Here is a 57,671-nt window from a genome sequence, read left to right as displayed (position 1 = left end):
CCGTTGGAGTACCTGCAGCAGCACGATATCCATCTGCTGCCGGTCACCGTGCGGATCGGGGAGGCGGTGCTGACCGACCACCGCAACCCCGAAGCCACCCTGCACTTCCTGCAGACCCACCTGGCCGAACGCGGCTTCGAGGCCGAGACCACGCCGTTCACGGTGCAGCAGGTGCGCGATCTGTTCGTGAGCCAGCTGGCGATCGACTACGACTACGTGTTCTGCATGACGATCACGAAGACGCGCAGCCCGATCTACGACAACGCCAACCAGGCCAGCTTCGCCATCCTCAACGACTACAAGCCGGTGCGCACGGCCGCCGGCAACAACACGCCGTTCGCGCTGCGGGTGATCGATTCGCAAAACCTGTTCGCCGCGCAGGGCATCCTGCCGGTCGAGGCGGTGCGCTTGCGCGACGCCGGCGAGGGCGCGCCCAAGATCCGCGCGCGCCTGGAGAACCTGGCCCTGCACACCCAGGGCTATCTGATCCCGCGCGACCTGAACTACATCCGCGCGCGCACCCGGGTCCGCGGCGATCGCAGCGTGAGCCTGCTCAGCGCCACCCTGGGCACGATGCTGGACATCAAGCCGGTGCTGCATTGCAACCGCGGCGAGACCGGGCCGGTGGCCAAGATCAAGGGCTTCGAAGCCGCGACGCAGAAGCTGTTCGACCACTGCGGCAAGCGCGTGCGCGACGGGCTGATGACGCCGACGATGTGCCTGAGCTATGGCGGCGAGCTCGAAGAGATGCGCAGCCTGCCCGGCTACCAGCGCCTGCGCGATACCTGCCGCGATCACAACGTCGAGTTGTTCGAGGCGGTGATGAGCCTGACCAGCATGGTCAACATCGGCAAGGGCGGCGTGGCCGCCGGCTTCGCGGCCGAGGGCGGTAGCAAGTTCGAGGATTGAGGCGCGGCGCGTCCGAGTTTTCGACGCGCGTCCGCGCGAAAAGCAAATCCCCCCTAGCCCCCTTTTTCAAAGGGGGGAGCGGTATGCCGTCCGATTCGTAACGACGCGGCCTTCGAACCTTTGCTTTGCACTCCCCCTTTGGAAAAGGAGGAGTGAGGGGGATTTGCTTTTGCGGCCCGCAACACCCCACACACGACTTTCGACCCGGGGCCGGCGCGGCCGCGCGAGTTAGGCTCGGACCTCGTCCACCCGAACCCGACCCGATGCCCAGCCACCGCCTGCTCGTCCTTGCGCTCGCCAGCGCCCTCGCCGCCACCCCGGCGCTCGCCCAGAACCCGCCGGCGCCGCAGCCGGCACCGCAACCCGCGCCGCAGGACAAGGACAAGGCCGACAAGCCGCGCGACCAGCTCGAACAGGACGCGCTGGATCCGGCCGGCAACGACCCGGCGCACGCCCCGGCCCAGACCGCCAAGGGCGCCAGCAAGCCCGGCGAAGCCAAGGACGACAAGAAGTGGGACGTCTCGGCCGCGCACGGCCCGACCAAGAGCGTGCGCTTCGAGACCGACGAAGGCACCTGGATGGACGTGGACGTCTCGCCCGACGGGCGCGAGCTCGCGTTCTCCCTGCTCGGCGACCTCTACCGCCTGCCGATCGGCGGCGGCGCCGCCCAACGCGTGACCAGCGGCCCGGCCTGGGACGTGCAGCCGCGCTGGTCGCCCGATGGGCGCGAGCTGGCCTTCACCTCCGACCGCGGCGGCGGCAACAACCTGTGGCGCGTCCGTAGCGACGGCAGCCAGCCGGTGCAGGTGAGCAAGGAAGACTTCCGCCTGCTCAACAACCCGGCCTGGACCCCGGACGGCCGTTTCCTGATCGGACGCAAGCACTTCACCGGCGAGCGCTCGATGGGCGCCGGCGAGCTGTGGCTGTACCACGCCTCCGGCGGCGGCGGCCTGCAGCTGACCAAGCAGAAGAACGACCAGCAGGACCTGGGCGAACCCGCGGTCTCGCCCGACGGCCGCTACGTCTATTACTCCGAGGACGTCAGCGACGGCCCCAGCTTCCAGTACAACAAGAACGTCCACGACACGATCTACGCGATCAAACGCCTGGACCGCCAGACCGGCAAGAGCGAAACCCTGATTTCCACCGCCGGCGGCGCGGTGCGGCCGCAGCCCTCGCCCGACGGCAAGTCGCTGGCGTTCGTCAAACGCGTGCGCGACAAGTCGGTGCTGCACGTGATGGACCTGGCCAGCGGCCAGGTGCGCCCGGTCTGGGACGGCCTGTCGCACGATCAGCAGGAGGCCTGGGCGATCTTCGGCCCCTACGCCAACTTCGACTGGACGCCGGACTCGCGCGCGGTGGTGATCTGGGGCCAGGGCAAACTGTGGCGCGTGGACATGGCCAGCGGCAAGGCCGCCAACGTGCCCTTCACCGCCCAGGTCGAGCAGACCGTGACCGCGCCGCTGCGCTTCGAGCAGACCCTGGACGAGGGCCGCTTCGCGCCCAAGATGATCCGCGACGTCGCCACCAGCGCCGACGGCAAGACCCTGATCTTCCACGCCGTCGGCCACCTCTGGCGCAAGCGCTTGCCCGACGGCGCGCCCGAGCGCCTGAGCCGCGACGACAGCCACTACGAATACCAGCCCAGCTTCAGCGCCGACGGCCGCAAGCTGCTGTACACGACTTGGTCCGATCAGGACCTGACCGCGATCTACGTGGCCGACGCCAACGGCGGCGGCGCGCGCAAGATCAGCCGCGAGCCGGGCTTCTACTACGGCCCGCGCTTCTCGCCCGACGGCCGCCGCATCGTCTACGCCAAGAGCGGCGGCGGCGGCCTCACCGGCAGCCTGTGGTCGCGCGACCAGGGCATCTACGTGATGCCCGCCGACGGCGGCGCGGCGGTGCGCGTGGCCGAGAGCGGCGAGTCCCCGCAGTTCAACGCCGACGGCACGCGCGTGTACTACCTCAGCGGCGGCGGCCTGAAGAAGAAGCTGATGTCGGTGGGCCTGCACGGCGAGGACGCGCGCGAGGTCTACAGCCTGAAGTACGTCGACTCGGTCAGCATCAGCCCGGACGGCAACTGGATCGCCTTCACCGAACTGTTCAACGCCTACGTCGCGCCGCTGGTGGCCACCGGCACCGCGATCGAGCTGTCCAAGGACAGCAAGGCCATGCCGGTGACCCAGGTCAGCGCCGACGTCGGCAGCTATCTGCATTGGAGCGCGGATTCCAAGTCGCTGCACTGGATGGTCGGCGACCGCTACTACTCGCGCGACCTGCGCCAGAGCTTCGCCTTCCTGCCCGGCGCGCCCAAGGACCTGCCCAAGCCGAGCAACGACGGCGGCATCGCGGTCGGCCTGAGCGTGGCCGTGGACGCGCCCAAGGACACGGTCGCCTTCACCCACGCCCGCATCGTCACCATGCGCGACGCGGAGAAAACCCAGGAAGTGATCGAGGACGGCACCCTGGTGGTGCGCGGCGACACCATCGTCGCGGTCGGCCCTTCGGCCTCGGTGAACATCCCCGCCGGCGCGCGCAGCATCGACGCCAGCGGCAAGACCATCGTGCCGGGTTACGTCGACGTGCACGCGCACGCGGCGCACTTCGGCCAGGGCGTGGTGCCGCAGCAGAACTGGGCCTACTACACCAACCTCGCCTTCGGCGTGACCACCATGCACGACCCCTCGGCCACCACCGAGTTCGTGTTCTCCGAAGCCGAACTGGTCAAGAGCGGGCGCATGGTCGGCCCGCGCGTGTTCTCCACCGGCACCATCCTGTACGGCGCCGACGGCGACTTCAAAGCCGTGGTCAATTCGCTGGAGGACGCGCGCAGCCACCTGCGCCGGATGAAGGCCAACGGCGCGTTCTCGGTCAAGAGCTACAACCAGCCGCGCCGCGAGCAGCGCCAGCAGATCGACCAGGCCGCGCGCGAGCTGGGCATGCTGGTGGTCGAGGAAGGCGGTTCGACTTTCCACCACAACATGACCATGGTGCTGGACGGTGTGACCAGCGTCGAACACAACCTGCCGGTGGCGCCGCTGTACAAGGACGTGATCGAACTGTGGCGTCAGACCGACGTGCGCAACACGCCGACCCTGGTGGTGAGTTACGGCGGCACCTCGGGCGAATACTGGTGGTACGCGCGCGACAACGTCTGGGAAGACAAGAAGCTCAACCGCTTCTTCCCGCGCGAGACCCTGGACGCGCGCTCGATCCGGCGCGAGATCGCGCCGGACTGGGATTACTGGCATATCGAGGTCGCCAAGTCGGCCAAGAAGATGCGCGACGCCGGCATCAAGATCCAGATCGGCGGCCACGGCCAGCTGCAGGGCCTGTCGCCGAACTGGGAGATCTGGTCGCTGACCCAGGGCGGTTTCAGCAACTTCGAGGCGCTGCGCGCGGCCACCATCGACGGCGCCGACCTGCTCGGCCTGTCCAAGCAGTTGGGCTCGCTGGAGACCGGCAAGCAGGCCGACCTGGTGGTGCTCAACGACAATCCGCTGCAGAACATCCGCGCCACCGCCGACACCCGCTACGTGATGGTCGACGGCCGCCTGTTCGACGTCGACGCCGACATGGCCGAGATCGGCAACCGCGCGGAGAAGGCGCCGAACTTCTATTGGCAGCGCCACCGCGACGGCCAGACCTTCGGCGTGGAGTTCGGCCCCACCGCGGTCTGCCATTGCCCGAAGGGGCACGGCGCGCACGTGCATCTGGACTGAAGGCTCGCCTGGTGCGGCGGCACGGCGCCCGGCGCGCCGATCCGCCGCGCCGGCAACCGCCGTTCGGCGGGGCTCGGCATCGTCCGGGTCCACCGGGTCGACCAGCGTATCCAAAGCCCTGCTGCGGGACTGCAGCAGGGCGACCCTGGGCGTATTCGCTGATCGACCGCCTGCGCAATAAATACGCAACGGCGAAGCGGCCCTAACGGCGCGCGGGCGCAGGAGCGGCCACCCGCGATCAAGCTGACCGGCGTCGCAACGCCTCGCAATCGACGCATGGCGTTCACAAACCACGCATGTTCGCCGGCCTAGGCTAGGCCCAGTTCCCGCAAGAGACGCCATGATGGCCACCCGTTACTACCTCAGCCTTCCCGACGCCGAACGCGCACGCGGCAGCGAACCCTCGTTGTCGTTCTCCGCGGTCAGCGCCGAAGGCTTCGCCGAGCAATTGCAGGATGCGCTGCGGAACGATCGCCTGTTCGAACGCTGGCGCGCCATGCAGCCCGAGCCGGACGAAATCGACCCCGCGCTGGGCGCCGTCGACCCCGGCGCCACCGTCGACGGGCAGCAGGACGACCTGCACATCGACCTGGTGTTGACCTCGACCATTCCGGGCACGGTGCTCAAGCACCGCATGCGGCTGCTGGCCGGCACCGGTTGGGAGTTGCGGGACGTGACCGCGGCTTGAGGGGGTGGTTGCTTGGGAGTAGAAGCAAGTCCCCCCTAGCCCCCCTTTTTCAAAGGGGGGAACAGGGGCGGCGTTCTTCGTAGGGGCGGCGCTACTCCGTCCGCGCGCTACTCCGTCCGCGCGCAACTCCATCCGCGCGCAATCGCTCAGCACGCTCCGCCTGCCTTTTGTCTTCCCCCTTTGAAAAAGGGGGACCGAGGGGGATTTGCTCTTCCGCAGCGCCACCTACCGACGCAGGCTCCGCGCCACCGCGCGCTTACCCGCGCAACGCCGCCGCGTGGTGCTCGATGTGCTCGCCGATGAAGCTGGCGATGAAGTAGTAGCTGTGGTCGTAGCCCGGCCGCATCCGCAGCTGCAGCGGATGCCCGGCCGCCGCGCAGGCCGCGCGCAGCCGTTCCGGCTGCAACTGGCTTTGCAGGAACTCGTCGGCCTCGCCCTGATCGATCAGCAGCGGCAGGCGTTCGCGCGCCTGCGCGACCAACTGCGTGGCGTCCCACTCGCGCCAGGCCTCGCGGTCGTCGCCCAGGTAGGCGGAGAACGCCTTCTCGCCCCAGGGCACCTGCGCGGGCGCGACGATCGGCGAGAACGCCGAGACGCTGCGGTAGCGGCCCGGGTTTCTGAGCGCGATGGTGAGCGCGCCGTGCCCGCCCATGGAATGGCCGCTGATGGCGCGCGCGCTGGTGGTCGGGAAATGCGCGTCGACCAGGGCCGGCAGCTCGTCGACCACGTAGTCGTACATGCGGTAGTGCGCGGCCCAGGGCTCGCGCGTGGCGTTGAGGTAGAAGCCCGCGCCCTGGCCCAGGTCGTAGCCCTCGGCATCGGCCACGCCGGCGCCGCGCGGGCTGGTGTCGGGCGCGACCAGGATCAGCCCGTGCTCGGCGGCGTAGCGCTGCGCGCCGGCCTTGGTGATGAAGTTCTGCTCGCTGCAGGTCAGGCCGGACAGCCAGTACAGCACCGGGCAGGCCTGCTGCTGCGCCTGCGGCGGCAGGTAGACGGCATAACGCATCGCGCAGCCGAGCACGCTGGAATCGTGCTGCCAGACTTCCTGGCGGCCGCCGTGGCAGGCATGGGTTTCGCTGCGCTGCATGTCAGTAGTGGATCACGGTGCGGATCGACTTGCCTTCGTGCATCAGGTCGAAGGCCTCGTTGATGCGTTCCAGCGGCAGGGTGTGGGTGATGAAGGGATCCAGATCGATCTCGCCCTTCATCGCCTGCTCGACCATGCCCGGCAACTGCGTGCGCCCCTTGACGCCGCCGAAGGCCGAGCCGCGCCAGACCCGGCCGGTGACCAGTTGGAACGGGCGCGTGCTGACCTCCTGGCCGGCGCCGGCCACGCCGATGATCACCGACTCGCCCCAGCCCTTGTGGCAGCACTCCAGCGCCGAGCGCATGACGTGGACGTTGCCGATGCATTCGAAGCTGTAGTCGACGCCGCCGTCGGTCATCTCCACCAGCACGTCCTGAATCGGACGCTCGTACTCTTTCGGATTCACGCAGTCGGTCGCGCCCATCCGGCGCGCGAGCTCGAACTTGCCCGGGTTGGTGTCGATGCCGATGATGCGGCCGGCCTTGGCCTGCACCGCGCCCTGGATCACCGCCAGGCCGATGCCGCCCAGGCCGAACACCGCGACGCTGTCGCCGGGCTGGACCTTGGCGGTGTTGTGGACCGCGCCGATGCCGGTGGTGACGCCGCAGCCGAGCAGGCAGACCTTCTCCAGCGCGGCGTCCGGGTTGACCACCGCCAGCGAGATCTCCGGCACCACGGTGTACTCGCTGAAGGTGCTGCAGCCCATGTAGTGATGGATGGGCTGGCCTTGGTAGCTGAAGCGCGAGCTGCCGTCGGGCATCAGGCCCTTGCCCTGGGTGGCGCGCACGGCCTGGCAGAGGTTGGTCTTGCCCGACAGGCAGAATTTGCACTGCCGGCATTCGGCCGTGTACAGCGGGATCACGTGATCGCCGGGCTTGACGCTGGTCACGCCCTCGCCGACTTCGACCACCACTCCGCCGCCCTCATGGCCGAGCACGGCCGGGAACAGGCCTTCGGGATCGTCGCCGCTGAGGGTGAAGGCGTCGGTGTGGCAGACGCCGGTGGCGACGATGCGCACCAGCACCTCACCCTTGCGCGGCGGCTCGACGTCGATCTCGACGACCTGCAAGGGCTGTCCGGCGGCGAAGGCGACGGCGGCGCGGCTTTTGATGACCCGGCTCATGGGGATGACACTCCTGCGTTGACGTTCCGCGAGGCGGAAGGAAAGACGGACTGCGACCGGATGCCGGGACGCAGCGTGTAAGCGTGCGACGAATTCATTTCAGGTAGGAACGCACCAGCGCGGCAACCTCGTCGATGCTGGCGCTGCGGGTGCGCTGCGAGGACACGGCCTGGCCGAGTTCCTCGCGGATGTGGCTTTCCAGCACTTCCGACATCAGGCCGTTGATCGCGCCGCGGATCGCGGCGATCTGCTGCAGCACCGCCGCGCATTCGCTGCCCTGCTCCAGCGCGCGCTCCAGCGCCTCGGTCTGGCCCTTGATGCGGCGCACGCGGGTGAGGACGCGCTTTTTCTCGGCGGGGGAATGCGGCATGGCGGCGGCCTCTAAGGCGCCCGGCGGGCGAGCCTAGGATACTGGGGGATAGTATCAGATCGGGCGCGCGCGAACGCCCATGGCGACGGCCGCGGGCCGCCGCCGGGAGACGCAGGGACGGAAGGATCAGCCGGTGTTCTGCACGCCGGCGGCGATGCCGTTCACGGTCGCCACCAGCGCCTGCTGCAGGGCGTCGTCGGGGCGCCCGGCGGCGCGCCAGCGCGCCAGCAAATCGACCTGGAGCAGGCTGATCGGATCGACATAGGGATTGCGCAGGCGGATCGACTGGCGCAGACGGTGGTCGCCCACCAGCAGCTCGCGACTGCCCTTGATCGCCAGCACCGCCTCGCGCGTGCGCTGGAACTCGGCGGCGATGCCGGGATGGAAACGCGCGTGCAGATCGCCTTCCGGCAAGCCCGCGGCCAGCAGCGAGTAGCGCTCGAAGATGGCCGGATCGGATTTGGCCAGGACCATTTCCAGATCGTCGATCAGGCTGGTGAAGAACGGCCAGTCGCGCGCCATCTCGGCCAGGGTGTCGCGGCCGTGTTCGGCCAGGGCGCGTTCCAGCGCGCCGCCGACGCCGTACCAGGCGGTCAGGCCGGCACGGTTCTGCGACCAGGCGAACACCCAGGGAATCGCGCGCAACGAACCGATGTCGCCGCTGCCGGCGCGCTTGGCCGGACGCGAACCGATGCGCAGGCGCTCGATCACGTCGATCGGGGTGGCGGCGCGGAAGTAGGCCGGGAACAGCGCGTCTTCGTGGACCAGGGCGCGGTAGCGCGCGCGCGCTTCGGCCGCCAGTTCGGACGCGATCGCGCGCCAGCCCGCCTCGCGCGGCTCGGGCGGCCGCGGGCGCAGGGTCGCGCGCAGCACTGCGCCGGTGGTCTGTTCCAGATTGCGCAGGGCGATCGCGCGGATGCCGTACTTGCGGTGGATCACCTCGCCCTGCTCGGTCAGGCGCAAGAAGCCGTCGACCGAACCGCGCGGCGCGGCGATCACCGCGCGCTCGGTCTTGCCGCCGCCGCGGCTGATCGAGCCGCCGCGGCCGTGGAAGAACGCGATGCGCACGCCGCTGTCGTGGGCCAGCGCGGTCAGCGCGACCTGGGTCTGCTGCAGCGCCCAGCGCGAGGCCAGCATGCCGCCGTCCTTGGCGCTGTCGGAATAGCCCAGCATCACCACCTGGCGGCCGCCGCGCGCATCCAGATGAGCGCGGTAGACCGGGTCGGCGAACAGCGCGCGCAGGGTATCGGCGGCGGCGTCGAGGTCGTCGACGGTTTCGAACAGCGGCGCCACGTCCAGCGGCACGCGCCCGGCGGCGTCGACGCAGCCGGCGGTGCGCGCCAGCGCGAGCACGGCCAGGGCATCGGCGGCGCTGCGGCTCATGCTGACGATGTAGGGCCCGAACGCGCGCTCGCCGTAGCGCGGGCGCAGGCGCGCGACCGCGCGGAACACGTCCAGGCTGGCGCGCGCGGCGCCGTTGCCGTCGCTGCGCGGCGGCGCGCTGCCGTCGAGCAGGGCGTGCAGGCGGCGCGCGCGCTCGGCCGGGGCGCGTCCTTCCCAGTCGGCGTCTCCGAGCACGGCGGCCAGCGCGGCATCGTGGGTGGCCGAGTCCTGGCGCAGGTCCAGGCTGGCCAGATGGAAGCCGAAGCACTCCGCGCGCCGACGCAGGCGCCGCACCGCGAAACCGCCGGCGTGCCCGCCCTGATTGGCGTTGAGGCTGTCCTCGATGGCGACGATGTCGGCCAGGAACGCGGCCACGTCGGGATAGCCGTGCACGCTCTCGTCGACGGTGGCCTGCAGACGCGCCGACATCAGGCTGAGCAGGTTGCGGTAGGGCATGTCGGCATGGCGCGGCTTGAGCGCGGCGGCCGCCTTGGGCAACAGATAGCGGTAGTCCTCGACCCGCGCCAGTACCGCCTCGTCGATGCCCACGCGCGTGTCCGACTGGCTCAGCAGTTCGCCCAGCGAGTCCAGGTCGCGGCGGTAAGCGCGCAGCACCAGCGCGCGCTGCCCGGCCAGGGTCGCGGCGATGGTGTCGGCGCCGACGTTGGGATTGCCGTCCATGTCGCCGCCGACCCAGGTGCCGAAGCCGAGCACGTCCGGCAGCGCCGGGGTGTCGCCATAGGCTTCGCGCAGCGCTTCCTCGAACATTTCGTAGAACACCGGCAGCACCCGGTAGAGCACGTCGGACAGATAGAAGCCGACGTGCTCGAACTCGTCGGCGACGCTGGGCTTGGCCGCGGGCGCTTCGGCGGTCTGCCAGCTCGCGGTCAGGGCCAGGCGGATGCGCTCGCGGTCGGCGCGGCGTTCCGGCGGAGTGCGGCCGCGGTCGATGTCGGCGACCAGGCAGCCGACGATCTGGCGTTCCTTCTCCAGCAGCGCGCGTCGCACGGCCTCGGTGGGGTGGGCGGTGAACACCGGCTCGATGCGCAGGCGCGGCAGCAGTTCGGCCAGCTCGCCGGCACCGACGCCTTCGTGGGCCAGCGCCAGCAGCACGTCGCGCAGGCCGCCGGGTTGCGCGGCCGCGCCGCTGCGCTCGTAGTCGCGGCGGCGGCGGATGCGGTGCACGCGCTCGGCCAGGTTGACCGCCTGGAAATAGGTCGCGAAGGCGCGCACCAGGTCGGAGGCCTGCTCCAGGTCGATGTCGGCCAGCGCATCGGCGAGCGCGGCGATCGGGCGGTCGGACTCGCGGCGCCGGATCGCGGCGCGGCGCAGGCGCTCGACCGCATCGAGGAAGCCGGGGCCGCGCTGCTCGGCGAGGATTTCGCCGACCAGGGCGCCAAGGATTTTGACGTCTTCGCGCAGCAGGGCGTCGGTGGGCGCGAAATCGACCGCGCGCAAGGGTTCGTCGCTGGTATCGGTCATGACATTCATGGGTCCAAGGCTATATCAGCGACTTGTGCATTGCAGCAATCCGCTGAAGGGAAATTGGTTGCAGCAGTAACCACCACGCCAGGCACGCTTTGCGCGCCCGGCCGTGCGCTAGCCAGAACCGCGACTACATCGGACACTATCGGCCGTCGCAGGTCGGGGGAGACCGTATGCCGTTTCTGGGTTTGGGCGCGCACGTACTGGTGGCGCTGTTTTTCGCGGTGCACGCGGTGCGCAGCGGGCAGGAACGTTATTGGCTGGGCATTCTTTTCATGTTCCCGCTGCTGGGCAGCGTGATCTATGCGCTGACGATCTGGCTGCCGGAGATGCGTTACAGCCGCCACGGCCGCGCCCTGGTCGGCGGGGTCAAGCGCGCGCTGGATCCGACCCGCGAATTGCGCGAGGCCCAGGACGCGTTCGAGGACGCGCCCACCACCGACCGCCGCCTGCGCCTGGCCGATGCCCTGCTCGCCAGCGACCGGGCCTCGGAAGCGGCCACGCATTACGAGTCCGCGCTCAAGGGCATCCATGCCGACGATCCGGATATCCAGGTGCGGCTGGCGCAGGCCCTGCTGGAATGCGGCCACGCGCGGCGTGCGCGCGAAATGCTGGACGAGCTGATCAAGCGCCGCCCGGATTTCCGTTCGCCGGACGGCCATCTGACCTATGCGCGCGCGGTCGCGGCCGAGGGCGATCGCGCCAAGGCGCGCGAGGAATTCGACACCCTGGTCGGCTACAGCACCGGTTTCGACGCGCACGCCCACTACGCGCAGGCCCTGGTGGGCTGGGGCGAGAAGGAACCGGCGCGCGAGTTGTGCGAGCGCGCGCTGGCGAAGGCCAAGCGCTTGCCGGCTTACGCGCGGCAACTGAACAAGCCCGCGCTGGATCGGCTCAAGCAGTTGTCCAAGCAACTGGCGGCCGCGGAAGGGCCCCAGGGCTGATGGGGCGCGGCGCGCGCCGGCCGGGACTGGCGGCGATCGCCTGGCTGGCGGTCTGGGCGTCGGCGTGTCAGCGCGAGCCCCAGCTGATGCAGGACGGCCCGGCGCTGGCCGAGGCGCAGCGCGCGCTGAACGCCCTGCCGGAGTTCGCCGGGCGCGCGCCGCGGATCCACGGCGCCGCCCTGTTCCACGACCGCGACATCGAAGTGGCGCTGGTGGATCCCACCCAGCCCAAGGCGATGTACATCTACCGTTACGAGCAAGGCCGCTGGCAGCGCGGCGAGCGCATGGACCACCTCTGCCCGGACCTGAAAGCGCGCGGCCTGTCGGCCAGCGACCTGCCGCTGGCGCAACTGCGCTTCGAAACCGCGGCCGTGGTCCACGCCAACTGGTACCAAAGCGCGCGCGGTGTGCCGGGCGCGTTGCCGAATCCGGAGCGTGACCGCCTGGTCGGCATCTGGTTCCACACCGGCCGTCCGGGCGCCAGGAATCCATGGCCGCCGTCGTGGTCGACCATGCCGGTGCCGGGTAAGGACGATGCGTCTTACGAAATCGAGTTCAAGCTCGATGGCTCGGTAAGCCGATTCGAACGCTTGCGTTGAGCGTCGCGCAAGCGTGCGGGATGGCGATGGTGCGGTTACCACCGCAACCTACGCAGATGCGCTAGGCCGCAGGCGCATCGCCGCGCTAGCCAGCAACGATGCGTCTCAGTAAGCGAACTCGCTGAAGACCGGGTCGACGCTGCCGCCCCAGGCGCCATGGAACAGCTCGAGCTTGCGCTCGGCCGGGGTCTGGCCGCGTTCGACGAATTCCAACAGCGGATCCAGATAGATCGATTCGTCGGCGCCATTGCCGTTGAGCTTGCCGCGGCGGCGCAGGCCGTGCGCGGAAATCTCCAGCGCGCGCCGGGCCAGGTCCAGCACCTTGCCGTCGCGGAACGGCAGCTGCAGCGCCCGCTTCGGCACGCCGTCGCGCAGGGCGTGGCGTTCTTCGGGAGTGAAGTCCACGACCAGGTCCCAGGCCGCGTCCAGCGCGCTGGCGTCGTACAGCAGGCCGACCCAGAACGCCGACAGCGCGCAGATGCGGTTCCAGGGGCCGGAGTCGGCGCCGCGCATCTCCAGATACTTCTTAAGGCGCACTTCCGGAAACGCGGTGGTGGTGTGGTCGGCCCAATCCTTCAGGGTCGGGCGCTGGTCCGGGTAGGCCGGCAGCTTGGCGTCCATGTAGTCGCGGAACGACTGGCCGGCGGCATCGATGTAGCTGCCGTCGCGATAGACGAAGTACATCGGCACGTCGAGCAGGTAGTCGACGTAGCGCTCGTAGCCGAAGCCGTCCTCGAACACGAAATCGAGCAGGCCGGTGCGGTCGCGGTCGGTGTCGGTCCAGATGTGCGAGCGGTAGGACAAATAGCCGTTGGGCTTGCCCTCGGTGAACGGCGAGTCGGCGAACAGCGCGGTCGCGATCGGCTGCAAGGCCAGCGACACGCGGAACTTCTTGACCATGTCGGCTTCGTCGCGCACGTCCAGATTGACCTGCACGGTGCTGGTGCGGGTCATCATGTCCAGGCCCAGGCTGCCGACCTTGGGCATGTACTCGCGCATGATCTTGTAGCGGCCCTTGGGCATCCACGGCATTTCGTCGCGGCGCCACTTGGGCTGGAAGCCCATGCCCAGGAAGCCCAGCCCCATCGGCTCGGCGACCGCGCGCACTTCGCGCAGATGCTGGGCGGCCTCGCAGCAGGTGTCGTGCAGGGTCGCCAGCGGCGCGCCCGACAGTTCCAGCTGGCCGGCCGGCTCCAGCGACACCGAGGCCTGCTCGCGGGTCAGCGCGATCACCCGGCCGTGCTCTTCCACCGGCGCCCAGCCGAACTGGGTCAGGCCCTTGAGCAGGGCTTCGATGCCGCGCTCGCCGTCGAAGGTGGGCGGGCGCAGGTCGTCGGTGCGGTAGCCGAATTTCTCGTGTTCGGTGCCGATCTTCCAATCGTCGTCGGGACGCACGCCGGAGGCGAGGTATTCGATCAGCGCGGTGCGACCGCCGCTGGCCATCGGCGGAATCGGGACATCCTTGACCTGGCTGGGACCGGACACGCGCACCTCGTTCGTCGACACCCCGCTGCAAGGCGGGATGCCTTGCTCGCGCGCCGCCCTCGCGACGCGCGGAGGCCGGCGGCGCCTTGCGACGCCCCGGCCGTACCGTTTCCGGGGATATGCGGCCACTGACCTACAATCACCAGACCCCGGCAGTGTAGCCCTCGCCTTGCGCCGAACAACGTCCGTCCTGCAACGCTATGGTTCGGCCCTGCTACTGGCGCTGATGCCGCTGACCGTGCCTGCCCAGACCCTGGAGCGCGGCAACGGCCCCGAACCCAGCACGCTGGATGCGCACCGCTGCCAGGAAGTCGCCTGCGGCAACGTGCTGCGCGATCTCTACGAAGGCCTGGTCACCGAGGACGCGCACGGCCGCCTGGTGCCGGGCATGGCGCAACGCTGGTCGGTCTCGGCCGACGGCCGTACCTGGACCTTCGTGCTGCGCCCCGGCCTGCGCTGGAGCAACGGTGAGGTCCTGGACGCGCCGCAGATCGTGGCCGGTTTCCGGCGCGCGTTCGAACCGGCGACCGCGGCGCCGTTCGGCGAACTGTTCGACGCGCTGGAGAACGCGCAGGCGGTGCAGGCCGGCAAACGTCCGCCCAGCGCGCTGGGCGTGTCGGCGCCGGACGCGCGCACGGTGGTGTTCCGCCTGCAGCGCAGCGCCTCGCTGCCGGCGCTGCTGACCCTGCCGATCGCGTTTCCGGTCTATCTGCCCGCGGTCGAACGCTACGGCGCCCAGCACACCCGGCCCGGCCGGCTGGTGTCGAACGGCGCCTACACGCTGGCCGCGTGGACGCCGCAGGCCAACCTGCTGGTCGCGCGCAATCCGCGCTTCCACGACGCGGCGCGCGTGGCGATTGCGCAGGTGCGCTTCCATGTCACCGAGGACGCGGCCGCCGAACTGCAGCGCTTCGCGGCCGGCGATCTGGACATCACCGAGGTGGTGCCGCCGCAACCGCTGACCGCGTTGCGCGCGCGTTTCGGCGACCGCCTGCGCCTGTCGCCCTATCTGGGCGCGTTCTGGCTGGGCATGAATCTGACCCGCCCGCCGCTGCGCGACGCGCCGCAGTTGCGCCGGGCCCTGGCGCTGGCGATCGACCGCGACAAACTCACCCGCCACGTCACCGGCCTGGGCGAGACCCCGGCCTACGGCATCGTCCCGCCGGGCATCGCCGGCTACGCGCCGGCCTCGGCGCCCTGGGCCGCACTCAGCCAGGCCCAGCGCGAGGCCCAGGCGCGCGCGCTGTATCGCGCCGCCGGTTATTCGGACGCGCAGCCGCTGGTGATCGAGCTGCGCTACAACACCTCCACTCCGCATCGCCGGATGGCACTGGCGGTGGCCGCGATGTGGCGCCAGACCCTGGGCGTGCAGGTGCGCCTGCGCAACGAGGAGTGGAAGGTGTTCGTGCAGAACCGGCGCCAGCGCGCGATCACCCAGGTGTTCCGCGGCGGCTGGATCGGCGACGTGCCGGACGCGCGCAACTTCCTGGCCGCGTTCGCCAGCGACGGCCCCTTGAACTGGAGCGGCTACGACGATGCCGGTTTCCGCGACCGCCTCGCGCGCGCCGACGCGGCCAAGAGCGAGGCCGCGCGCAACGCCTGGCTGCACGCGGCCGAGACCCGGCTGTTGAACGCCGATGCGGTGATACCGCTGTACTACTACACCTCCAAGCATCTGGTCGGCGAGCGCGTGCGCGGCTACCAGCCCAATGCTTTGGACCGCCACGCCAGCCGCTGGTTGAGCCTGGAGCCGGCGCCATGAAGCGCTGGGCCGCACGCCTGTTCGAAGCCGTGCTCACGCTGTGGCTGCTGGCCACGCTGTGCTTCGTGCTGCTGCGCGCCGCGCCCGGCGGCCCCTTCGACACCGAGAAGGCCGCGCCGCCGGAAGTGCAGGCCGCCCTCGCCGCGCAGTACCGCCTGGACCGGCCGCTGCCCGCGCAGTACGCGGCCTGGCTGGGCGATGTGGTGCGCGGCGACCTCGGGCCCTCGTTCCAATACCCCGACTACCGCGTGACCCAATTGATCGCCAGCGCGCTGCCGGTGTCGATGCTCAACGGCGGGCTGGCGCTGTTGCTGGCCCTGCTGCTCGGCATACCGCTGGGCGCCTGGGCCGCGTTGCGCGCCGGGCGCTGGACCGACCGGCTGTTGATGTTCGCGGCCGGGCTGGGCCTGGCGATTCCCAAGTTCGTGGCCGCGCCGCTGCTGGTGCTGCTGTTCGCGGTCGGCCTGCATTGGTTGCCGGCCGGCGGCTGGGGCGGCTGGAACCACGTGGTGCTGCCGGTGATCGCGCTGGCGCTGCCCAACATCGCCTACTGCGCGCGCCTGACCCGCGCCTCGCTGCTGGAGACCTTGTCGGCCGACTACCTCAAGGCCGCGCGCGCGCGCGGCCTGTCCGAAACCCGCCTGCTGCTGTCGCACGCGATGAAGCCGGCCCTACTGCCGGTCGCGGCCTGGCTGTCGCCGGCCTTGATCAATGTGGTGACCGGCTCGGCCGTGGTCGAACAGGTGTTCGGCATCCCCGGCATGGGCCGCTACTTCGTGCAGGGCGCGCTCAACCGCGACTACACCCTGGTGCTGGGCGTGGTGCTGGTGGTGGGCGCCCTGATCGTCGCCATCAACGCCCTGGTCGACGCCTTGCGCGCGGCCATGGATCCGCGCTTGGCGGAAACGAACTGAGCCTCGCCGCAAACTCACGCCCCAACCCGCGATCCTCGTATCGCCTGAAGGATCCAACACGAGGATCGTCTACCGCGCCGCGCATTCCACCGCCGCGCACCTGGTAGCTCAGGTGCTGGAGCAGGAGGACATGGCCGCCTTCGTCAACGGCGGCTTGCTGGAAGGCGGCGCCGGCGAGTTGCCGATGGGCGGTCTGGCGACGGTGTCGGTGGCCGACGAGCGCGCCGCGCGCCGCTACGACGCGCGCGCAGAGACCGTCGCCAGCTCGCCGATCGCGCCCTGGGCCGATGCGGCCGAGCCTCAGGCGACCTTCGCGCGGCTGCGCCGCCTGAACGGTCGCGCGTGCGGCGATGCGGCATGCGCCGCGCCCGCGCGCTCACTACACTGCGGGCTCTCTTCCGTGTCGGTACCGCGCATGCGCACCCGCCGATCCAAGGCCACATCGCTGGATATCGCGCACCGCGCCGGGGTGTCGCAGGCCACGGTCTCGCGCGTGCTCAGCGGCAGTCCGCTGGTCAACGCCGAGACCCGCAAGCGCGTCGAGGCGCTGGTGCGCGAGCTCAACTACAAGGTCGACCGCCACGCCTCCAGCCTGCGCACGCAGCGCTCGGGCACCCTGGCGCTGCTGCTGTTCGAGGACCCGACCCCGGACGAGTCGCACATCAATCCCTTCTTCCTGTCCATGTTGGGCTCGATCACGCGCGCCTGCGCGCGCGAGGGCCAGGACCTGCTGATCTCGTTCCAGCAGCTCTCCGACGACTGGCACGCCGACTACGAGGACAGCATGAAGGCCGACGGCCTGATCCTGCTGGGCTACGGCGACTACCTGGCCTACGAGGGCAAGCTGGAGAAGCTGGTCGCGCAGGGCACGCGCTTCGTGCGCTGGGGCGCGGTGCTGCCGGACCAGCCGGGCGTATCGATCGGCTGCGACAACTTCAGCGGCGGGCGCCTGGCCGGCGAGCACCTGGTCGGCCTGGGCCATCGCCGCATCGCCTTCCTCGGCGGCGCCTCCAGCCACTGCCCGGAGTTCTTCGACCGCTTCCGCGGCTGCGATGCCGCGCTGCGCGAAGTCGGCGGCGCGATGGAAGCGATCCTGCAGGTGGATGCGGAGAGCTTCGAGGAGGACGGCTACGCCGCCGCGCGCGAGCTGATGGCGCGCGGCGGCCGCTTCGACGCGGTGTTCGCGGCCAGCGACCTGATCGCGATCGGCGCGCTGCGCGCCTTCGCCGAGGCCGGCCTGCGCGTGCCCGAAGACCTGGCCGTGGTCGGTTTCGACGACATCCCGATGGCGCGTTTCGCCAGCCCGCCGCTGACCACGGTGTTCCAGGACACCAAGCGCGCCGGCGAACTGCTGGTCGAAACCCTGCTGCGCCAGATCCTGGGCGAGGCCACCGAAAGCATCACCCTGCCGGCTACGCTGGCGGTGCGGCGCTCCAGCGGGGCCTGAGCGCTCCGGATCGCCGTTCAGCGCACCAGCTTGCGCCGCATCAAGGCGTCCAAGGCGCGGCGCAGATCCCAGCGCGCAGGCGCCGCGTCCAGCACGAACACCTTGACGTCGTGGGCCGGCACCGTCGCCGCTAGCGCGCCCTTGCGAGCGACCTCGACGCTGTCGCCGCCCAGCGCATCGCGCCACAGGCCGGGCTGCAGATAACGGCGCACCTCGAAGCGCGCCGGCGTCGCGCCCTTGTTGAGCAGCACCAATGCGATCTGGGCCGTGCCGGCGTGCCGGTAGACGCGGTAGAAGGCCGCGCGATCGCCCTGGAATTCCAGGTCCAGCTGCAGGCCGCGCTGCAAGGCCGGCGTGGCCGCGCGCAGGCGCGCGATGCGCTTGAGGCGTTCGTAGATCGGCTGCCCCGGCGCGGCGTCGATGCGCGGCTGGCCGTAGTAGTTGCGGTTGCCGGCATGTTCGGCGCGGCCACGCATGAAGCCGGTCTCGGAGCCGTAGTAGAGCACCGGGATGCCGCGCGCGGTGAACAGCCAGTTGTGCGCGTCGATGAAACCCTCGTCGCTCGCGTCCAGGCGCGGCATGTCGTGGTTGTCGTAGAAGGTCATCAACTCGTAGGGGTTCGCGTACGGCCCGCGGCGCAGGTACAGCCGTTCCTGCAACCTCTGGTAGCCCGCGTTCTGGCGGCCGAAGACCTCGGCCATGCCCTGCTTGAGCGGAAAGTCGAGCACGCTCACGCCGCCGTTCTCGGGCCAGGTGAACGGCGCGATCTTGCGCGCCTGGTAGTCGAAGGCTTCGCCGAACATGAAGAAGCCCGGCCGCTTGGCGCGGATGCGGTCGGCGAAGGCCTTCCAGAACGCATGCGGCATATGGCGGATGGTGTCGATGCGGAAGGCGTCGGCGCCCTGGTCGATCCATTGCGTGTACGCGCTGACGAAGTAGTCCAGCACCTCGGGGTTGCGCTCGTCGAGGTTGGACAGCTGCACCAGGTCGGGCTGGGCGTGGAAATAGCGGTGCAGCGGTTGGCGGGCGGGATCGAGCTGGGCCGGCGCCAGGTTCTGGTGATCGGCGACCAGCACGCCGTCGCGGTAGAGCTCGCCGAACTTGGGCTGATCGACCGGCATCGTGAACGAGGGCGAGCCGTGGTTGGCGACGATATCCAGCACGGTCTTGAGGCCGTGCGCGCGCAAGCCCCGGGCGAGCCCGGCGAAATCCAGATCGCGGCTGGGCAGGTGCTCGTCCAGGCGATAGAAGTCCACGCCCCAGTAGCCGTGGTAGCCGGTCTTGCCGCGATCCTGGAAAGCGCCGCCCCAGGTGACCGCATCGCCGCCGGTGAAGGCCTGGTCCGGGTTGTCGACGATGGGCGTGAGCCAGACCGCGCCGAAGCCGAGGTCGCGGATGTAGCCGGCGTTGGCCAGCAGGCCTTTGAAGTCGCCGCCGAGGTAGCCGATGTTGTCGCTCTCGCCGGCCGGCGCGCCGGGCACGGGCCGGTCGAAACTGCGCGTGGCCGGGTCCGGCCCGCCCTGTTCGCGCTGGTCGTTGCCGGGATCGCCGTTGACGTAACGGTCGGTCAGCACGAAGTAGACGGCGTCGCTGGCGAAGGGCTCCAGGGTGCCGTAGTAGTCACCTTGCGTGTCTTCGGCGGCGGCCGTGCCCGCGAGCAGCGTCAGCAGCGCGGCGGCCAGGGCTCGCGGCAGGAACCGGGCTTTCATGGCGTGGCCGCCGCCGGCTCGCGCACCCGCAATACGCACAGGCCCGACACGATCAGGCTCGCGCCGCCGATCGCCAGCGCATACAGGGGCTGCCCGCCGAACCAGGTCTTGAGCAGGAAGCCCAGCAGGCTGGCCGCGACCAGCTGCGGAATCACGATGAAGAAATTGAAGATGCCCATGAACACGCCCATCTTCTCCGCCGGCACGCTGTCCGACAGCAGGGCGTAGGGCAGCGACAGGATCGAAGCCCAGGCGAAGCCGACGCCGACCATCGACAGCAGCAGCCAGTGCGGGTCGCGGATCAGCAGGAACGACAGCAGGCCGAGGCCGCCGAGGCCGACGTTGATCAGATGGCTCAGGCGCAGGCCGAGGCGACGCACCATCCACGGGATCGCGATCGCCGCGAGCGCGGCGAAGCCGTTGTAGGCCGCGAACAGCACGCCGACCCAGTTGGCGCCTTCGTTGTAGGCGGCCGAGGCCGGATCGCTGCTGCCGTAATGGACCTGGGTGACCGCGGCGGTGGTGTAGATCCACATCGCGAACAGGGCGAACCAGGAGAAGAATTGCACCACCGCCAGCTTGCGCATCTCCGCCGGCATGTCGTGCAGGTCGCCGATGATGTGGGCGAAGGCGCGATCGCGCCGCACCCAGCCCACCGCCACCAGGGCCAGGCCATAGGCGGCGAGCAGGCCGGCGAGGATGTACAGCTGCGGATCGAGGCCGAACCGCCGCACCGCCAGCGCGCCGGCGATGCCCGCGACCAGCCAACCCAGGCCGTTGCGGCGCGCGCGCGCGAGGTCGAGCGCGCGCTGCGGCGGGCGCGGCGCGGTGTCGTGCGCGCGCAGCGTCTCCGGCGGATATTCGCGCGTGCGCAACACGGTCCAGCCCACCGACAGCAGCAGCACGGCGCCGCCGAAATAGAAGGCGTAGCGCACCGTGTCGGGCACGCCGCCGGGCGCGGCGGTGTTGCCGACGCCGAAATGGGCGAGCGCATAAGGCAGGGCGCTGGCGATCACCGAACCCACGCCGATGAAGAAGCTCTGCATCGCGTAGCCGCCGGCGCGCTGCGAGGTCGGCAGCTGGTCGCCGACGAAGGCGCGGAACGGCTCCATCGAGATGTTGATCGACGCGTCCAGCACCCATAGCAGGCCGGCCGCGATCCACAGCGCCGGCGAGTTGGGCATGGCGAACAGCGCCAGCGTGGCCAGCACCGCGCCGATCAGGAAATAGGGGCGGCGCCGGCCCAGGCGGGTCCAGGTGCGGTCGGACAGGTAGCCGACGATGGGCTGCACGATCAGGCCGGTCAGCGGCGCGGCGATCCACAGCACCGGGATCGCCTCCATGCTGGCGCCCAGGGTCTGGAAGATGCGGCTGACGTTGGCGTTCTGCAGGGCGAATCCGAACTGGATGCCGAGGAAGCCGAAGCACATGTTCCAGATCTGCCAGAACGACAGCGTCGGTTTGGTCGTCATCGGATCGGCCCGTCGTGGCTCATGCGCCGCCACCGTAACCGCCCCGCCCGCATCGCGGGAAGGGCGGCCGGTCCGCGGCGGCGTCGGTCAGAACTTCGAGGCGAAGCGCAGACCGAACATGCGCGGGGTGTTGAGGTAACGGATGTTGACCGAGTTGTTGATGAAGCCCTTGCCCGAGTAGGCCTCGTCGGTGAGGTTGGAGACGAAGGCGTCGACGCGGAAGCGCTCGTCCTGGCCGAAGTTGAGCCCGGCCGACAGGTTGAGCGTGGTGTAGCCGTCGACCTTGTCGTTCATGGCCAGGCCGTTGGCGGCCGGCCCGGCGCCGGCCGGGTTGGAGCCGTTGTTGAAGGCCATCTGCGACAGCGGGATCTCGATCACGTTGCCGTTGGCGTCCAGGCCGAAACCGCGGCTGTTGTACGCGGTCAGGTAGTAGTCGGAGCGGTAGGCCAGGCTCAGGGTCCAGTCGAAGGAGCTGACCGGGCCCCAATCCACGCCCATGTTCTGCGACAGGTTGAGGTTGAGGTTGACCTTGGAGGTGTTGGGCAGGCGGTTGCCGTCCAACGGCACGATCAGGCTGGAACGGGTGTCGAGCACGTCCGAGTCCTTGAACTCGGTGTCCAGGTAGGTGAAGTTGTAGCCCAGGCTGAGGCCGTGCTCGAAGCCGAAGCGGCCTTCGAACTCCAGGCCCAGCACGCTGGCGTTGGCGGCGTTGTCGTTGAGCACCTGGCGGGTGACCGCGTTCGGGTTGTCCGGCGTCGGCGCCGGCACGTCGATCATGTTCTGCAGCACCTTGTCCTGGTAGTCGTAATAGAACACGGCGGCGTTGAAGCGCACCGGCATCTCGCCCCAATGGACGTCGCTCTTGTAGCCGACCTCGTAGGAGGTGAGCTGCTCGGGCTTGAACTGGATCGACAGCACACGGCCGTCGGCCAGGGTCATCGGCCGGTTGAGGCCGCCCGAACGGGTGCCGGTGGACACGGTGGCGTACAGCATCCGGTTGTCGGCCAGGTCGTACTCGGCGCCGACGCGCCAGTCCAGGTAATCGTCCTCGTAGGTGCTGACGTTGGTCGCGCCGGGGCCGTAGTCCGAACGCATGATCACGTCGATCTGGTCACGGTAGCGATTCAGGAACTCGTCCCAGTTGTCCTGGTAGCCCAGGCTCTGGAAGCCGTTGAGGAAGTAGTCCAGGCCGTTGTTGCAGCCGGCGGTGGCGGCCGGGGTCCAGTCGTTGTTGGTGCACACCGTCGGCACCGGCATGCGCGCGCCCGGGTCGCGCAGGCGGAAGCCCGGCGACAGCAGGGTCAGGCCGGTGGTCCAGGGATTGGTGCCGGTGTTGGGCGCGGTGCCGAAGAACTGCTGGAACAACTCGTCGGGCACCACGAACTGATACTTCACGTGGCGCTCGCGCGCGGTCTTCTTGTCCTCGGTGTAGCGCAGGCCGGCGAGCAGGCGCAGATCGTCGTTGACCGAGAAGGTGAAGTCGCCGTACACGGCGTTGGAACGCACCTTGGAGCCGTCGCCGCGGTTCTCGCCGCCCAGGCCGTCCTGCCAGCCGCAGGTGGTGCCCGGCGCGAACCATTCGCAGTCGCCCCAGTAGCCGTTGCCCACGTCCCAGGACACGTAGTCGTACTCTTCCTGGTAATTGAACACGCCCGCCGACCAGATCAGGCGGCCGGTGTCGCCGAAGAAGCGCAGCTCGTTGATCGCGGTGCTGGACTTGTCGGCCTGCATGAAGGTGTCGTTCCAGCGCAGGCGTTCGGGGTTGTGGTAGGCCTCGGCCTCGCTGCCCGGATACACCGGGCCCAGCTGCCATTCGCGCGAGGCGTTGCGATTGTAGAAATCGTACTTGCGGTAGGCGGTGCTGAACTCGACCGCGAAGGCGTCGTCGAAGCGGTAGGTGAAGGTGCCGGAGATGCCCTCGATGTCGTTGCTGGTCTCGCCCTGGGTGCGGAAGTACTGGCGGAACGGGTCGTCGAGGTCGTCGATATCGATGCCGCGCGCCTGCGCGCGCTCGGTGAACATGCCCGGGTCGCCGGTGCCCTCCTCCTTGACCTTGTCCATCATGACGAAGGCGGTGAAGTTCTCGTTGGGCTCCCACAGCAGGCTCAGGCGCGCGGCCGAGTTGTCGATGGCGCCGGGGCCTTCCAGGTCGAAGGGATAGCCGTTGCTGATGTAGGAATCGCGCGATTCGTTGAACAGGGCCAGGCGCGCGGCGAAGGTGTCGCCGAAGGGGACGTTGAGCACGCCCTCGTAGGTGCGGAAGTCGTAGTTGCCGGCGCCGATCTTGAGGTTGCCGTTGAAGCCGTCCAGCTCCGGCCGCTTGGAGATCACGTTGATCGAGCCGGCGGCGGCGTTGCGGCCGCGCACCGTGCCCTGCGGGCCCTTGTGCACTTCCACCCGCTCGACGTCGAAGAACATCGGGCCGATCGAGCGCGGGCGCGGCAGATAGATGCCGTTGTAATAGGTCGCCACCGCCGGATCGGAGGAGAAGTCCGAGTCCGAGGCGCCGATGCCGCGCAGGTACATCTCGTACTTGCCTTCCTGCTTGGTGATCTGCAGGGCAGGCACCACGTTCTGCAGGTTGCGGATGTCGGCGTTGATGGCGAGCTTGTCGAGCTCGTCGCCGGTGAAGGCCTGGATCGAACCGGAGTACTTCTGGATCGACTGCTCGCGGCGGTTGCCGGTGACGGTGACCGCGTCGAGTTCGTGCGCGGCCGGTGCGGCCTCCGCGCCGGCGGGCGCGGCGGCGTCCTGTCCGGCCGCCCACGCGGTCCAGGGACTGCACAGGCCCAGCGAGGCCAGGGCGACGGTCAGCAGATTGGGCTTCAACGAAGCCGACTTCAGTTTCAACATGCCCCCTCCCAGAAGCTTGTTTCGTGTGCGGCTGCGCCGATGGCGCCGCGCCGCTTCGTTCGCCGGACGCGTCGCTCCGGCGGTGCGGCCAATCTTAGGCAGGCCGATCGCCTTGCAGCGCACCTTGCATACGTATTCATGGCCTTGCATGCGCATCGATGTCGCATTCATGCGCGTCGCTGCAATGCAGCATCGGAGTGAATACGTATGCAGGCGCGCGCAGGCGCGTCGGCGACCGGTAAGCTCGCCAGCACTCCGCGGCGACGCAGGCGCGCCGCCCGCATCCATTCGAGGTGGCTTTGAACGAATCGGCCCACACCGGCGCCGCGCGCGGCGAGACGCAAGGCGACGCCGCGGCGCGCGCGGCCGCATGGTGGCGCGGCGCGGTGATCTACCAGATCTACCCGCGCAGCTTCCGCGACGACAACGGCGACGGCGTCGGCGACCTGCGCGGCATCATCGGCAAGCTCGACTACGTCGCCGGGCTCGGCGTGGACGCGATCTGGATCTCGCCGTTCTTCAAATCGCCGATGGCCGACTTCGGCTACGACATCGCCGACTACCGCCAGGTCGATCCGCTGTTCGGCGATCTCGACGATTTCGACGCGCTGCTGGCCAAGGCGCACGGCCTGGGCCTGAAGGTGATGATCGACCAGGTGCTCAGCCACACCTCGGCCGAGCACGCCTGGTTCAAGGAAAGCCGCGCCAGCCGCGACAACCCCAAGGCCGACTGGTACGTGTGGGCCGACGCGCGCGAGGACGGCACTCCGCCGAACAATTGGCTGTCGCTGTTCGGCGGCGTGGCCTGGAAGTGGGAGCCGCGGCGCGGCCAGTACTACCTGCACAACTTCCTGGCCGCCCAGCCCGACCTCAACTTCCACAATCCGCAGGTGCGCGCGGCGGTGCTGGACAGCGTGCGCTTCTGGCTGGACCGCGGCGTCGACGGCCTGCGCCTGGACGCGATCAACTTCTGCTTCCACGACGCGCGCCTGCGCGACAACCCGCCCAAGCCCAAGGAACGGCGCGTCGGCCGCGGCTTCAGCCCCGACAACCCCTACGCCTTCCAGTACCACCACTACAACAATACCCAGCCCGAGAACCTGGCCTTCCTGGGCGAGCTGCGCGCGCTATTGGACCGCTATCCCGGCGCGGCGGCGCTGGGCGAGATTTCGTCCGAGGACTCGCTGGCGACCATGGACGAGTACACCCGCGCGGGGCGCCTGCACATGGGCTACAGCTTCGAGCTGCTGACCCAGGACCGCAGCGCGGCCTACATCCGCGCCACGGTGCAGACCCTGGAAGCGCAGATGCGCGAAGGCTGGCCGTGCTGGGCGATCTCCAATCACGACGTGCAGCGCGTGCTCACGCGCTGGGGCGAGGGCGGCGAGCCGCCGCACTACGCCACCCAGCTCAGCGCGCTGGTGTGTTCGCTGCGCGGCTCGGTGTGCGTGTACCAGGGCGAGGAACTGGGCCTGCCCGAGGCAGAGTTGCCGTTCGAGGCCTTGCGCGATCCTTACGGCATCGCGTTCTGGCCCAACTTCAAGGGCCGCGACGGCTGCCGCACGCCGATGCCCTGGGACGACAGCGCCGGCGCCGGTTTCAGCCATGGCACGCCGTGGCTGCCGATCCCCGACAGCCACCGCGCGCGCGCGGTGAGCGCGCAGGAGGCCGACCCGCGGTCGCCGCTGCACGGCTTCCGCCGTTTCCTGGCCTGGCGACGCAGCCAACCGGCGCTGCGTTTGGGCGAGATCGCGTTCCGCGACGTCGCCGAACCCTTGCTGGCGTTCACCCGCCGGCTCGGCGACGAAGAACTGCTGCTGGTGTTCAACCTGTCGGCGCAGCCGCAGGAGACCGTGCTGCCCGCGCACGAAGCCTGGCAGGCCTTGCCGGGCCACGGCCTGGTCGCGGGCGAATGCGAGGGCGCGCGCCTGCGCCTGCCGGCGCACGGCGCCTACATCGCGCGGCGCGGCTAGCGCGGCGCGGTCCGCTCGGCGAAGTCGGGCTGGGCGACTACAGCTCCAGCCAGCCGCCGACCACCGCGCGCGCTTCGTCCACGCCCTGCTTGGATTCGCCGGAGAAGGTCTGCACGCTGACCGAGTTGCCGTAGGCCGAGAACAGATCCTTGCGCACCGCCAGCAGGGCCTGCGACTGCTGGCCGCGGCCGAACTTGTCGGCCTTGGTCAGCAGCGCGTGCGCGGGCAAACCGCGCGAGACCGCGTAACCGAGCATCTGGCGGTCGTAATCCTTGAGCGGGTGACGGATGTCCATCACCACGACCAGGCCGCGCAGGGCCTGGCGGGTCTGGAAGTACTGATCGATGAAGGCCTGCCAATGCGCCTGCAGGTCCTGCGGGACCTTGGCGTAGCCGTAGCCGGGCAGGTCGACCAGGTAGCGGTCGGTGCTGGGCGGAATGTCGAAGAAGACCAGCTGCTGGGTGCGTCCGGGCGTCTTGGACACCCGCGCCAGCGCGTTCTGCTGGCACATGGCGTTGAGGGCGCTGGACTTGCCGGCGTTGGAGCGGCCGGCGAAGGCGACCTCGAAGCCGCCATCGGGCGGCAACTGCTTGGGGGTGTGCGCCGCCAGCAGGTAGCGGGCGCGGGCTAGGGGATTGACCATGGCGCTAGGATCGCACGGCGGCGGTGCCTAACGCCCGTCGCCGACCGCGTTCGCGGCCCGAAAAGCCGTGCCCGACAGCGCGCGGACGCCGATTCGCGTTGACCCGCCCTGCCCCCGCGACGATAATTCCGAGGTTCCGGCGACCGCTACGCGGCCCGCCATCCCAGTGTTTCGGAGCCCAGCTACATGAGCCAAGCCCGCGTCCTAGGCATCGTCGGTCTGACCGTTCTGGCGGCCGTCGCCGTCGCCTACGCCCAGCCCACGATCACGCCGATCCCCGACAAGGAGCCGGTCCAGGCCGCGCCGCTGGTCGAGAAGCCGGCCTCGTGGGGCGACGTCAAGGCGGGCGCCACCAAGGCGGGCACCTGCGCGGCCTGCCATGGCCTCGACGGCAATCCGACCGATCCGCAGTACCCGCGCCTGGCCGGCCAGAGCGAGCGCTACATCGCCCATCAGATCGCCCTGTTCAAGAGCGGCGAGCGCAACACCGGCATGGCCGCGGCGATGAAGCCCTACGCCGATGCGCTGACCGCGCAGGACGCGCGCGACCTGGGCGCCTACTTCGCGACCCAGAAGTCCGGCGCCGGCGTGGCCGACGACAGCGTGATCGCCAGCGGCCCGAACAAGGACAAGAAGTTCTTCGAGGTCGGCCAGCAGCTGTTCCTGGCCGGCGACAAGACGCGCGGCATTCCGGCCTGCATGGCCTGCCACGGCCCCGGCGGCGCCGGCAACCCGGGCCCGGCCTATCCGCACATCGCCGGCCAGCAGGCCGCGTACTCGCAGCGCCGCCTGGAGGAGTACCGCGCCGGTACCACCACCCAGCGCGATCCGCGCCTGTTCAACGTGATGGCGAGCGTGGCCAAGAACCTCAGCGACGAGGAAATCGGCGCGCTGTCGAGCTACCTGCAGGGCCTGCACGCGCGCGCGGACGACTTCGCCGCCGCCGATGCGCCGGCGGCACCGGCCGCCGCGGCGCCCGCCGCAGCACCGGCACCGGCCGCGCCCGCTCCGGCGGCGCCGGCCAAGGACGCCGCGGCCAAGCCGGCCGCCGGTACCTGAGCCCCGGGGCACGCGGCCGCCGCCGCGCCTGCCACGAAACGCCGGCCCTGGGCCGGCGTTTTCGTTTGCGTCCGGCGGCACGCTCCCGCGCGCGCGAATTCTTTTATCGTGAGCGCCGATGCGGCCCACCCGGGCCCGCCACGATCCGGCCCGGAGCCGACCCATGCCCCAGACCCGCCTTGCCCTGCTCCTGATCGCGCTGCTGTGCTTGGGCGCCTGCAAGCCCAGCGACCCCGCGCCCGCACCGTCCGCGGCCACGCCCGCCACCGAGGCCGCGCCGGTCGCGGCCGAGCCCGCGGTGGAAGGCGAGCCGGCGGTGCCGGCCGGCGCGGCGCCCGCGGCGCCCGCCGATGCCGCCCCCGCATCCACTCCGCCATCGCCGCCGCCGGCCGAGAGCGGCCTGGTCAAGGGCAAGGATTACGAGCCCATCGCGGGCGGCCAGCCGTTCGCGCCGGTGCCGGGCAAGATCGAGGTGGTCGAGGTGTTCGGCTACGTCTGCCCCGCCTGCGCCCAGTTCCAGCCCCTGGTCAACGCCTGGAAGGCCAAGCAGGGCGCGGACGTGCACTTCACCTACGTGCCGGCGCCGTTCGGGCCGGAGTGGGATCCCTACGCCCGCGCCTACTTCGTCGCCGACTCCATGGGCCTGGTCGAGCGCAGCCACGACGCCCTCATCCGCGCCATCCACCTCGAGCAGAGCATGCCCGGCGAAGGCGACAAGCCCGACGATGCCGCGATCGGCCGCTACTACGGCCGCTACGGCGCCAACCCGCAGCAGTTCGTGGCCGCCATGAACAGCTTCGCCACCGTCACCAAGGTCAACCGCGGCAAGCAATTCATGATGCGCAGCGGCGTGAGCCAAACCCCGACCCTGATCGTTAACGGAAAATACCGGGTGATCGGCACCAGTTTCGAGGACATGCTGCGCATTACCGACGCGCTGGTGGCCCAGGAACGGGCCGCGCGCGCGCGCTGAGGCCGCCGCCGGCGCCGGAACTTCCGCCCGCGACGCCGGTCACAAGCGATACTCCTGGTTCGAGACGCCGGCCGTTATGCTTAACGCCGGCGTCTTTTTTTGTCCGGACGCCGCCGCTGACGCGGCCCACCCCACCCTAGCCCGATCGCCGCGAGACCCTGCGATGACCCCACGTCCGACGCCGTTCCGACTGTTCCCGACCCTCGCCGCCCTGGTCCTGGGCGCGCTGCTGCCGCTGGCCGCGTCGGCCGCCGGCCAAGCCGCCGCCCCGGCGCCGGAGGCGGGCCGCGATTACGAGCTGATCGACGGCGGCCGCCCCTACGCGCCCGTGCGCGGCAAGATCGAAGTGGTCGAAGTGTTCGGCTACACCTGCCCGCACTGCGCGCATGCGCAGCCGGCGATCGACGCCTGGAAGGCCAAGCTGCCCAAGGACGTGAACTTCGTCGCCGTGGCCGCGCCGTTCGGCGGCTATTGGCAGCCCTACGCCAAGGCCTACTACACCGCCGAGTCGATGGGCCTGGTCGCCAAGACCCACCAGGCCGTGTTCAAGGCGCTGCACGACGAGCGCAGCCTGCCGATCAGCAACGCCTCGCCGCAGGAGATCGCATCCTTCTACGCCCGCTACGGCGCCGACGCCGACAAGTTCGCCGCAGCCATGGACAGCAAGCCGATCGAAGCCAAGCTCGACAGCGCGCGCGATTTCCTGACCCGCAGCGGCGTCGAAGGCACGCCCAGCATCATCGTCGCCGGCAAGTACCGCATCATCGGCGGCAGCAGTTTCGAGGACGTGCTGCGCATCGCCGACCAGCTGATCGCGCAGGAACGCAACCGCGGCAAGCGCAAGCCCTGATGCGCGACGGCGATCCGCGCCGTCTCGCCTACACTCCGCGTTCAGCGCGCCGGCCGTTATCCTGACGGCCGACGCATTCCCCGGTGTCGCGACGGCTCCGCCGCGTGCGCCGCCAATCCGATCCGACCGTTTTGTGGAGATTCGATCCATGACCCCGCGCCTGGCCCCGTCGCACCGCTATCCGATCCTGTTCGCCGCCCTGTTCGCGCTGGCCGCCTGCACCCAGCAGCAGGAAGCCGCCGCTCCGGCGGCCGACGCCGCCGCACCCACCACCGCCGCCACCCCGGCCAACGCCGTGCCGTCCACCAGCACCGACGCAGCGCCGGCCGCGCCCGAGATCACCCCGGCCGCCACCGCCACGCCGCCCAGCGGCCCCGCGCCGGTCGCCGGCACCGACTACGTCGAGATCCCGGGCGGCACGCCGTACGCGCCCAGCGCCGGCAAGATCGAAGTGGTCGAAGTCTTCGGCTACACCTGCCCGCATTGCGCCGAGTTCGAGCCGCTGGTCAACGCCTGGCGCGCCAAGCAGACCGCCGACGTCAACTTCGTTCCGGTCGCCGCGCCGTTCGGCGGTTACTGGGTGCCCTACGCCAAGGCCTTCTACACCGCCGAATCGATGGGCCTGATCGGCCGTACCCACGACGCCATGTTCCGCGCCGTGCACCTGGATCGCAGCCTGCCGGTCAACGGCGTCAAGCCGGTCGACTTCGCCGAGTTCTACGCTAAGTTCGGCGCCAACAAGCAGCAGTTCGAAAGCACCTACGCCAGCTTCGCGATCGATGCCAAGCTCAAGCGCGCCGAAACCTTCCTGACCCGCAGCGGCGTGGAGTCCACGCCCAACATCGTGGTCGACGGCAAGTACCGCGTGATCGGCAAGAACTTCGAGGACATGCTGCGCATCACCGACCACCTGGTCGCACAGGAACGCGCCGCGCGCGCCGGCGGCGCCGCCGCTCCGGCCAGCGAAGGCAGCGCCCCGGCCACCGGCCCGGCCGCAGCCGCCGCGCAGTAAACCCGTATGGACCCGGCCGGCATGGATAAGCGCCGCCTGCGCCTGCTCAGCGCCAACATCCAGGCCGGGTCCAGCACGCGCCGTTACAGCGATTACGCGACCCGCAGCTGGTCGCACGTGCTGCCCGCCGGCAACAAGCGCGGCAGCCTCGACACCATCGCCCAATTGGCCGGCGAGCACGACATCGTCGGCCTCAACGAAAGCGACCCGGGCAGCCTGCGCTCGGGCTTCACCAACCAGACCCACTACCTGGCCCAGCGCGCCGGCTTCGACTATTGGAGCCACCAGCCCAATCGCCGCGTCGGCAGCGTCGCCTCCAGCGCCAATGGCTTGTTGAGCAAGCTCGAACCGCGCGAAGTCATCGACCATCCGCTGCCCGGCCGGGTCAAGGGCCGCGGCGTGCTGATGGCGCACTTCGGCGACGGCGACGACGCCCTGACCGTCGCGGTCGCGCATCTGTCCTTGGGTGCGTCCTCGCGCGCCTCGCAGCTGGCCTTCATCGCCGAACTGCTGCACGACCATCCGCATGCTGTGCTGATGGGCGATTTCAATTGCTCGATCGACCAGCCGGAAATGCGCACCCTGTTCCAGCGCACCCGCCTGCAGCCGCCGGAAGCGGCACTGCCGACCTTCCCGAGCTGGCGTCCGCAACGCGCGATCGACCACATCCTGATCGGCGACGGCCTGAGCTGCTCGTCCGCGCGCGCCGTGCCGGCCGCGCTGTCCGATCACCTGGCGCTGTCGCTGGAGCTGGAAGTGCCGGATCACGCGCTGCGCTGAAGCGAGCTCAACCGCAGTCCTGGGTGGATCCAACACATCACCCGAGCCGTCGCTTACGCCTCAATTTGCCCTACGTTAAGGCATATACGCAATTTGCATGCACTGCATGCGCACGAGTGGCACGTAACGTGATTTCAGATATCACACTCGATGCTCAGCGCGAAAATTTGCGTTTGACTTCGCCGATGTCGCGGCACTAGCTTGGCGCCGCCGACCACGGAAGAAGACCATGACGCCGCTAAGCCCCGAAGAAATCACTTTGACTGCGAACGCCAGCGTCCACGTCCGGTCAACCTATTGGGAAAGAGAGATCCGTAAGATCGATACGGCGATGTTCGCCGGCTCGACCAATGGGAACTGTCAGAATGACACCTGCAGAGACTCCACCAACAGCAATGTATGCAACAACTACACGGACTGTACTGGCTCCGACAACAAGCTCTCTTGCATGATCAATAAAGACTCCGAATCGCCTACAGGCCCATGAATCGGAGTGATCACGTGACCTCCATATCAAAAGCGAAAGTGGCGCTTAGCCTCGACTCTCGAATATTCGAACTGATCCTCTTGCCAACGGAAAAATGCAACTTCCGCTGCACCTATTGCTACGAGGATTTTTCGCTAGGGAAGATGTCAGCATCGGTTAGGAAGGGCATAAAGAACCTCATACAAACGCGAGCCGATTCCATTCGCTTGTTGAGACTGTCGTGGTTCGGAGGGGAGCCTTTACTAGCCACTGACGTCATCCTGGATATCGCCCAGTTCGCCCAAGACGCGCTTGCCAAGAACGACTTCATCATGACTGGCGGGCTAACCACGAACGGCTACCTCCTGACTGAGCAAACACTTAGACGGCTGGCCGAGGTAAATCATCGCTCGTTTCAAATAACCCTGGACGGGGACCGCGAGCAACACAATCGAACCCGCATCCGCGCCGACGGCCGTGAGACGTTCGATACGATATGGCGCAATCTCCATATTCTGGGGGAGATGGATGAACAGTTCGACGTTACGCTCCGTATCCACATCTCCACCGACAACCAAGACTCCGTCAAGCAGTTGCTCGACCGAATCAATGAGGAACTGGCGCCTTATGGAAAGTTCCGCATTCATTTTCACCGCATCAGCAACCTCGGCGGCAGCGGCGGGAAAACCGTTTCCGAGCTTAGCTGGAACGACTACAAACGGGCCTTGATCGCAATTCAAAGCAGAACCTCACTCGAAGCCAGCTCAGAAGTCGCTCTCTCGGAAGAAGGCGAGATTTGCTACGCATCGAAACCGAACTCTCTTCTGATCCGCTCGGATGGGAGAGTCGGAAAATGCACAGTTGCCCTTTCCGATCCTCGCAATGACGTCGGGGTGTTAGCGGAGGACGGGACTATTCTATTCCGCGATGATCGGTTGAGATTGTGGTTCGATGGTTACAGGGACTTCGACCCCGGCAAGCTCGGGTGTCCGCTTGCCACACTTCCTGAGCTTGGTAGCTCAAGCGACAGCGCACCCAAGAGATTGGACCTTGCTCTTCTAGATGAGCGACGCACATGACTATAGACCCGACGATGATATCTCTTGGCCCAGACGGAGCTCCGAAGCTTTCTGGTGGCGCGGCCGCCTATTGGCACAACATGGATGTCGATACGCTGATCGGCGCCGCGATGCACGCCGCATCGAACCCTGGATGTCAGAACGCGGGAGACTGTAAAGGCACCACGAACGATGGAAACTGCTCCAACGACCTTCAATGCGGAGGATCGAGCAACGACAGTTGTCATAACGTCGGATCGTGCTTCACAGACTCCAATCCACCCACCGGTCCATAAGGAATCATGACCATGCATCGCAGGAGTTTTGTTCAGGGGCTAACCTTGGTTGCAGCCGCGATGGCAGCTCCATTTGTGTTGGCGGAAGTCGCAAGCCAGGAACCCGCCCCGAAGCAATCGCAGGCACCGAGCTCGCAGACCTTCCGGAACATAGCGGTGGTCGAGTGCACCATCGTTAACATGCTGAACGGCAAGCAGCGCATCGTGTCAATCGAGGGTCCTTCCCCGATCATGATCAACGAGGGAAGAGCGCCATTCGCCCTTTCCATCGCGGAAGATCGTGACGACCGTCTATCCATGACCATCTATTCGCGGCGCAACGGCGAATTGACCGAAGGACAGACCACTTACATCGGACGAAACAGCATGCAGGTGCTGAGGCACCACGGCGTGGTTCTGCAGTTCGTGACGCACGCACTGTAGGCCGCGCACACGAAGCGGCCGACCATGCGTGGTCGGCCGCCGCCTCTTGAGGTCCGTTCGCGGCCGCTTATCGCTACGACGAATGGCCGGCCATCGACTCCTGGACGGCACCTGCATTCCATTTTCTGCACGACGGAAGGTCGGTCGCGACCGTAACCGAAGAATGGCGGCCGGCCGAACTGTCGCATGACGCTAGCGCGGTCGGGATTGGCCAGCGCTGAGGGCGGCTATCGCCGCACGTGGTAGCCCTCCTGGGCGACGAAGGCTTCGATCTCCGCGGCATCGACCAGGTTGAAATCGCCGGGTAGCGAGTGCTTGAGGCAGGCCGCGCCCCAGCCGAAATGCAGGCTGCGCGCATCGTCCATGCCCGCGATCAGGCCATGCAGCACGCCGGCGGCGAAGGCGTCGCCGGTGCCGATGCGGTCGACGATCGCGCTGAGTTCGCAGACCGGCGTGCGCGCGGCGCCGCCGTCGCGGTGCCGCGACAGGGCCGACAGCGATTGGCGGTCCACGCTGTGCTGCACGCGCACGGTGCTGGCCACGCGCTGCAATCGCGGAAACGCCGCGAACGCGGCCTGCGCGGCCTCGTCGAAGCGCCGCTCGGCGCTGGCGGCCGCGGTTTCGAAACCCAGCACGACCGCGAAGTCGCGGTGGTCGGCGAAGATCAGGTCGGCCTGCGCCATCAGCTCGCGCAGGATCGCCGCGGCGTCGCCGTCCCAGGCCTGCCACAGCTTGCTGCGGAAGTTGCCGTCGAAGCTCACCCGCACGCCGGCCTCGCGCGCGGCGCGCGCGGCCGCGATCGCCGCGTCGGCGCTGGCCTGGCCCAGGGCCGGGGTCACGCCGGACAGGTGCAGCCAGTCCGCGCCGGCCAGCAGGGCCGGCCAGTCGTAGTCCTGCGCGCCCGCGCGTGCGAACGCCGAATCGGCGCGGTCGTAGAGCACGCTGCTGGGCCGGTGGCCGGCACCGGTCTCCAGAAAATACAGGCCCATGCGGCCCGGCGCGGCCTGCACGGCGCGGGTATCGACCCCGTGCCGACGCAGTTCGGCCACCGCCGCCGCGCCCAGGGCGTTGTCGGCGATCCGGCCGGCCACGGCCGCGTCGTGACCGTAGCGGGCCAGGGCCACGGCGACGTTGGCTTCCGCGCCGCCGACGTGGACCTGCAGCCCCGGCGACTGCAGCAGGCGCTCGTGGCCGGGCGCCCCCAGGCGCAACAGCAGCTCGCCGAAACACACTATGCGTTGACTCATTGCACCTCTCCGCGCCGGCTCCGCCGGCCCCCTGAATATCCGATTGCGCACCGCAGCATGATGTTGGCCCGAGCTTTTGTTAGGGTTTTGGCCAGCGGTGTCATTTTGCCGCCCGGGACACCATAGCAAGCGCTACAACCTAGTCAATAAGCGCTTTATAGCCGTCGGACCACTTTGGGAGGGGATCCTGATGCAATCGCAACGCGCGGCAAAAAAGACACCGGTTACCGTTCTGGCAGGCGCCATCGCCCTGGCGCTGCAAATGGCGCCGGCGGTCGGGTTCGCGCAACAGGCCGCGGCACCGACCGCGGCCGAAACGCAGCAAGACAGCGGCAGCGCGCCGGCTGGCGAGGAAGCCAAGGACCTGGAGGGGGTCACCGTGACCGGCTTCCGCGGCAGCCTGGAACGGGCGCTGGACATCAAGCGCGGCGAAGTCGGCGTGGTCGACGCCATCGTCGCCGAGGACATCGCCGACTTCCCCGATCTGAACCTGGCCGAATCGCTGCAGCGCATTCCCGGCGTGTCGATCGCGCGCGACGCCGGCGAAGGCCGGCAGATTTCGGTGCGCGGCCTGGGCCCGGACTTCACCCGCGTGCGCATCAACGGCATGGAGGCACTGACCACCACCGGCGGCACCGACAGCTCCGGCGGCGCCAACCGCGGCCGCGGCTTCGACTTCAACGTGTTCGCCTCGGAGCTGTTCAACAGTCTCAAGGTGCGCAAGACCGCCTCGGCCGAAGTCGAGGAAGGCTCGCTGGGCGCGACCGTCGATCTGCAGACCGCGCGCCCGTTCGACTACGAGGGTTTCACCTTCGTCGCCGGCGGCCAGGTCGGCTACAACGACCTGTCCGGCGACACCGATCCGCGCGCGTCGGCGCTGATCAGCAACACCTGGGGCGACGGCCGTTTCGGCGTGCTGCTGTCGGTGGCCTACACCGACCGCCGCCTGGTCGAGGAAGGCCACAGCACGGTGCGCTGGGACAACGGCCCCAGCAGCGGCGGCTTCAGCGCGAGTTCGCCGTTCGCGGCCGCGCGCGGCGCCGGCGTGTTCCATCCGCGCATCCCGCGCTACGGCGTGCTCGAACACGACCAGCAGCGCCTGGGCGTGACCGGCGCGCTGCAGTGGAAGGTCAGCGACCGCACCGATGTCGGCCTGGACCTGCTGTACGCCAAGTTCGACGCCACCCGCACCGAGAACTTCATCGAGGCGGTGTCGTTCAGCCGCACCGGCACCGGCAAACCGCAGACCGTGGTGCTGGACGGCCAGGTCGACGCCAACGGCAACCTGGTCTACGGCCGCTTCAACAACGTCGACGTGCGCTCGGAAGCGCGCTACGACGAACTCAGCACCAAGTTCACCCAGTTCAGCTTCTACGCCGACCACGAGCTCACCGACGATTTCAAGCTGCATGCGCAGGCCGGCCGCGCCAAGTCCGAGTTCGAGAACCCGATCCAGACCACGATCACGCTGGACCGCCAGAACGTGCAGGGCTACAGCTACGACTACCGCGGCAACGACCGCCTGCCGGTGATCGACAACGGCTTCGACGTCACCGACCCCAGCCAGTGGACTTTCGCGAACGGCATTTCCGAGGTGCGCCTGCGTCCGCAGTTCGCGACCAACACCTACGACACCGCCCAGCTCGACTTCGCCTGGAACCTGGCGCCCTCGTTCAAGCTCAAGGGCGGCGCGCAGTTCAAGGAATACACCTTCGAAAGCCGCGAGTTCCGCCGCGCCTCGGAACTGGTGACGCCGACGCTGCCGGCCGGCACCACCTTGGCCGATCTGACCTCGCTGATCGGCCTGGAAAACACTCGCGTGGGCTCGGGCAACGATTCGGTCTGGCTGATTCCCGACATCGACGCCTTCAACCGCGTGTTCAACCTCTACGGCAACACCGGCATTTTCGCCGTCAGCGACAAGGTCCCCGCGGTGCTGGGCAACAACCGCAGCGTGACCGAGCGCGACCAGGGCTTCTACCTGCAGGGCGACTTCAACACCCAGATCGGCTCGATCCCGATCAGCGGCAACATCGGCGTGCGCCAGGTCGATACCAAGCAGACTTCGACCGGCTATGCCATCGTCGGCGGCGTGCCGGTGCAGACCACGGTGCAGCGCAGCTACGACGACACCCTGCCGTCGCTGAACCTGGTCGCCGACATCACGCCGGATTTCCTGATCCGCTTCGGCGCGGCCAAGGTGATGTCGCGCCCGGGCCTGGGCAATCTCACCCCGGGCGTCACCGTCAACGTCAGCGGCGGCGCGCGCACGGTCAACGGCGGCAACCCGCTGCTGGAACCGTTCCGCGCCAAGACCTACGACCTGAGTTTCGAGTGGTATTTCGCCGACGAGGCGCTGCTGGGCCTGGGCCTGTTCTACAAGGACATCGGCAGCTTCGTGCAGACCTCGCGCGAAACCCGTCCGTACAACACCTCCGGCCTGCCCGACAGCCTGCTCGCGGGCACCGGCGCCTCGCCCACCGACGATTTCCAGTTCAACATCCCGGTCAACACGCCCGGCGGCAGCCTGCAGGGTTTCGAGCTGAGCTACCAGCAGCCCTTCACCTTCCTGCCGGAGGGTTTCTGGCAGGACTTCGGCGTGCAGCTCAACTACACCTACGTCGAATCCAAGATCCAGTACGTGACCTCGACCGGTGCGGCTTCGCTGAAGACCGACCTGCTGGGCCTGTCCAAGAACGCCTACAACGCCACGCTCTACTACGAGGGCGAGCGCTTCGGCGCGCGCGTGTCGGCGTCCTACCGCGACGACTACCTGACCACGGTGCCGGGCCGCAACAACAACGACGTCGAAGGCACCAAGGCCACCACCACCATCGACATGTCGGCCTCGTGGAAGCTCAACGACCGTATCGAGCTGACCCTGGAAGGGCTGAACCTCACCGACGAGTACAACGATCAGTGGGTGGATTCGAACGGCGACCGCGCCTCGGTCTATCACCACACCGGCCGCCAGTACTTCCTGGGCATCCGTTACAAGCTGTGATCGCGCTTTGACGATCCCGCCGGCCGCGCGCGGATGCGACGCGGCCGGCTTGGCGGTTTCGCATCCGCGCCAGCCCGCCGGCGCTGCAGGCAGTAAGGATCGCTGCAACCAGTCCCGACGAACCCGCGCAGGCATCGCGCCGCGATGCGATCGCCATGCCGTCCACGCGCGCCTTCCGTGTTCGTCGTCCATCGACTGCACCACGACAAGGAGCTGATCAGGAATGAACGCCGCGAAACTCGCCCTGTGCGCCGGCCTCGCGCTGGCCACGCTGTCCACAGCCGCGCCGGCCGGCCACGCCCGCAACATCGACCGCGACACCCTGCCCGCCAACGACGGCTGGGCCTCGCTGGCCACCGCCGCGCTGCCGCAGGGCACCACCGGCGGCTCGGCCGCCGCTCCCGAGCGCGTGCACGAGGTACGCGACCGCAACGAACTGGTCGCCGCGCTCGCGTTTCCCGACCCGACCCCGAAGATCATCCGCATCGTCGGCGACATCGACGCCAACGTCGATGCCGAGGGCCGGCCGCTGAGCTGCGCCGACTACGCGCGCCCCGACCCGCAGACCGCTACGCCGTACACGCTCGAGGCCTTCCTGGCCGCCTACGACCCCGCCACCTGGGGCCGGGTCAATCCCAGCGGCCCGCTCGAACGCGCGCGCCTGGCCTCGGTCGCCGCGCAGCAGGCGCGCGTGCGGATCCGGGTTCCGGCCAACACCACCGTGGTCGGCGTCGGCCGCGACGCGCGCGTGCGCGGCGCCTGGTTCGACATCCGCCCCGGCAGCACCAGCGGCAACCAGCCGATGAACGTGATCGTGCGCAATCTGCGTTTCGAAGACACCTACGACTGCTTTCCGCAGTGGTCGCCGACCGACGGCGCCAGCGGCAACTGGAACTCGCAGTACGACGCGATCTCGGTGCGCAACGCCACCCACGTCTGGATCGACCACAACGATTTCAAGGACGCGGCCACCGTCGACGCCACCCTGCCGACCTACTTCGGCCGGCTCTATCAGATCCACGACGGCCTGGTCGACGTGACCAACGAATCGGATCTGGTGACGGTGTCCTGGAACCGCTTCGGCGAACACGACAAGGCCATGCTGGTCGGCTCGTCGGACAGCGCGATCGCCGACCGCGGCAAGCTGCGCCTGAGCCTGCACCACAACCTGTTCCACAACCTCGGCCAGCGCGTGCCGCGGGTGCGCTACGGCCAGGTCCACGTCTACAACAACCTCTACAGCGTCGATCGCGACGGTGCGGCGCGCTACGCCTACAGTTGGGGTGTGGGCACCGAGTCGCAGATCTACGCGCAGAACAACCATTTCCTCACCGATCGCGCGCTCACGCCGGAATTGTTCATCGATCGTCTCAACGGCAGCCGCCTGCACGCGGCCGGCACCCTGCACAACGGTCGCGCGGTCGATCCGGTCGCGGCCTTCAACGCCGCCAACGCGGATACGCTGATCGATACGGTGGATTGGACGCCGACGCTGTACCGGCGCATCGATCCGGCCTGGCTGGTGCCGATCCAGGTGCTGATCGGCGCGGGGCCGTCGCGGTGACGAACGCGGCGACGCCCGGCCGGCGCCGCTTCCTGCAGGCGGGGCTGGTCGCCGCAAGCGCGGCCGTCAGCGCGCGCGCCGCGGACCTGGTCGGCGCCGGCTTCGACGCGGTGGTCGCGCGCGAGGCCGGCGCGGCCGAGGCGCCGGTGTTCGGATCGGTGCAGGCCGCGCTGGACGCGGCGCCGCGCGACGGCCACCGGCCCTACCGCATCCGGATCGGACGCGGCCTGTGGCGCGAGAAGCTGGTGATCGACAAGCCCTACATCCATCTGGTCGGCGAGGATCGCGCCGCCAGCGTGATCGGCTACGACGCCGCGGCCGGCATGCCGCGCCCCGACGGCGAGCCCTGGGGCACCTGGGGCTGCGCCAGCGTGATCGTGCGCGCGCCGGAGTTCCGCGCCGAGCGCTTGAGCATCCGCAACGACTTCGACTATGTCGGAAATTTGAGCGCGCCCAAGTTCGAGCCGATCGGTCCCAACGGCGCGCAGGCGGTGGCGCTGATGCTGGACGCCGGCGCCGACCGCAGCGTCCTGCGCGAGGTCGACCTGATCGGGCACCAGGACACCTTGTTCGTCGATGCCGGCCGCAGCCTGTTCCGGCACTGCCGCATCGCCGGCAGCGTCGACTTCGTCTTCGGCGGCGGCAACGCCTGGTTCGAGGACTGCGGGCTGCATTCGCGCTACCGCCCCGGCAAGGAGCGCCAGGGCTATGTGGCGGTGCCTTGCACGCCCAGCGCCCAGGCCTACGGACTGAGCTTCCTGCGCTGCCGTCTCAGCCGCGACGCCGAGGTGCCGGATGCCAGCGTCGCCCTGGGCCGTGCGTGGCGACCGGGGCGCAGCTTTGCCGACGGCAAGTACGGCGACCCCGACGCGGTAGGCGCGGCGGTGTACCTGTCGTGCTGGATGGACGCGCACATCGACCCGCGCGGCTGGGACGCGATGGGTTACACCGCGCGCGACGGTGCCCGCACGATGCTGGCGCCGGAAGCGGCGCGCCTGTACGAACACGACAGCCGCGGCCCCGGCGCGGCACGCACGCCCAACCGGCGCCGGCTCGATCGCGCCGCGCTCGCGCGCCATCGCCGCGACCTGGCGCTGGGCGGCTGGCAACCCGACCTGTGACCGCGAGGATGCATATGCGCCGTTGGTTCACCCTGTTGTCGCTGTGCCTGTGCCTGGCGACGGCGACAAGCGTCGCCGCCGAACGCGCGCCGGCGGTCGCGATCCATTTGGCCGGCGACTCGACCATGGCCGACAAACTGCCCGAGAAGCGCCCGGAAACCGGCTGGGGCGAACACCTGGCCGCGCGCTTCCGGCCCAGCACGGTGCGCGTGTTCAACCACGCGAAGAACGGCCGCAGCACCCGCACTTTCATCGAAGAAGGGCGCTGGCAAGCGCTGCTGGACGGATTGCACGCCGGCGACTGGGTGCTGATCCAGTTCGGCCACAACGACCAGTCGGTCGAGAAACCCGATCGCTACACGCCGCTGCCCGACTACGAACGCAACCTCGCGCGCTTCGTCGCCGACGTACGCGCCCGCGGCGCCACGCCCGTGCTGCTGACGCCGGTGTCGCGGCGCCGCTTCGACGAGGCGGGCCGGGTCCAGGACAGCCATGGCGAGTACCCGGGCCGGGTACGCGCGCTGGCCGCGCGCGAGGGCGTGGCCCTGATCGATCTGGAACGGCGCAGCCAGGCCCTGCTGCAGGAGGCCGGCGTGGACGGTTCGCGGCGATTGTTCCTGCAGCTGGCGCCGGGCGAGCACGCCAACTATCCCAAAGGCGTAGCCGACAACACCCACTTCTCTCCGGCCGGCGCGCGCCGCATCGCGATCGAGTTCGCCAATGCGCTGCGCGGCTCCGGACTGAGCCTGGCGGCCCTGCTGCGCGACGAGGACGCGGCGCCCTGAGCGTCGCGCCGGCGTCGCGCGCAACTCACTTCAGCGGCGCACGCCGCGGCAACGGCTTCAGCGGTTCCATCGTCGCCAGGTCCCAGTCCTCGGGCACGAAGGCCTGGCGCGTGGGCGCGTGCTGCGGATAGCCGCCGACCTGGGTTTCGCTGTCGATGATCTTGCCGCGCCCCTCGATGGTATCGGCGAGGATGCGGCGGTCGATGTCGTCGCGGTCCCAGGGGCGCGCGCCGGCCTGCGCGACCACCGCATCCTGCACCTGCGCCGACGGCAGCAGGCGCACGCCGAACGGCAGCGGCGGCGGCTGGCGCGGCTGGATCACGCGCAGCGGCGTGGTGGTGTAGCGCCCCTGCTGCGGCAGCGCGCGCCCGAGCCGGTCGACGGCGAGGTTGTCGTCGGCGTAGTACTCCACGTCGCCGGAACCGCCGACCATGAACAAAGCCAGTTCCTCGGTCGAAGGCCCGGCGCGCATCACGTTGCCGCGCGCGACCATCTGCCCGGTCGAGTAGGGATGGCCCAGCCATTCCTCGGCGATCAGGTTGTAGTGCAGCGCGCGCTGGCCGGGGTCGTAGATCAGGTTGTTGATCACCTGGCCGCGCGCGCCGCCCTTGAACAGCGGATTGCGTTCGTAGTTGTGCGCATAGAGGTTGCCGACGATCAGCACCTCGTTGACGTGGTCGTGGATCAGCGTGCCCTTGGAGTGCTCGCCCTTGACGTGGCTGGCGTTGGACAGGCCCTCGGCGAGCAGGTTGTTGCTGAAGGTGATGCGGCGCGAGGCGCTCTCCATCCAGTCCTTTTCGCTTTCGCCGAAGAAGCGCGTGCTCGAGGCCGACAGGTTCTCGTCGGTGGCCCAGGTCAACGAGCAGTGGTCGACGATCACGTCGCGCGCGCCGCGCACGGTGGTGATGGCGTCGAAATCCGGCCCGGCCATCTTGGCCGCGCCGGCCGCGCCCGGACGCACGCGGATATGCCGCACGACCACGTCGTGGGTGGCGATGATGAGGCCGCCGCGAATGAAACTGATGCCCGGCTGCGGCGCGGTCTGGCCGGCGATGGTGAGGTAGGGCTCGCTGATGCGCACTTCCTGGCGCTGCAGGTCGATCACGCCGCCGACCTCGAAGACGACGATGCGCGGGCCGGTGGCGGCCACGGCCTCGGCGAAGGAACCCGGCCCGGTCGCGGCCAGCGTGGTCACGCGGATGATGCGGCCGCCGCGCCCGCCAGGCGTGTGCGCGGCCCAGCCCTGCGCGCCCGGGAAGGCGATGGCGGCGTCGGCGGCCGGCGCCTCGGCGGCGGCCAGGCCGCTCGAAGCCAAGCCCAGCAGGCCCAGCGCCAGCCAGCGCAGCCCTTGTCCGCGCAGGCTTCGCAGCCCCGTCGCAACGCCGTCCCACCCTGCCCGCTGGATCATCGACCTGTCCCCTTCCGCTGCCCGAGTCTAGCTTCGGATTGTCAATGACACCGGTTTCCTATACAACAGCTCGGAACAGGAAACACCGCAGGGGACCCGATCCGGCATGCAGACACCGACCATCGACGACGGCAGCGCAGGCGCCGCGATCGCCCACCGGCTGGTCGCGGGGCGGCGCGCTGCGCGCGCCCTGCCCGACTACCCTGGCCCGCTGCCGCGCACGCTGGACCAGGGCTACGCGATCCAGGACCGGGCCATCGGCCTGTGGCCGCAGCCCATCGTCGGCTGGAAGGTCGGGCGCATCCCGCCGGCCTGGGAAACCGAGCTGGGCGAGGAGCGCCTGGTCGGCCCGATCTTCGCCAACGCCGTGCAGAACGCTACCGGTGGACAAACCGCGCGCTTCGAGGTCATCGACGGCGGTTTCGCCGCGGTCGAGGCCGAGTTCGTGTTCCGGCTCGGCAGCGACGCGCCGCCGGGGCGCACCGAGTTCGATCCGACCCAGGCCGCGGCCCTGATCGACGCCCTGCTGATCGGCATCGAGCTGGCCGGCAGCCCGCTGCCCGACATCAATGTCCTGGGGCCGGCGATCGTGGTCTCGGATTTCGGCAACAACGCCGGCCTGGTCGTCGGCCCCGAGATTCCTGATTGGCGCGCCGTGGCCGAGGCCGATCTGCATTGCGAAACCTTCATCGACGGCCGCTCGGTCGGACGCGGCGGCGCCGGCTCGATCGCCGGCGGCCTGCTCGCGGCGCTGGCCTTCGCGCTGTCGCGCTGCGCGCGCCGCGGCTATCCGCTCAAGGCCGGCATGCTGGTCACCACCGGCGCAGCCACCGGCATCCACGACATCCAGGCCGGACAAAGCGCGATGATCTCGTTCGGACGCTGGGGCCGGTTGCACTGCGAGGCGGTGCGCGCCAGCGGGGAGCCGGCATGACCACTCGCCGACAAATGCTGGGCGGACTCGGCGCGGCCTGCGCGCTGGCCGCGACCGGCGCGGGCCTGCGCGCGGGCGACGGCGGCCGCCTGCTCACCGCCACCGACGTCCACGTCAAGGACTATCCGACCGTGCTGGCGGTGCAGTGGATCGGGCGCGAGCTGGAACGCGCCACCGGCGGACGCCTGCGCCTGCGCCTGTACCACTCCGGCCAGCTCGGCCGCGAGTCCGAAGCGATCGACATGGCGCGCTTCGGCGCGATCGACATCACCCGCGTCTACAGCGGCGCGCTCAACAACGCCTTCCCGCTGACCCAGGCGCTGTCGCTGCCCTACGTGTTCGACTCGGTCGCGCACCTGCGCCGCGCGCTGGACGGCGAAGTCGGCGCGGCGGTGCTGCGCGATTTCGGCCGCCGCGAACTGGTCGGCCTGGCCATCTACGACTGCGGCGCGCGCTGTTTCTACAACGTGCGCCGCCCGATCCGCACCCCGGCCGACATGCAGGGCCTGAAGTTCCGGGTGCCGGCCTCGGACATCTTCATGCGCATGATCCGGCTGTTGGGCGGCAACCCGACGCCGCTGGCCTACGGCGAGGTGTTCTCGGCCCTGCAGACGCATTTGATCGACGGCGCCGAGAACAACCTGCGCAGCTACCACTCCAGCCGCCAGTTCGAGGCCGCGCGCTATTGGTCGCAGACCGCGCACTCCTACGCGCCGGACGTGCTGCTGATGTCGCGCCGCAGCTTCGATTCGCTGCGCGCCGACGACCGCGAGCTGCTGCTGGACACCGCGCGCCGCTCGGTCGCGGTGATGCGCCGGCTGTGGGACGAATCCGAGGCGGTCGCGCGCGCGGCCGTGATCGAGGGCGGCGTGCGCATCAACGACTGCGACCTGCCGGCGTTCCGCGCCGCGGTGCAGCCGCTGCTGGACGACTACCACCGCGACCCGGCGATCGAATCGCTGTACCGCCGCATCCGTTCCCTGGCCTGAGGCAGACCCCGTGGCAGACGCCCCCCTCGCCGCAGCGGCGGATATCGAACACACCCAGGACGAGGCGGCGCCGCGCGGTGCGCTGGACCGGCTCGCAGGCGTCGCGGTCGCGATCGCCGGCAGCGCCCTGGTCGGCATGGTCGCGGTGCAGGCGCTGCAGGTGTTCGCGCGCTATGTGCTCAACGATTCGCCGGGCTGGACCGAACCGGTCGCGCTGCTGCTGCTCAACACCGCGATGAGTTTCGGCGCCGCCGCCGGCGTACACCGCGGTTCCCATTTCGGCTTCTTCATCCTGGTCCACCGCTCGCCGCCGCGCCTGCGGCGCTGGCTGCTGGCGTTCTCCAACCTGGTGATCGCCTGCATCGGCGCGGTGCTGGCGGTGTGGGGCGGCGAACTGCTGCTGGACGGCCTGGACGTGCCGATGGCCGGCGCGCCGCTGCCGCAGAGCGCGGTCTACGCGCCGATGGCGCTGGGCGGCGCGCTGATGGCGGTGTTCGCCCTGCAACGCCTGGTCGCGGCCCTGACCGCGCCGCTCACCGATCACCCCCGGAGCGAATGATGGAAGTCGCGATCCTGTTCGGCGTGTTCGCCGTGATGCTCGTCGTCGGCGTGCCGGTGGCCTACGCGCTGTCGTCGGCGGCGCTGGCGACCTTGATCTACATCGGCCTGCCGCCGATCGTGGTGGTGCAACAGACCGCGGCCGGCGCCGGCTCGGCCTCGCTGATCGCGATTCCGCTTTTCATCTTCGCCGGCGAGATCATGCTGCGCGGCGGCATCTCCGAACGCCTGATCGGTCTGGCCTCGGCCCTGGTCGGGCACCTGCGCGGCGGCCTGGGCCAGGTCAGCGTGCTGTCCTCGCTGTTCTTCGGCGGCGTGTCGGGCTCGGCCATCGCCGACGTCTCGGCGATCGGCGGCGCGATGATCCCGCAGATGGTCAAGCGCGGCTTCGACCGCGACTTCGCCGTCAACGTGACCATGACCGCGGCCATGGTCGCGCTGCTGGTGCCGCCTTCGCACAATCTGATCCTGTACTCGGCCTCCGCCGGCGGCAGCATCTCGATCGCCGACCTGTTCGCGGCCGGCATCGTGCCCGCGCTGCTGATGACGGTCACCCTGATGGCGACCTGCTGGGTGATCGCCCGCCGGCGCGGCTACGCGGTCGAGCCCTTCCCGGGTTTCGGCATCGTGCTGCGCCGTTTCGTCGCCGCGGTGCCGGGGCTGGCGCTGGTCGCGCTGATCTTCGTCGGCATCCGCGCCGGCATTTTCACCGCGGTGGAAAGCGCGGCCATCGCCGTGGTCTACGCCCTGCTGGTGACCGCGCTGGTCTACCGCAACCTGCGCTGGCGCGATTTCCTCGAAACCGTCGCCGGCGCGGCGCGCACCACCGGCATGATCCTGTTCGTGATCGCCTCGGCGGCCTCGTTCGGCTGGCTGCTGGCCTACCTGCAGGTGCCGACCGCGGCGGTCGAGGCGCTGACCTCGCTGACCACCGACAAGAACCTGCTGCTGTTGCTGATGATCCTGATCCTGCTGGTGCTGGGCACCTTCATGGACCTGGCGCCGATGATCATCATCTGCACGCCGATCTTCCTGCCGCTGGCCAAGGCGATCGGGGTCGACCCGGTGCATTTCGGCGTGATCCTGATCCTCAAGGGCGGCATCAGCCTGATCTCGCCGCCGCTGGGCTCGGTGCTGTTCGTGGGCACCGCGATCGGCAAGATCAGCATAGGCGAGACCCTGCGCACGATCTGGCCGTTCTGGCTGGCCGCGCTGGCGGTGCTGCTGGTGGTGACCTTCGTGCCGCAGCTGTCGCTGTGGCTGCCGGCGCTGTTGAAGTAGGCAGGCGATGTCCACCGGGGACATCGCCCTCGCGGCCGGCTAGAATCGGCTCAACCCCGGCCGACCGCCGGACCGTTCCCCGTCGCCGAGCCGCCATGAACCCAGCCCCTCCGCGCGGCCCGCGCCGCGGCCCGCGCAGCGCCCGTTCCGCCGACGCGGCCGCGGGCGAGGTCGCGACGCCGCGGATGCCGGCGCCGGGCAAGGCCACCATCAACGACATCGCGCGCCTGGCGGCGGTGTCGAAGAAGACGGTGTCGCGGGTGATCAACGATTCGCCGCTGGTGCGCCCGGACACGCGCGAGAAGATCCAGTCGCTGATGAAGCAGCTGGGCTACGCGCCGGATCCGCAGGCGCGCGGGCTGGCGTTCCGGCGCTCGTTCCTGATCGGCCTGGTCTACGACAACCCGACCGCGCAGTACATCGTCAACATGCAGTACGGCGCGCTCGACGCCCTGCGCGACTCCGGCTACGAGCTGGTCGTGCACCCTTGCGACAGCCATCGCGAGGACTACATCGACGGCATCCGCCGTTTCGCGCTGCAGCAGAAGCTGCACGGGGTGATCCTGATCCCGCGCGTGTCCGAGGACGATCAACTGGCCGCGGCGCTGCGCGAGATCGACGTGCGCTACGTGCGCATCGCCTCGATTCCGCTCGACGAGCCGGCCAACATGCTGCACACCCAGGACCGCCTGGCCGGCGTCGAAGCCGCCAACTACCTGCAGTCGCTGGGGCATCGGCAACTGGGCCTGATCACCGGCCCGCGCCGTTACCGCTCCTCGATCGAGCGCGGCGGCGGTTTCCGCCACGGCCTGGCCCAGCGCGGCATCGAGCTGGCGGAGGACTACGTGTTCGAAGGCGGCTACACCTTCGAGTCCGGCGTCGCCGGCGCCGAGTACCTGCTGGCCAAGTCGCCGCGTCCCACCGCGATCTTCGCCTGCAACGACGAGATGGCCGCCGGCGTGTACAAGGCCGCGATGCGCCGCGGCCTGTCGATCCCGGCCGACCTGTCGGTGGTCGGCTACGACGACAGCCCGCTGGCGACCCAGCTGTGGCCGGCCCTGAGCACCATCCACTCGCCGATCCGCGACCTCGGGCGCCAAGCCGCGCAGATGCTGCTGGCCCCGGAACCCGAGGACGGCGATCCTCCGGCCGAGCCGGTCTCGGTCACCCCGCACCTGGTGGTGCGCGATTCGAGCCAGCGCCCGCCGGCCTGAGGATTGCGTCGGCCGCAGGGCCAGGAAGCGTCGGTTGGATCTCCCGATTCGCCGGCTCGCCGTGAGGCCTCCCTTGACGGGCCTTCCATGGGAGCGGCGCAAGCCGCGATGGGCGGCCGGCCATGACGGTGTTTGCGGCGCGAGCCCACGGCTTCGATCGCGGCTTACGCCGTTCCCACAGCGATAGCGCCGCCGATGCTCGGCAACCCCGCAGGCCCCATGCAGCAGCGGCGCGAGCCGCGACCGCGAACACGCCATTGCCGCGAAAGCGACGGCGCAGACCGAGCTCCGGGTCGCGGCTCGCGCCGCTCACCCAAGGCGGAACGCCGGGCGGCGGCGGCGCGAAGCGGCTGTGGCGCTCTCCGGGGCGATCGGATCGCGACCGGGGTCGTCTCCACGTACGAGGCGAGGCCACGCCCGGCCCGGACGGGCCCGGCCCCCGACCCGGTTCCGCCCGAACTTTTGACACCGGTTACCAAAAGCCCGTTATGATCCCCGGGTCAGCCGCCCCAGGGCGGCATCGCAGGCATGCGCATTCCGGAGGCCCGATGTTCCGCAAGACCTACCACGCCACCCATCCCGACATGATGGCCGGCGCCAGCAACGACCAGCTGCGCGACCGCTATCTGATCGGCGACCTGTTCGCGCCCGGCGAAGTCCGCCTCAACTACTCGCACAACGAACGCTTCGTGATCGGCGGCGCCGCCCCGGCCGCCGCGCCGGTGGCGTTGCCGGCGCAGACCGAACCGGCCTCCGCCGCCGGTCAGCCCTTCCTGGCGCGCCGCGAACTGGGCGTGGTCAACGTCGGCGCCGGTGCCGGCACGGTCACCGTCGACGGCCAGGCCTACGCGCTGCAACCGCGCGACGGCCTGTACGTGCCGATGGGCAGCGCCCAGGTCGAGTTCGCGTCCGACGACGCCGCCAACCCGGCCAAGTTCTACCTGGCCTCGACCCCGGCGCACGCGCGCTACGAGACCGTGCACATCTCGATCGACAAGGCCGTGCCGCTGGAGCGCGGCGCGCTGGAGACCTCGAACGAACGCACCATCTACCAGTACATCGTTCCGGCCACCTGCAAGTCCTGCCAACTGCTGCTGGGCCTGACCGTGCTAAAGACCGGCAGCGTCTGGAACACCATGCCGCCGCATCTGCACGACCGCCGCTCCGAGGTCTATTTCTATTTCGATCTCGGCGATCAGAGCGTGATGCATTTCATGGGCGAGCCGGCCGACATGCGCCACCTGGTGATCCGCAACGACGAAGCCGTGGTGTCGCCGCCGTGGTCGATCCACATGGGCTCGGGCACGCGCAACTACTGCTTCATCTGGGCCATGGGCGGCGAGAACCTGGACTACACCGACATGCACCAGCTCGACCTGTGCCAACTCAAGTGAGGCCGCGCGCATGAGCGTTTCGCCGTTCGATCTCAGCGGTCGCGTCGCCCTGGTCACCGGCGGCAACCGCGGCCTCGGCCAGGGCCTGGCCTTGGCGCTGGCCGCCGCCGGCGCCGACATCGTCGCCGTCAGCACCGGCGCCGCCACCGATACCGGCGAACGGGTGCGCGCGCTGGGCCGTCGCTTCCACGCCATCGAAGCCGACCTGTCGACGCTGGCGCCGATCGCCGGCATCGTCGAGGAATCGGTCGCGCGCCTGGGCGCGGTCGACATCCTGGTCAACAACGCCGGCCTGATCCGCCGCGCCGACGCCGTCGACTTCAGCGAGGCCGACTGGGACGCGGTGATCGACGTCAATCTCAAGAGCGCGTTCTTCCTCGCCCAGGCGGTGGGCCGGCGCATGATCGCGGCCGGCGGCGGCAAGATCATCAACATCGCCTCGATGCTGTCGTTCCAGGGCGGCATCCGCGTGCCTTCCTACACCGCCAGCAAATCCGGCGTGGCCGGCATCACCCGCCTGCTGGCCAACGAATGGGCCGGCAAGGGCATCAACGTCAACGCGATCGCGCCGGGCTACATGGCCACCGACAACACCGCCCAGTTGCGCGCCGACGAGGGCCGCAACCGCGAGATCCTCGCGCGCATTCCGGCCGGGCGCTGGGGCGAGCCCTCCGATCTCGGCGGCGCGGCGGTGTTCCTGGCCAGCGGCGCGTCCGATTACGTGCACGGCGCGATCCTGCCCGTCGATGGCGGCTGGCTGGCGCGTTGAACCCGGTTCCGGAGGTAGCGGCATGTCGAACCGTTCGCTTCGCACCCTGAGTTTCGCCACGCTGGCGCTGTGCGCCGGTTTCGCTTACGCCGCGGAACCGGCGTGCAAGCAGCGCAGCGACTCCTATGTCGAACAGGCGCGCGATCTGGCCGTGAAACAGCCCGGCCCGCACGAAGGCGCCGGCACCACCACCGCCTACCCCTTCTTCGAACAGGCCGCGGACTTCGACCTGGTGTTCCGCCAGCGCGCGCTGCATCGCGGCGCCAGCATCGGCGATCACCGCAACGACAAGGACGAGATCTACTACGTGCTCAGCGGCCGCGGCGAACTGATGCTCGACGGCGCGCGGCGCGAGGTCGGCAGCGGCGACGCCATCCTGACCCGCAAGGGCAGCACGCACGGGCTGAAGCAGCTCGGCGACGAGGACCTGGTCATCATCGTGGTCTACCGCCGCGCCAAGCCCGCCGATTGCTGATCGCTACACGCCACCCGTAGGCCGCCTAGCCCCGGCAGGAGCGGCGCACGCCGCGACCGCGCATCTGCGGCTACGACGAAACCCACGACGCACACCGCATTGCGGGTCGCGGCTCGCGCCTCCCCTACAAGAGGCAGGCCGCTTCTGCATTCTGTGGGAGCGGCGTAAGCCGCGATCGACGCCACGCACTCGCGCCGCAAGCGCCGTCATGGCCGAACGCCCATCGCGGCTTACGCCGCTCCCACAGCGATGGCGCCCCCCTTCGCTCTCCTGCACGCAGGCCTCGTGCAGGAGAGCGGCGCGGCGCCGCCGTTCCCGCAAACGAAACGGCCGGCGATTCGCATCGCCGGCCGTCGCGTTCAAACCGTGTCGCGGTGAATCAGAAGCGGTAATCGGCGCTGACGTACCAGAAGGTGCCCGGCAGGTCGTAGGTGCCCGCGTCGTAACCGTTGAGCGAGCAGGTCACGCACACCGGCGGGTCCTTGCCGAACACGTTGTTGGCGCCGGCCGACAGCTTCAGGCCTTCCAGCGTGAACGCGTTCTTCCAGCCGAACTGGACGTCGTGGTAGGTCACCGAACCCAGGGTGTTGACGTTCTGCGGGTTCAGGCAGCCCGGCTTGGGACCGGCATAGACCGAGTTGCCGCAATCCTCGTCGACCGAGGCGATGTAACGCACGTTCCAGCTCGCGTCGAAGTCGCCCTTGTTCCAGCCCAACTGCAGGTTGGTCTGCCACTCCGGAATCGCGCTGTCGTTGACTTCCACGCCGACCTTGCGCTGGGAGACGTTGCCGTCGATGTCCACCGCCTCGTAGTCGTTGACGAAGGTCGACTGCAGACCCGCGGTCAGACGGCCCCAGCTCCAATCCGGGCTGGCCCAGTTGACCTTGATGTCGACGCCGTCGGTCTTGACGCTGCCGAGGTTGCTGAGGAAGTTGTTGGGCGGGTTGAGGTTGCCGCTGGCCGAACGCGAGAACGGCGAGCACACCGCCGGGGCGGTGCCGCCGCTGGCCAGGCAGGCGTTGAGCAGGGCCTGCAGATCGCGGGCCTGGATCGCGCCTTCGATCTCGTGGTGGTAGTAGTTCACTTCGAAGTCGAGCTTGCTCGACCACGAGGTGCCCTCGGCCCAACCCGGGCTGTAGACCACGCCGAAGGTGTAGCTGTCGGACTCTTCCGGCTCCAGGTTCGGATTACCGCCGGTGAAGGTGGTGATCTGGGTGTTGGCCTGCTCGAAGCCCGGGGGCACGCCCTGCGCGTTACAGCCGGCCACGTACTGCGGAGCCGGGCCGCCGCCGCCGGTCGGGCCGCAGGGGTCGACCAAGCTGGCGCCGAACTGGGTCAGGCCGTACAGCTCGCCCAGGTTGGGGGCGCGGAAGCCCTGCGAGTAGGTACCGCGGATCACCAGGTCCTCGATCGGCTGCCAGCGGAAGCCGGCCTTGCCGGTGGTGGCGCCGCCGAAGGTCGAGTAATCCGAGTAACGGATCGCCGCGGTGATGTCGAGGGTCGACAGCACCGGGAAGTTGAACTCGGTGTAGATTTCGCTGACGTCGTAGCTGGCGTTGACCGGGGCGGCGAACGAGTCCTGCGATTCGCCGGTCTGGCGCAGCGGATCGGGGTTGAACTCGCCGCGGTAACGGCGGTGCTCGACGCCGGCGGCGAAGCCGGCCGCGCGATCGCCGATGTCGAACAGGTCGCCGGTGATGTTGGCCGAGAACAGGTCCAGCACCTGCTTGCTCGAGTCGATCTGCTTGGTGCGGATCCAGTCGATCATGGCCTGCGTCATCGGACGCGCCTGGCCGCCGAACAGGTCCAGCGGCACGCAGCCCGGCACCGCCGCGCACACCGCCGGATCGCCCAGGGCGAGCTTGATCTTGGCGACGTTGTAGCCGTTGCGGAAGGTCTGCTCGGCCTTGTTCTCCGAGTGCACGTAGTTGGCGTCCCAGCCGAAGCCGCGCTCGCCGATGTCGAACACGCCGTCCAGGCCGATGTTGAAGTAGGTGGTGTCGACGTCCTGCTCGAAGATGCGCGGGCCGACCTCGATCGGGCGCTTGGTCACCCAGCCGAAGTTGGTGGCCGGATCCAGGGTGATGCCGAAGGGGTTGTACGGATTGTTCGCATGCACGATGACCGTGTCGGCGATGCCGCCGGTGCCGGCGAAAGGACCGACGAAGATCGGTTCCGGCGCGGCCTGGTTGGTCGAGGTGCGGTTGTTGTACAGCGCCTTGACGTGCAAGCGGGTGTTTTCGGTCAGGTCGTAGTTGAGGCTGGTGAACAGCGCCTTGCGCTTGCTCGGGGTCAGCAGCAGGTTGAACGGCGCGAAGTTGAAGCGGTCGGCGCCGCTGAAGCCGTGGTAGGTGCCGCCGTTGGGGTTGTTCGGATCGAACACCGGCACGGTGGTGCCGTTATTGAGGGTGATGTCGTACCAGTTGTCGCCCGCGGCGTCGCAACCGCCGACGCCGGTGACCGGACGGCTGGGATCGCAGAAGGTGAAGCGGCCCTGCGGAATGCCCGAACTGCCCGAGGCGAGGCCGCCGCCGGGTACCGGCTCGGACGACTGCTTCCAGCTGCCCGAGCTGATCGCCTTCTGCTCGAAGTAGCTGGCGCCGAACACGGCCGACCAGCGCTCGCCGGCGCCGCCCAGGGTCATGCTGGCTTCGGTGGTGTCGCCGCCGTCGCCCCACTGGCCGAAATAGGCGTGCACTTCGGCGCCGTCGAGCTTGCGGCGGGTGATGATGTTCACCACGCCCGCGATGGCGTCGGAGCCGTAGATCGCCGAGGCGCCGTCTTCCAGCACTTCGATGCGCTCGACGATCGCCAGCGGGATGGTGTTGACGTCGGCGCTGCCGCTGACGCCCGAGGCGGAGGATTCGTTGACCCAGCGGATGCCGTCGACCAGCACCAGCACGCGCTGCGAGCCGAGGTTGCGCAGGTCGACCTGGGCCGAGCCGGCGCCGATGCCGCCGCCGTCCGGCGGATAGCCGAAGTTGCCGGAGGAGTTGAACTTGGCGTTGAGCGCCTTGCCGCCGGCGGTGAGCTGCTGCAGCACTTCGCCGACGGTCTGCACGCCGGTCTTCTCGAGCTTCTGGCGATCGAGCACGAACACCGGCTGGGCGGTGACCGCGTTGGTCTGTTTGATGCGGGTACCCGTGACGGTCACCGTGTCCAGCGTGGTGGCCGAAGGCGCGGGGGCGGCGTCCTGGGCGGCGGCAAGGCCGGGCAGGCTGATCAGCAACGACAACTGGATGGCTTTCGCCAAGGACTGGCGGCGCAGCGGCTTCATCTCTCTCTCCCTAAGTAAGACGTGGCTGTGTTTTGTTTTGGGCGCCGGGCCCCTGTTCCCAGGCGTCACGAGGTTGTAAACAATTCGTGAATCCGCCACAAGCGGCAAAGTGCCCCCTGCCGCGGCGAATTGCCGAATTCGCGACGCAGAACACCGCTCAACCACCTGTTCAGGCGGCCGAATTCAAAAAAATCAAGGATTTACATATTCAGCTGGCGATCAGGCGGGCGACACCGGTCCGGCGCTCCGCGCCGCCCGGTAGCGCGTTCAACCGCCCAGAAGCAGGCTGACCGCCACCACCACCAGGAAGGCCGCGAACACGCGCTTGAGGGTGATTCCGCTCAGGCGGTGTGCCAGGCGCGTGCCGTAGGGCGCGGCCAGGACCGAGGCGATCGCCACCCCGATCGCCGCCGGCAGGTAGACGTAACCGATCGCGTGGTGCGGCAGCGCGCCCGGCGGAGCGTGCAGGGCGTAGCCCACCGCCGAGGCCAGGCCGATCGCGACCCCGCAGGCCGAGGAGGTGCCGACCGCGCGCACCGGCGCGATCCCGCGCCAGACCAACAGGGGCACGGTCATGCTGCCGCCGCCGATCCCGACCACCGCCGACACCGCGCCGATGCCGACCCCGGCCGCGCTCATGCCCGCGCCGCGCGGCGGCGGCTCGTGATCGGCCACCGCCGCGCGGTTCTTGCCGAACAGCAGCTGCGCGGCGGCGATCAGGCAATAACCGGCGACGATGTAGCGCAGCAGATCGTCGTCGATGCGCACCGCCACCATGCTGCCGAACCAGCCGCCGATCAGCAGGCCCGGCACCATCCAGGCCACGGTCGGCCACAGCACGCTGCCGCGCTTGGCGTGGGCGCGCGCCGAGGCCGCCGCGGTCAATACGATGCTGGCCAGCGAGCTGGCCAGCGCGGTGTGCATCGCGGCCTCCTGCGGCACGCCGACCCAGGGCGCCAGCCACGACAGCGCCGCCACCAGCACCAGGCCGCCGCCGACGCCCAGCAATCCGGCGAGCACGCCGGCGATCGCCCCAAGTACCAGAAATGCCAGCCAAGCGATCGTCACAGCGTCTCCTTCGATAAGTCCGCGCGCAAGCGCGTGCGCATGGTCACATGCGCGCGCCGCGACGACGGCGCGCAGAGCGCACGATGCCATGTTCACGCCGGAGATTCATCGTCGCTGGGCTATAGTCCGGACCATGCTCCCGCGCCCTCTCCCCCTGCTGTTCGCCGCGCTCGCGGCCACCCTGGCCACCGCCGCCTGCGCGCAGACCACGGCCGCGCCGCCGGCCGTCGCCAGCGTGCCCGCGCCCATCCACGATCCGCAGTTGCCGCGCCTGCGCGCCGCGCTCGAAGCCGCCGAAAACGGCAGCTTCGACGCCTCGCAGTACGCCGATCTCTCGCGGCATCCGCTGTACGGCTGGGTCGAGTACGCCGGCCTGCGCCGCAACATCGACGCCCTGTCGAACGCGCAGGCGCAGAGCTTCCTCGCGCGCTACGGCGAGCAGGCCGCGGGCGGCGCCTTCCGCGAGATCTGGCTGGCCGCCACCGCGCGCCGCGAGGACTGGCCGGCCTTCGTCGCCGCCTGGAAGCCCGAGCTGGGCAAGAACACCGCGCTGCGCTGTGCCGAACTCAGCGCGCGCCAGGCCCTGCGCCGCGCCGACGCGCAGTGGACCCGCGACGCGCAGGCGGTATGGACCGCCAGCGGCAAGGCCCTGCCCAACGAATGCGATGCGCCGATGGCGCTGTTGGGCGCGCAAGGCGGGCTGAGCGAAGACCTGCGCTGGCAGCGCATCGACGCCGCCGCCGCCGAAGGGCTGCCGGCGGTGATGCGCAGCGCCGCGCGCGGGCTGCCCGCCGACCAGCAGGCCCAGGCCAACGACTACGCCGCCTTCATCGAAGGCGTCAACGAACGCGCCCTGTACTGGCCCAAGACCGAGCGCAGCCGGCGCATGGCCTCCTACGGGCTGGCGCGGCTGGCCAAGTCGGCGCCGGGCGCGGCCGAGGCGCAGCTGCCCAAGTACGCCAGCGCGCTGGGCTTCAGCGACGAAGACCGCGGCCGCGTGCTGTACCAGGCCGCGCTGTGGACGGTGGCCTCGTACGGCCCGGAATCGGCGCAGCGCCTGAACGCGGTGCCGGCCGTGTCCTACGACGACCGCCTGCACGAATGGCGCGCGCGCGAAGCCATGGCGCGCTCGGATTGGGCCGCGGCCCTGGACGCGATCCGCAAGATGGGCGCCAAGCAGCGCGGCGATTCGCGCTGGCAGTATTTCGAGGCGCGCCTGAGCGAGCGAGCGGGCGACAAGGCCGGCGCCGACCGCCTCTATCGCGAGGCCGCGCGCAAGCCCGAGTTCCACGGCTTCCTCGCCGCCGACCGCGTCGGCCTGCCCTATGCGCTGTGCCCGCTGATCCCCAACGACAGCGCCGCGGCCAAGGCCGCGATCGCGCGCGATCCGGCGGTACTGCGCGCGATGGGCCTGTACAAGATCGGGCGCAAGTCCTGGGCGGTCCGCGAATGGGACGACGCCCTGTCGCGCTACGACGACGATCAGCGCCGCATCGCGGTCGAGGTCGCGCAGAGCCACGGCTGGTTCGACCGCGCGGTGTTCTCGCTGGGCAAGGGCAAGCCCGACGAATTGCGCCTGTACAACCTGCGCTTCCCGCTGCACCACGACGCCACGATCCGGCGCGAGTCGGCCAAGAACAATCTCGATCCGGCCTGGGTCGCGGCCGAGATCCGCGCCGAGAGCGTGTTCGATCCGAACGCGCGCTCCGGCGCCAACGCCATGGGCCTGATGCAGGTCGTGCCGGCCACCGGCGCCAACGTGTCCAAGCGCCTGGGCCTGCCCTGGGGCGGCGCGGCCAGCCTGTACGACTCCGACACCAACATCATCCTGGGCACCGCCTACCTGCGCGAGCTGCTGGACAAGTACGGCGGCCAGCCCTACTTCGCCATGGCCGGCTACAACGCCGGTCCGGCGCCGCTGGCGCGCTGGCAGTCGCAGCGTCCGGGCATGGACGCCGATTTCTGGATCGAGACCATCAGCTACAAGGAAACGCGCGAGTACGTCGCCCGCGTGCTGGCCTTCAGCGTGATCTACGACTGGCGCCTCAACGGCGACGCGATGAACATGACCGACCGCATGCGCGGGCGCATCGACGCGCCGCGCAAGCGCTTCGTCTGCCCGCTGGCCGCCGCGCCGGCGGCCAAGTCGCCGTGAACACCGCCGCGCGCCGCCACGTCGTCGTCCTGGGCGGCACCGGCTTCGTCGGTCGCCGTCTGGTCGCGCGCCTGCTGCGCGACGGCCATCGGCTGACCGTGCTCAGCCGCGGCGGCGATCCGGCCAAGCGCGCGCTGCTGCCGCGCGACTCCAGCCTGATCGAAGGCGACGTGCACGACCCCGGCTTCCTGCGCGCGGTGCTCGACGACGCCGACGCGGTGGTCAACCTGATCGGCATTCTCAACGAGCGCGGCGACGACGGCAGCGGCTTCGAACGCGTCTACGTGACCCAGCTGGAGTCGCTGATCGGCGCCATGCGCGAGATGGGCGTGCGCCGGCTGCTGCAGATGAGCGCGCTCGGCGCCGGCAGCGGCGACAGCCACTATCTGCAATCGCGCGGCCGCGCCGAGCAGCGCGTGCGCGCCTCGGGCCTGGACTGGACCCTGTTCCGGCCCTCGGTCATCGCCGGCCCCGGCGACGGCCTGTTCTGCCGCTTCGATCAACTGCTGCGCTTTGCCCCGGCCCTGCCGATCGGCCGCGCCGACGCGCGCTTCCAGCCGGTCTGGGTCGGCGACGTGGTCCAGGCCTATGCGCGCGCACTGGCCGACGGCGGCAGCATCGGCCGCAGCTACGACCTGGTCGGTCCCGAGGTCTACACCCTGGCCGAAATCGTGCGCTTGACCGCGCGCGCGCGCGGCCGCCTGCGCGCGGTGATTCCGTTGCCCGAGGCCCTGGGCCGGGTCCAGGCCGGCATCGGCGAATACCTGCCCGGCAAGCCGATCAGCCGCGACAACTGGCGTTCGCTGCAGCTGGATTCGATCAGCGACGATAACGGCCTGCCCAAGCTCGGCATCGCCGCGACGCCAGTGGCGCCGCGGCTGCGGGAGATCTTGGGGTTGGAGGCGGGCGAGGATTGAGGTGTGGCTGGGTGGATTGCCGGGGT

The 57,671-nt window shown here is 69.5% G+C and carries 42 protein-coding genes and 2 pseudogenes (1 of these 44 only partly in view); 31 read left to right on the top strand and 13 right to left on the bottom strand.

What is annotated here, in order from left to right; translation table 11 throughout:
* From V1318_RS10775 to V1318_RS10765, 3 genes are all read left to right on the top strand, one after another.
* A protein-coding gene (locus V1318_RS10775; protein WP_332939662.1) for a DegV family protein crosses the window boundary here: on the top strand, nucleotides 1-909 show its 3' portion. Its footprint begins 39 nt before the window's first position; the window shows 909 of its 948 coding nt (coding positions 40-948); its start codon lies off the left edge, out of view; it ends in the stop codon at nucleotides 907-909.
* A gap of 263 nt (nucleotides 910-1,172) precedes the next feature.
* A complete protein-coding gene (locus V1318_RS10770; protein WP_332939661.1) occupies nucleotides 1,173-4,631 on the top strand; it encodes an amidohydrolase family protein in 3,459 nt (1,152 codons plus the stop codon).
* 343 nt (nucleotides 4,632-4,974) lie between these two features.
* Nucleotides 4,975-5,319, top strand: coding sequence for a hypothetical protein (locus tag V1318_RS10765; protein ID WP_332939843.1), 345 nt, complete (start codon nucleotides 4,975-4,977; stop codon nucleotides 5,317-5,319).
* A 256-nt stretch (nucleotides 5,320-5,575) separates the two neighbouring features.
* Here the strand turns inward: V1318_RS10765 and fghA are convergent, their stop codons facing one another.
* From fghA to ppc, 4 genes are all read right to left on the bottom strand, one after another.
* The gene (gene fghA, locus V1318_RS10760) at nucleotides 5,576-6,406 is read right to left on the bottom strand and encodes an S-formylglutathione hydrolase (RefSeq protein ID WP_332939660.1); all 831 of its coding nucleotides are present in this window, start codon (nucleotides 6,404-6,406) and stop codon (nucleotides 5,576-5,578) included.
* 1 nt (nucleotide 6,407) lies between these two features.
* Nucleotides 6,408-7,517, bottom strand: coding sequence for an S-(hydroxymethyl)glutathione dehydrogenase/class III alcohol dehydrogenase (locus tag V1318_RS10755; protein WP_332939842.1), 1,110 nt, complete (start codon nucleotides 7,515-7,517; stop codon nucleotides 6,408-6,410).
* Nucleotides 7,518-7,623: 106 nt separating this feature from the next.
* Nucleotides 7,624-7,899: a formaldehyde-responsive transcriptional repressor FrmR gene (frmR, locus tag V1318_RS10750; protein ID WP_332939659.1), complete on the bottom strand. Its 276-nt coding sequence runs from the start codon at nucleotides 7,897-7,899 to the stop codon at nucleotides 7,624-7,626.
* A 126-nt stretch (nucleotides 7,900-8,025) separates the two neighbouring features.
* Nucleotides 8,026-10,764 (bottom strand): phosphoenolpyruvate carboxylase, encoded by a 2,739-nt coding sequence (gene ppc, locus V1318_RS10745; RefSeq protein WP_332939658.1) that lies wholly within the window; start codon nucleotides 10,762-10,764, stop codon nucleotides 8,026-8,028.
* Between the two features lie 176 nt (nucleotides 10,765-10,940).
* Between ppc and V1318_RS10740 the strand changes: the two genes are divergently transcribed.
* Together V1318_RS10740 and V1318_RS10735 are read left to right on the top strand one after the other, a co-directional pair.
* Nucleotides 10,941-11,711, top strand: a complete 771-nt coding sequence (locus tag V1318_RS10740; protein WP_332939657.1) for a tetratricopeptide repeat protein — start codon at nucleotides 10,941-10,943, stop codon at nucleotides 11,709-11,711.
* Entirely contained in the window at nucleotides 11,711-12,310 is a 600-nt protein-coding gene (locus V1318_RS10735; protein WP_332939655.1) for a hypothetical protein, read from the top strand. Before V1318_RS10740 ends, V1318_RS10735 begins: the two co-directional genes overlap by 1 nt.
* Before the next feature lie 105 nt (nucleotides 12,311-12,415).
* On the opposite strand, the gene V1318_RS10730 is transcribed toward V1318_RS10735, so the two are convergent.
* Nucleotides 12,416-13,753, bottom strand: coding sequence for a glutamate--cysteine ligase (locus V1318_RS10730; protein WP_332939841.1), 1,338 nt, complete (start codon nucleotides 13,751-13,753; stop codon nucleotides 12,416-12,418).
* Nucleotides 13,754-14,021: 268 nt separating this feature from the next.
* On the opposite strand from V1318_RS10730, the gene V1318_RS10725 reads away from it, so the two are divergent.
* The 4 genes and pseudogenes from V1318_RS10725 (at nucleotide 14,022) to V1318_RS10710 (ending at nucleotide 17,918) form a co-directional block, all read left to right on the top strand.
* A complete protein-coding gene (locus tag V1318_RS10725; protein ID WP_332939653.1) occupies nucleotides 14,022-15,557 on the top strand; it encodes a peptide ABC transporter substrate-binding protein in 1,536 nt (511 codons plus the stop codon).
* A complete protein-coding gene (locus V1318_RS10720) occupies nucleotides 15,554-16,471 on the top strand; it encodes an ABC transporter permease subunit (RefSeq protein ID WP_332939652.1) in 918 nt (305 codons plus the stop codon). The genes V1318_RS10725 and V1318_RS10720 overlap by 4 nt, the downstream gene beginning before the upstream one ends.
* Nucleotides 16,446-16,691, top strand: a pseudogene (locus tag V1318_RS10715) (DUF2007 domain-containing protein); the annotation flags it as partial. The gene V1318_RS10720 and the pseudogene V1318_RS10715, both read left to right, overlap by 26 nt.
* 195 nt (nucleotides 16,692-16,886) lie before the next feature.
* Nucleotides 16,887-17,918, top strand: a complete 1,032-nt coding sequence (locus V1318_RS10710; protein ID WP_332939840.1) for a LacI family DNA-binding transcriptional regulator — start codon at nucleotides 16,887-16,889, stop codon at nucleotides 17,916-17,918.
* A gap of 17 nt (nucleotides 17,919-17,935) precedes the next feature.
* Here V1318_RS10710 and V1318_RS10705 read toward each other — a convergent pair whose 3' ends face one another.
* From V1318_RS10705 to V1318_RS10695, 3 genes are all read right to left on the bottom strand, one after another.
* Nucleotides 17,936-19,627, bottom strand: coding sequence for an alpha-amylase family glycosyl hydrolase (locus tag V1318_RS10705; RefSeq protein WP_332939651.1), 1,692 nt, complete (start codon nucleotides 19,625-19,627; stop codon nucleotides 17,936-17,938).
* Nucleotides 19,624-21,099 carry an MFS transporter gene (locus tag V1318_RS10700; protein ID WP_332939650.1) on the bottom strand — a complete coding sequence of 492 codons (1,476 nt, stop codon included), beginning with the start codon at nucleotides 21,097-21,099 and terminating at the stop codon, nucleotides 19,624-19,626. The genes V1318_RS10705 and V1318_RS10700 overlap by 4 nt, the downstream gene beginning before the upstream one ends.
* Before the next feature lie 87 nt (nucleotides 21,100-21,186).
* Nucleotides 21,187-23,952 (bottom strand): TonB-dependent receptor, encoded by a 2,766-nt coding sequence (locus tag V1318_RS10695; protein WP_332939649.1) that lies wholly within the window; start codon nucleotides 23,950-23,952, stop codon nucleotides 21,187-21,189.
* Nucleotides 23,953-24,338: 386 nt separating this feature from the next.
* On the opposite strand from V1318_RS10695, the gene V1318_RS10690 reads away from it, so the two are divergent.
* Nucleotides 24,339-25,925, top strand: a complete 1,587-nt coding sequence (locus V1318_RS10690; protein WP_332939839.1) for an alpha-glucosidase family protein — start codon at nucleotides 24,339-24,341, stop codon at nucleotides 25,923-25,925.
* A gap of 37 nt (nucleotides 25,926-25,962) precedes the next feature.
* Here the strand turns inward: V1318_RS10690 and yihA are convergent, their stop codons facing one another.
* On the bottom strand, nucleotides 25,963-26,568 hold the full coding sequence (gene yihA, locus V1318_RS10685) for a ribosome biogenesis GTP-binding protein YihA/YsxC (protein ID WP_332939647.1): 606 nt from the start codon (nucleotides 26,566-26,568) through the stop codon (nucleotides 25,963-25,965).
* Between the two features lie 186 nt (nucleotides 26,569-26,754).
* Here yihA and V1318_RS10680 point away from each other — a divergent pair, with 186 nt between their 5' ends.
* From V1318_RS10680 to V1318_RS10650, 7 genes are all read left to right on the top strand, one after another.
* A complete protein-coding gene (locus V1318_RS10680) occupies nucleotides 26,755-27,627 on the top strand; it encodes a c-type cytochrome (RefSeq protein ID WP_332939646.1) in 873 nt (290 codons plus the stop codon).
* A 163-nt stretch (nucleotides 27,628-27,790) separates the two neighbouring features.
* A complete protein-coding gene (locus V1318_RS10675) occupies nucleotides 27,791-28,600 on the top strand; it encodes a thiol:disulfide interchange protein DsbA/DsbL (protein ID WP_332939645.1) in 810 nt (269 codons plus the stop codon).
* A gap of 163 nt (nucleotides 28,601-28,763) precedes the next feature.
* Nucleotides 28,764-29,450 (top strand): thiol:disulfide interchange protein DsbA/DsbL, encoded by a 687-nt coding sequence (locus V1318_RS10670; RefSeq protein WP_332939643.1) that lies wholly within the window; start codon nucleotides 28,764-28,766, stop codon nucleotides 29,448-29,450.
* Nucleotides 29,451-29,598: 148 nt separating this feature from the next.
* Nucleotides 29,599-30,462 carry a thiol:disulfide interchange protein DsbA/DsbL gene (locus V1318_RS10665; protein ID WP_332939642.1) on the top strand — a complete coding sequence of 288 codons (864 nt, stop codon included), beginning with the start codon at nucleotides 29,599-29,601 and terminating at the stop codon, nucleotides 30,460-30,462.
* 21 nt (nucleotides 30,463-30,483) lie between these two features.
* Nucleotides 30,484-31,242, top strand: a complete 759-nt coding sequence (locus V1318_RS10660) for an endonuclease/exonuclease/phosphatase family protein (RefSeq protein ID WP_332939641.1) — start codon at nucleotides 30,484-30,486, stop codon at nucleotides 31,240-31,242.
* 501 nt (nucleotides 31,243-31,743) lie between these two features.
* Entirely contained in the window at nucleotides 31,744-32,787 is a 1,044-nt protein-coding gene (locus tag V1318_RS10655; protein ID WP_332939640.1) for a radical SAM protein, read from the top strand.
* A gap of 281 nt (nucleotides 32,788-33,068) precedes the next feature.
* A complete protein-coding gene (locus V1318_RS10650) occupies nucleotides 33,069-33,485 on the top strand; it encodes a hypothetical protein (protein ID WP_332939639.1) in 417 nt (138 codons plus the stop codon).
* A gap of 227 nt (nucleotides 33,486-33,712) precedes the next feature.
* Here the strand turns inward: V1318_RS10650 and V1318_RS10645 are convergent, their stop codons facing one another.
* On the bottom strand, nucleotides 33,713-34,732 hold the full coding sequence (locus tag V1318_RS10645; RefSeq protein ID WP_332939638.1) for a sugar kinase: 1,020 nt from the start codon (nucleotides 34,730-34,732) through the stop codon (nucleotides 33,713-33,715).
* Between the two features lie 190 nt (nucleotides 34,733-34,922).
* Between V1318_RS10645 and V1318_RS10640 the strand changes: the two genes are divergently transcribed.
* The 4 genes from V1318_RS10640 to V1318_RS10625 all read left to right on the top strand — a co-directional run bounded on the left by V1318_RS10640 (nucleotide 34,923) and on the right by V1318_RS10625 (nucleotide 41,206).
* Nucleotides 34,923-37,736 carry a TonB-dependent receptor gene (locus tag V1318_RS10640; protein WP_332939637.1) on the top strand — a complete coding sequence of 938 codons (2,814 nt, stop codon included), beginning with the start codon at nucleotides 34,923-34,925 and terminating at the stop codon, nucleotides 37,734-37,736.
* A gap of 223 nt (nucleotides 37,737-37,959) precedes the next feature.
* Nucleotides 37,960-39,300, top strand: a complete 1,341-nt coding sequence (locus V1318_RS10635) for a hypothetical protein (RefSeq protein ID WP_332939636.1) — start codon at nucleotides 37,960-37,962, stop codon at nucleotides 39,298-39,300.
* Nucleotides 39,297-40,421: a pectinesterase family protein gene (locus tag V1318_RS10630; RefSeq protein WP_332939635.1), complete on the top strand. Its 1,125-nt coding sequence runs from the start codon at nucleotides 39,297-39,299 to the stop codon at nucleotides 40,419-40,421. Before V1318_RS10635 ends, V1318_RS10630 begins: the two co-directional genes overlap by 4 nt.
* Before the next feature lie 14 nt (nucleotides 40,422-40,435).
* Nucleotides 40,436-41,206 (top strand): rhamnogalacturonan acetylesterase, encoded by a 771-nt coding sequence (locus V1318_RS10625; protein WP_332939634.1) that lies wholly within the window; start codon nucleotides 40,436-40,438, stop codon nucleotides 41,204-41,206.
* A 25-nt stretch (nucleotides 41,207-41,231) separates the two neighbouring features.
* On the opposite strand, the gene V1318_RS10620 is transcribed toward V1318_RS10625, so the two are convergent.
* Nucleotides 41,232-42,614: a hypothetical protein gene (locus V1318_RS10620; RefSeq protein WP_332939633.1), complete on the bottom strand. Its 1,383-nt coding sequence runs from the start codon at nucleotides 42,612-42,614 to the stop codon at nucleotides 41,232-41,234.
* Between the two features lie 106 nt (nucleotides 42,615-42,720).
* Between V1318_RS10620 and V1318_RS10615 the strand changes: the two genes are divergently transcribed.
* The 8 genes and pseudogenes from V1318_RS10615 to V1318_RS10580 form a co-directional block, all read left to right on the top strand.
* Nucleotides 42,721-43,548 (top strand): 2-keto-4-pentenoate hydratase, encoded by an 828-nt coding sequence (locus V1318_RS10615; RefSeq protein ID WP_332939632.1) that lies wholly within the window; start codon nucleotides 42,721-42,723, stop codon nucleotides 43,546-43,548.
* The gene (locus tag V1318_RS10610; RefSeq protein ID WP_332939631.1) at nucleotides 43,545-44,537 is read left to right on the top strand and encodes a TRAP transporter substrate-binding protein; all 993 of its coding nucleotides are present in this window, start codon (nucleotides 43,545-43,547) and stop codon (nucleotides 44,535-44,537) included. The genes V1318_RS10615 and V1318_RS10610 overlap by 4 nt, the downstream gene beginning before the upstream one ends.
* 43 nt (nucleotides 44,538-44,580) lie before the next feature.
* Nucleotides 44,581-45,096: a TRAP transporter small permease gene (locus tag V1318_RS10605; RefSeq protein ID WP_332939838.1), complete on the top strand. Its 516-nt coding sequence runs from the start codon at nucleotides 44,581-44,583 to the stop codon at nucleotides 45,094-45,096.
* On the top strand, nucleotides 45,096-46,376 hold the full coding sequence (locus V1318_RS10600) for a TRAP transporter large permease (protein WP_332939630.1): 1,281 nt from the start codon (nucleotides 45,096-45,098) through the stop codon (nucleotides 46,374-46,376). The genes V1318_RS10605 and V1318_RS10600 overlap by 1 nt, the downstream gene beginning before the upstream one ends.
* A gap of 185 nt (nucleotides 46,377-46,561) precedes the next feature.
* On the top strand, nucleotides 46,562-47,590 hold the full coding sequence (locus tag V1318_RS10595) for a LacI family DNA-binding transcriptional regulator (protein WP_332939837.1): 1,029 nt from the start codon (nucleotides 46,562-46,564) through the stop codon (nucleotides 47,588-47,590).
* Between the two features lie 548 nt (nucleotides 47,591-48,138).
* Complete coding sequence (gene kduI, locus V1318_RS10590) at nucleotides 48,139-48,984, top strand: 5-dehydro-4-deoxy-D-glucuronate isomerase (RefSeq protein WP_332939629.1); 846 nt, start codon at nucleotides 48,139-48,141, stop codon at nucleotides 48,982-48,984.
* Nucleotides 48,985-48,994: 10 nt separating this feature from the next.
* Nucleotides 48,995-49,753: a 2-dehydro-3-deoxy-D-gluconate 5-dehydrogenase KduD gene (gene kduD / locus V1318_RS10585; RefSeq protein ID WP_332939628.1), complete on the top strand. Its 759-nt coding sequence runs from the start codon at nucleotides 48,995-48,997 to the stop codon at nucleotides 49,751-49,753.
* 139 nt (nucleotides 49,754-49,892) lie between these two features.
* Nucleotides 49,893-50,228 (top strand): annotated as a pseudogene (locus V1318_RS10580) (cupin domain-containing protein); the annotation flags it as partial.
* Nucleotides 50,229-50,607: 379 nt separating this feature from the next.
* On the opposite strand, the gene V1318_RS10575 reads toward V1318_RS10580, so the two are convergent.
* Together V1318_RS10575 and V1318_RS10570 are read right to left on the bottom strand one after the other, a co-directional pair.
* Nucleotides 50,608-53,505, bottom strand: coding sequence for a TonB-dependent receptor (locus V1318_RS10575; RefSeq protein WP_332939627.1), 2,898 nt, complete (start codon nucleotides 53,503-53,505; stop codon nucleotides 50,608-50,610).
* Between the two features lie 267 nt (nucleotides 53,506-53,772).
* Complete coding sequence (locus V1318_RS10570; protein ID WP_332939626.1) at nucleotides 53,773-54,573, bottom strand: sulfite exporter TauE/SafE family protein; 801 nt, start codon at nucleotides 54,571-54,573, stop codon at nucleotides 53,773-53,775.
* 133 nt (nucleotides 54,574-54,706) lie between these two features.
* On the opposite strand from V1318_RS10570, the gene V1318_RS10565 reads away from it, so the two are divergent.
* Together V1318_RS10565 and V1318_RS10560 are read left to right on the top strand one after the other, a co-directional pair.
* Nucleotides 54,707-56,728: a transglycosylase SLT domain-containing protein gene (locus V1318_RS10565; protein ID WP_332939625.1), complete on the top strand. Its 2,022-nt coding sequence runs from the start codon at nucleotides 54,707-54,709 to the stop codon at nucleotides 56,726-56,728.
* Complete coding sequence (locus V1318_RS10560; protein WP_332939624.1) at nucleotides 56,725-57,645, top strand: complex I NDUFA9 subunit family protein; 921 nt, start codon at nucleotides 56,725-56,727, stop codon at nucleotides 57,643-57,645. Before V1318_RS10565 ends, V1318_RS10560 begins: the two co-directional genes overlap by 4 nt.
* Nucleotides 57,646-57,671 lie beyond the last annotated feature (26 nt).

The sequence above is a fragment of the Lysobacter sp. CCNWLW3 genome, assembly GCF_036697405.1.
GTDB lineage: Bacteria > Pseudomonadota > Gammaproteobacteria > Xanthomonadales > Xanthomonadaceae > Lysobacter.
The sequence above is the reverse complement of the archived record's forward strand: the minus strand, read 5'-3'. Positions and strand labels throughout refer to the sequence as shown.

Excerpts from the sequence above, each read along its gene's own strand:
- V1318_RS10770 (WP_332939661.1), top strand. The coding sequence starts at position 1,173 with ATGCCCAGCCACCGCCTGCTCGTCCTTGCGCTCGCCAGCGCCCTCGCC.
- V1318_RS10765 (WP_332939843.1), top strand. The coding sequence starts at position 4,975 with ATGGCCACCCGTTACTACCTCAGCCTTCCCGACGCCGAACGCGCACGC.
- fghA (WP_332939660.1), bottom strand. The coding sequence starts at position 6,406 with ATGCAGCGCAGCGAAACCCATGCCTGCCACGGCGGCCGCCAGGAAGTC.
- frmR (WP_332939659.1), bottom strand. The coding sequence starts at position 7,899 with ATGCCGCATTCCCCCGCCGAGAAAAAGCGCGTCCTCACCCGCGTGCGC.
- ppc (WP_332939658.1), bottom strand. The coding sequence starts at position 10,764 with ATGACCGATACCAGCGACGAACCCTTGCGCGCGGTCGATTTCGCGCCC.
- V1318_RS10740 (WP_332939657.1), top strand. The coding sequence starts at position 10,941 with ATGCCGTTTCTGGGTTTGGGCGCGCACGTACTGGTGGCGCTGTTTTTC.
- V1318_RS10735 (WP_332939655.1), top strand. The coding sequence starts at position 11,711 with ATGGGGCGCGGCGCGCGCCGGCCGGGACTGGCGGCGATCGCCTGGCTG.
- V1318_RS10730 (WP_332939841.1), bottom strand. The coding sequence starts at position 13,753 with ATGGCCAGCGGCGGTCGCACCGCGCTGATCGAATACCTCGCCTCCGGC.
- V1318_RS10725 (WP_332939653.1), top strand. The coding sequence starts at position 14,022 with ATGCCGCTGACCGTGCCTGCCCAGACCCTGGAGCGCGGCAACGGCCCC.
- V1318_RS10720 (WP_332939652.1), top strand. The coding sequence starts at position 15,554 with ATGAAGCGCTGGGCCGCACGCCTGTTCGAAGCCGTGCTCACGCTGTGG.
- V1318_RS10710 (WP_332939840.1), top strand. The coding sequence starts at position 16,887 with ATGCGCACCCGCCGATCCAAGGCCACATCGCTGGATATCGCGCACCGC.
- V1318_RS10705 (WP_332939651.1), bottom strand. The coding sequence starts at position 19,627 with ATGAAAGCCCGGTTCCTGCCGCGAGCCCTGGCCGCCGCGCTGCTGACG.
- V1318_RS10700 (WP_332939650.1), bottom strand. The coding sequence starts at position 21,099 with ATGACGACCAAACCGACGCTGTCGTTCTGGCAGATCTGGAACATGTGC.
- V1318_RS10695 (WP_332939649.1), bottom strand. The coding sequence starts at position 23,952 with ATGTTGAAACTGAAGTCGGCTTCGTTGAAGCCCAATCTGCTGACCGTC.
- yihA (WP_332939647.1), bottom strand. The coding sequence starts at position 26,568 with ATGGTCAATCCCCTAGCCCGCGCCCGCTACCTGCTGGCGGCGCACACC.
- V1318_RS10680 (WP_332939646.1), top strand. The coding sequence starts at position 26,755 with ATGAGCCAAGCCCGCGTCCTAGGCATCGTCGGTCTGACCGTTCTGGCG.
- V1318_RS10675 (WP_332939645.1), top strand. The coding sequence starts at position 27,791 with ATGCCCCAGACCCGCCTTGCCCTGCTCCTGATCGCGCTGCTGTGCTTG.
- V1318_RS10670 (WP_332939643.1), top strand. The coding sequence starts at position 28,764 with ATGACCCCACGTCCGACGCCGTTCCGACTGTTCCCGACCCTCGCCGCC.
- V1318_RS10665 (WP_332939642.1), top strand. The coding sequence starts at position 29,599 with ATGACCCCGCGCCTGGCCCCGTCGCACCGCTATCCGATCCTGTTCGCC.
- V1318_RS10660 (WP_332939641.1), top strand. The coding sequence starts at position 30,484 with ATGGATAAGCGCCGCCTGCGCCTGCTCAGCGCCAACATCCAGGCCGGG.
- V1318_RS10650 (WP_332939639.1), top strand. The coding sequence starts at position 33,069 with ATGACCATGCATCGCAGGAGTTTTGTTCAGGGGCTAACCTTGGTTGCA.
- V1318_RS10645 (WP_332939638.1), bottom strand. The coding sequence starts at position 34,732 with ATGAGTCAACGCATAGTGTGTTTCGGCGAGCTGCTGTTGCGCCTGGGG.
- V1318_RS10640 (WP_332939637.1), top strand. The coding sequence starts at position 34,923 with ATGCAATCGCAACGCGCGGCAAAAAAGACACCGGTTACCGTTCTGGCA.
- V1318_RS10635 (WP_332939636.1), top strand. The coding sequence starts at position 37,960 with ATGAACGCCGCGAAACTCGCCCTGTGCGCCGGCCTCGCGCTGGCCACG.
- V1318_RS10625 (WP_332939634.1), top strand. The coding sequence starts at position 40,436 with ATGCGCCGTTGGTTCACCCTGTTGTCGCTGTGCCTGTGCCTGGCGACG.
- V1318_RS10620 (WP_332939633.1), bottom strand. The coding sequence starts at position 42,614 with ATGATCCAGCGGGCAGGGTGGGACGGCGTTGCGACGGGGCTGCGAAGC.
- V1318_RS10615 (WP_332939632.1), top strand. The coding sequence starts at position 42,721 with ATGCAGACACCGACCATCGACGACGGCAGCGCAGGCGCCGCGATCGCC.
- V1318_RS10610 (WP_332939631.1), top strand. The coding sequence starts at position 43,545 with ATGACCACTCGCCGACAAATGCTGGGCGGACTCGGCGCGGCCTGCGCG.
- V1318_RS10600 (WP_332939630.1), top strand. The coding sequence starts at position 45,096 with ATGGAAGTCGCGATCCTGTTCGGCGTGTTCGCCGTGATGCTCGTCGTC.
- V1318_RS10595 (WP_332939837.1), top strand. The coding sequence starts at position 46,562 with ATGCCGGCGCCGGGCAAGGCCACCATCAACGACATCGCGCGCCTGGCG.
- kduI (WP_332939629.1), top strand. The coding sequence starts at position 48,139 with ATGTTCCGCAAGACCTACCACGCCACCCATCCCGACATGATGGCCGGC.
- kduD (WP_332939628.1), top strand. The coding sequence starts at position 48,995 with ATGAGCGTTTCGCCGTTCGATCTCAGCGGTCGCGTCGCCCTGGTCACC.
- V1318_RS10575 (WP_332939627.1), bottom strand. The coding sequence starts at position 53,505 with ATGAAGCCGCTGCGCCGCCAGTCCTTGGCGAAAGCCATCCAGTTGTCG.
- V1318_RS10565 (WP_332939625.1), top strand. The coding sequence starts at position 54,707 with ATGCTCCCGCGCCCTCTCCCCCTGCTGTTCGCCGCGCTCGCGGCCACC.